The sequence below is a fragment of the Corynebacterium sp. USCH3 genome (assembly GCF_037619475.1).
GTDB lineage: Bacteria > Actinomycetota > Actinomycetes > Mycobacteriales > Mycobacteriaceae > Corynebacterium.
In genome coordinates this window covers 115,344-169,600 of the sequence record NZ_JAQPZT010000006.1, presented here as the reverse complement: position 1 = coordinate 169,600, position 54,257 = coordinate 115,344, and the positions used below count along the sequence as shown (strand labels likewise).

Below are 54,257 nucleotides of genomic sequence, written 5' to 3'. Positions count from 1 at the left end.
CTGTGCCACACTTGAAAGGTGAACACCGTGTCCCCGTCCCCCGCCGCCGCGTCCCCCCGCCCCGTCTGTGTGCTCGGCCTGGGTCTGATCGGCGGCAGCCTGGTACGCGACCTGCGCGGAGCAGGCCGTCCGGTGTTCGGGTGGAACCGGTCGCAGGCCACGGTGGAGGCTGCCGCGGCCGACGGTGTCGACGTCTCCGGCGACCTGGTGGGCACGCTGCGCCGCGCCGCGGAACAGGACGCCCTCCTCGTGCTGGGAGTCCCCGTCCCCGCCCTGCCGTCGCTGCTGGAGGCGGTCGCCGAGCATGCCCCGGACTGCGGACTGACCGATGTCGTCAGCGTGAAGGGGGACGTCCTGTCGCTGGTCACCGACCACGGTCTGGCGGGACGCTACGTCGGCGGGCACCCGATGGCCGGCACGGCGGACTCCGGCTGGGACGCCACGATGTGTGGGCTCTTCCGGGACGCGGTGTGGGTGGTCACCCACGACAACGCGCGGGACGACCCGGCCTGGGTCGACGTCTGGCGTCGGGTGGTGGAGATGGCGGTGTCCACCGGTGCGGTCGTCGTGCCGGCACGGACCGCGGCGCACGACGGCGCGGTCGCCCGGGTCTCCCACCTGCCGCACGTCCTCGCCGAGGCGCTGTCGGTCACCGCGGACCAGGGGGGCGCGCTGGCGTTGTCCCTGGCGGCCACGAGCTTCCGCGACGGCACGCGGGTGGCGGGCACGGCACCGCACCTGGTGCAGGCGATGTGCGAGAACAACCGGAAGGCCCTGGTCACCGCACTGGACGAGACGCTCGCCCTGCTGACCTCCGCGCGGGACGCCCTCGCCGACCCCGCCGGCGACCTCGGCCAGATCACCCGTGACGGCCACGACGCCCGCCTGCGGTACGAGGCCCGCGCCGGGCGGACGCGGGAGGCCCCGTCCGCCCGGCCGATGATCCGCGTCCGGCCGGGGGCACCGGGGTGGGTCGGGCAGCTGCACTACGCCGAGACCCTCGGCGCGCAGATCAGTATCTTCTAGCCTGCCTGGCACTCCGCGGCGCCGCCGGTGGCGGAGGACTCGTCGACCAGGGGTGCGATCCGCCGGGCCATCTCGGCGACCGCCGCCCGGGCGGTCTCCTCCTGCCCGTCCTCCGGGATCACCGCGACGGCGACGGGCACCTGGGCGTCGACGGGGCCGACGAGCCCGAACTCCCGCAGGATGAAGCTGCCGTCGGCGGTGTCGCCCCAGCCACCCTTCACCCGGGAGCCCTCGAGCTGGGCGAGTCCGGTGCTGTGCTCCTCGGCGAGCCGTCCCATCGCGTCGAGGGGCTGCTCGGAGCCCAGCACGCAGGCCATGCGGTTGGCGAAGATCGTCTGGTGGTCGAGGGTCCAGCCGATGTCACCGAAACCCTCGTAGTCGTCGCGGCTCCAGTCGGCGGTGGTGTCGGTCGGGTCACCGCCCTGGCTCAGCACCCCGCCGAGCGCGGCGGCGGCCTCGTCGTCGGTGCCCAGCGTCTCCCAGAGCCGCAGGGCCGCGTCATTGTCCGAGACGGTGATGGCCTGGTCGATGTCGCCGGTCAGCTCCTCGACGGGCCGGCCGTCGCGCAGGGCCTTCTGCACCGCGGCCACCGACACCGGGACCTTGATCGACGACAGTGCCGGGGCCTCCTGGATCTCACCGACGTGCACGATTCCGCCGCCGGCGCGCATCGTCGCCCCGGCGGTCACGCCGAACTCGCCCTCGATCTCCTCGGTGAGCCCGGCCAGCGCGACGCGGATGTTCTCCGCCTCCTCCTCCGAGGTCGGTGCCGAGGACGCGGCGACGTCCTGTTCGAGCGCCCGGCGGTTGCGCTCCGCCTCGTCACCGTCGTCCGCGGCGAGACCGTTGAGGAAGACGGCCACGCTCAGGATCGCGAGCAGCAGCCCGCCGACGACCCAGAGACTCCGCTGGTTCGCCGGTCGCGGACCTGCCCCCTGACCGGTCGCCGGCGCACGGTGATGCGTGCCCGTTGTTCTCCCTGACTTCGCTGCCCTGCGTACCACAGCCTCCGACACTAGCCCACGACGTGGCGATGTCAGCAGTCGCCGTCCGTGGCCACCCCGTGAGCACCGCGGACGGTGTCCCGCAGCGCCTCGGCCACCTGGTTCAACACCGCCTGCGCCGAGGCGTAGCTACCGTCGGGCGCGGTGGCGGCCACGGCGACAGGCACCACCGTGCCGTCGTCGGCGGGGACCAGTCCGAACTGACGGACCAGGTAGGTGCCGTCCTCCCCCGGCCCCCAGCCGCCCTTGAACCGGGCGCCGTCGAACTGCCCGAGCCCGTAGGACTGGTCGACACCCACCTGCCCCATGGCCTCGAGGACCGGGGCCGAACCGGTGACACAGCGCAGCCCCGACGCGAAGACCGCCTGGTCGTCGAGGCTCCAGGTGGTCTGACCGAAGGTGCTGAACTCGGCACGCCGCTTCTCGGCGGGCACGGTGGTGGACGTGTCCCCGCCCTCGCGCAGGACGTCCTGCACGGCCGCGGCGGCGTCCGCCGGATCCCCGAGGGACGCCCAGAGCGCGTCGGCGGCGGCGTTGTCGGAGACGGTGATCGCCTGGCGCATCTGGGCGGTGATCTCCTGGTCGCCCGGGGCGTTGTTCAGCGCGGCGACGGCCAACGGGACCTTGCTCGTGGACCATGCGGCGTCGGCGAGGCCGGCCAGCGACCCGCCGGAACGCCGTTCACCGTCGTCGAGCAGGACGACCCCGACGCTGCCGTCGGACTCGGGGACCTCCACCGTCCCGCCGTCACCGGGAGGTCCGGGAGGCGGCGCCGTGGACGTGGCACCGCCCGTCGTCGGCGCCGGGCCCGTGGTCACCACCGCCGTGTCGGACGAAGGTGCCGGGGTGCCGGTCGGTTCGTCGCGGTCGACCTCGCCGATGACGCAGCCGCTCAACAGCAACGTCGCCATGAGCCCGGAGGCGGCCCACCCCGCCCGGCTACGCAATGTAGACATTCGCGTTGTTCCCGCCGGCGCAGTGAACGTAACTTCCTTCGTCGGTGCACGTCATCGTGTAGCTGTCGCCGGTGACGGGACTACGGACGTCGATGGTCTGGTCGGTCTCGCGGTTGTCGAGGTACGCGGCGACGAAGGCGTCCCGGACAGCCTGGGCGAACTCGTCGCTGGTGTAGTTGTCGCCGGAGGGCGGGGACTTGTACACGGAGTTGAAGTCGCCGGTGGGGTCGTTGCCGCGGGCCGCCTCGTTCACCGGTTCCGCACCGGACGGCAGGTTCGGCCGGTCGGGCCGGGCGGCACTGCTGGTCTCCGGGCTCGTTTCCGGGCTCGTTTCCGGGCTCGTCTCCTCACTGGTCGACGGGGCGGCCTGACTGGTCATCGCTCCCGGCGCGGCGGTGTCACCACCGGAGCCGAAGAGGTCGTCCCACTTCCAGACCAGCAGGGCGGCGACGAGGACGATGATCAGCACCGGGATGACCACCAGGAGGATCCGCCCGGCCGAGCCGCCGCCCGTGTTCCCCGGCGGCGTCCCCGGCTGCGGGGCGGTCTGCGGGGCGGTCTGCCGGCCCCAGTCGGGTTGGCCGCCGGCGGCCTGACCCCACTGCGGGTAGGGGTCCTGTCCGCCGTCGCGGCGTCCCCAGCCGTCGTTGTCAGCCATCGTCAGCCCTTACCTCTCCACACACAGAATTCTTCGGTGAGATTCAGTGTAGGGCACCGGCGCGGTGCGTGAGGCAGCCGTCCGGCGGCAGGACCGCCCGGTAGCTGTGCCGTGTCCCCGGTGTCGACGACGCCGAGCCCGGCAGGTCGGCCAGGACACCGGCCGCCGCCACCGGATCGGCGAGCAGCCGCAGGCTCAGGCGTGCCACCGGATCATCGGCGTTGACCTGGTCGACGGTGCACCGGTCGACCCGCGGTGCCGCGACCGTGCCGGGACGGCCCTGCCACAGCTGCGCCGCCACCGGTGCCGTCACCGCCTCCACCGCGGCCATCCCCGCCCCGACACCGAGGCTCTGGCCCTGTACGACGACGTCCGGACGACCACCGGACGGCAGGCCGGAGACCCGGTCGACGACCTCCTGGAGCAGTGCCGTCGCCGACGCCTCCGCCAGGTCCGGGCGCATCAGGTACGCCACCGCAGACGGTGTGTGCGCGTAACGGACGGACACCGTCGCCACGTCGCCGCCGGCCCAGTCCTCGACGGCCTCGACCTGCTCCGGGTCGACCCAGCCGGAGCCTGTCGGCAGGGCGACCACCACCACGTCCTTGGAGAACCCGCCGTCCGCGACGAGCGTGTCGACGGTCCTGCGTGCCGCGGCAGCGGCGTCCTGCCCGGGGTAGTCACCGTAGACACGCACCGCGCCCACCGGGGAGGTCTCGGTGAGGACGTCACGGGGGTGCTGCATCAGCGGCCCCTCGTCGAACATCCACCACGTCATCCCGGCCAGTGGGCCCGCCGCCTGCCAGAGGAGGAGTCCGACCAGGAGGAGCACCCAGCGTCGCGGTGTCCGCTCCCGTCCGGACACCGGTGCGTCCTGCTGCATCACCACGGGAACCACTCCTCCACCGGAGCACCGTTGTGCTGTCGCAGCGTGTTCGCGGCGACGGCGGCATGGGCGACACCGGCCATCGCCCGGCACCCGGCGGCACCGTCGCAGGACGCGCGCATCTGCTCGGCCATCTGCCGGTCGAGGTCACGACGGGTGTGCGCCGGGATCGACTCACCGGTGCGGTCGGCGACGCGCAACAGGTCGTAGCCGAGGTCGTGGGTCATGCAGGCGGGTTCGAAGGACTCCGGGAGCGGGACCGGCGAGGAACAGTCACCGTCGGGGTTCATGGCGTGCCCGTCCTGCGTGCCCGGCCGGTAGCCGAGTTCGGCGACGAGCTCCTCGGAGAAGTAGGACGTCCCCGTCGCCCCGGCGGCGAGGGTGTCGGCGGCGTCGACCGCGCCGACGGTGCCGACGCTGCCCGTCGCCGTGCGGGGCTCCGCCGCCGACCCGACGGGCGGGGCGACTGCCCCGGCGGCAAGGACGGTGGCGGCGAGCGATACGGAGGCGAGGATTCTTCTGCGGCGTGTCATGCGGCGTGTCATGGTCCGGAACGCTAGGCAGCGCCATCCGCCGCCCGGATCCCTCCGCAGGGTGATTGTCGATCTCACTCTCCAGGGGGATCCGGGGGACCCGCGGCCCGACTAGCGTCTCCCCCATGAGACGCACGAAGAGCCCGTCCCGCCGCACCGCCGCCATCCTCGCCCCGGTCGCCCGACCCGTGCGGCACGCCGTGGACCGAACCGCGGCCCACGCCGGTGTGCCCCCGCTCGTCCTGTTCCTGACCGTGGTGTTCACCGGGATCCTCTTCGCCACCGCGTGGCCGACCTACTTCGTGACCCACTCGCTGCACCCGGCGATCGTCCCGCTGCTGGCGGTGCTGGGGACGTGGCCGGTCCTGGCGTCACTGTGGCACCCCTGGCCGTCGTGGCTGATGGTGGCGCTGGCCTGCCTGGTGAGCGTGCCGCTGCGCGGCGAGCCGGGGTTCATGCTCGGCTGGCCGGTGCCGTTCCACCTCGCCCTGGCGTTCACCCTGGCGGTGGTCGTCGTGCGCGGTCCCCGGGACGCCGTCGCCGCCGCCGTGGCCGGCACGGTGGTGCTGATGCTCTTCAACCCCGGGGAGGTCGTCGTCGGCTGGGTCGTCGGGGCACTGGTGTGGACGCTGGTGTGCCTGCTGCTGCGCTGGCTGCTGGCGTCCCGGCGGGACCTGCGCCGCGAGGAGACCCGGACCAGCGAACAGTCCGAGATGCGGGTCATGGCCGAGGAGCGCAACCGGCTGGCCCGGGACCTGCATGACGTCGTGGCCCACCAGATGTCGATGATCGTGGTGCAGGCGCAGTCCGCCCCCTACCGGCTGCAGGGGGTCACCCCGGCGATCCACGCCGAGTTCGACTCCCTGTCCGACACCGCCCGCGAGGCACTCAACCAGGTCCGCGAACTGCTCGGCGTGCTGCGCAGCGACGCCGAGTCCGGGACCACGACCCCGGTGGGCACCGACCAGATCGGGCCGACACTGCAGGCCGCACGTCGGGCGGGGATGGACGTGACCTGGTCGCCGCAGACCGTCGACCCGGTGGTCGCCGCGCTCGACGACACCACCGGTGTCGTCCTGCACCGCGTCCTGCAGGAGTCCCTGGCGAACGCCTCGCGCCACGCCCCCGGCGGCACGGTGCTCGTGGACCTGGAGCTGGAGGACGGCTGGGCCACGCTCACCGTCGACAACGGTCCGGCGGCCGCCGGCGCGATCGTCCCGCCGGAGCACAGCGGTGGCGCGGGGATCCAGGGCATGTCGGCCCGGGTGCGCGCCGTCGGCGGCACCTTCACCGCGCTGCCCGCCGCGGACGGCGGATTCACCGTCACCGCGGGCGTGCCCCTCCCCACCCGGTAACGTGACGGCCATGCCCGCCCACACCCCACAGTCCGACACCACGGTGCTCGTCGTCGACGACCAGGCGATGGTGCGCCAGGGGTTCGCCGCCCTGCTGAACTCCCGCGAGGGCATCACCGTCGTCGGGGACGCCGCCGACGGTGCGCAGGCCGTCGACCAGGTCACCCGCCTGCGGCCCGACGTGGTGTTCATGGACGTCCGCATGCCGGTGATGGACGGCCTCGAGGCCGCCCGCCGCATCCTGTCCCTCGGCCTGGACCCCGCACCGCGGATCATCATGCTCACCACCTTCGACCTCGACGACTACGTGTACGAGGCCTTACGGATGGGCTGCTCGGGGTTCCTGCTGAAGGACGCGCCCGCCGACGAACTCGCCCGCGCCGTCCGGCTGTCCGTCACCGGCGAAGCGCTGCTCGCCCCGACGGTCACCCGCCGCCTCATCGCCGACGCCGTCGCACGGTCGCCGCGCACCCCGCCCCGGCGGACGTCCGCCGGGCTGACGTCGCTGACACCCCGGGAACGCGAGACCGTCGAACAGATCGCGACCGGACGCTCCAACGCCGAGATCGCCGCCGCCCTGTTCATCTCCGAGGAGACGGTCAAGACGCACGTCCGCAACGTGCTGCAGAAGCTGCAGCTACGCGACCGGGCTCAGGTCGTGGTCTTCGCCTACGAGAACGGTGTCGTCTGAGCCGTCTGAGCCGTCTGCGACGGCCCGCAGGCCCGCCGCCACCCGCCGCGCCCACTCCCCGACGTTCGCCACCGCCGACGGCGTCCCCGGGTACCGCACCCGCAGGTGCATGCCGTCGTCGTTGAGGACGAACCACGCCATCACCCCGTCGGTCCGGATCCACGCCGACACGTGCTGCGGACGCGCCTCCGGCGGCACCTGCACGGGCAGACGCCGGTTGTCCAGCCAGGACAGCGCGAACATGCCCGGGGTGTTCGGCATCCCGCCCCACGGCCGCAGCAACGGCTCCAGCGGGTACGAGCCCAACTCGACGGCCTCACGGACGGCCGTGGCACAGTCGGACGGATCGGTGGAGTCGCACTCGATCACGGAGTTGGTGATGAACCACCCCACCGAGTCCGCCCAGCGTCCGGGATCGTCCGCCGGGCCGCGCCGGGAGTGGACGGGGAAGACCGCGCACAACGCCCCGGCGTGCATGTCCCGGTTGACCTGTGTGAGGACGCTGACGGCCAGCGGCAGCAGGCGGACGGACCGCCGGGCGGCGGCGGCCTCCAGGCGGGCGACGCCGTCGGTGTCCAGGACGTCGATGACCTCCACGACCTCGTCCCGGGGTTCGGAGATGTCGCCGAGGCTCAGCGGGAAGACGGGCATCTCACCGTCGCGGGTGTCCATGATCCGTCGCCACCTCCCGCGGATGCCGTCGGGCGCGGGGGGACGGTGCTCCATCCCGCGGATGTGCTCCGCGAACGACGGCACCGGCGCCGGGGCGTCCCCGTCCGCCAGCGCGGCGAGCATGTCCCGCACCAGGACCAGCAGCGACCAGGCGTCCGTGTGGCTGTGGTCCAGGCCGATCACCGCCGTGGACGTCCCGTCGCCGTGGTCCACGACCGCCAGGCGGTGCGACGGTGTACCGAAAGGCTCGCAGGCCACGTCGAACACGCCGCGCAGGACGGTGCGGGGGTCCGCCGTGCCGTCGCCGGCACGCTCCCACCGTCCCCCGGTGACCCTGACACCGTGGACGCGGACCTGTACGCCGTCGTGCCGCAACACCGTGCGCAGTGTCCCGTGACGCTGCACCACGGTCTGCCACGCCGCGGCGAGGCGCCCACGCCCCACCGGCGGCACGGCGAAGGCGACGGCCATCCAGCTGCCGGGACGTGACCCCGCCGCGGCGTGCCTGGCCTGGTCGAAGGACGGCGCGCTGCCGTGGGCGTCGTCCCCCGGGGTGGGGGCCACGGTCGGCTCGAACACGTGCACCTGCCCTGCGGCGAGCTCCATACGGGCTACAGTTGTCAGTCTCATACCCACGGACGATAGGGCCGTGGGATTACGTACGGATTTCCTGCATGAGTCGCACAACAGACACCCTCGCCCACGACGTCTGGGGCCCCACCGCCGGCACCCCGGTCATCCAGCTCCACGGACTGACGTCCAGCCGTGCCCGTGACGTCGCCCTCGGACTCGACCTCACCGCAGGTCAGGACGATCTCCGGGTCCTGCGTTATGACGCGCGTGGCCACGGGGGCTCCCCCGGTCCCGAGCTTCCGGCGGCCTACCGGTGGGCGTCACTGGCCCGCGACCTGGAGGGTCTCGCCGACGAATTCTCCCCGGACGCCCCGGTCCACGTGGTCGGCCAGTCGATGGGTGCGGCGACCATCCTGACCTCCGCCGCGGCGGGCCGGGACTACGCCTCCATGACGCTGTGCATCCCCCCGACCGCCTGGGAACTGCGCGGCGACCGGGCCGGCATGTACGAGCGCTCGGCACAGTTCGTCGAGGCGCACGGTCTGGCCGCGTACGCCGAGACGACCCGCGCCGAACCCGCCCCGCCGGCGCGGAGCACCGAGGTGCCGTTCACCATGCCGGACGTGGCGGAGTCGCTGTTGCCGACGGTGTTCCGCGGTGCCGCGGGCAATGACCTGCCGTCCCGGGAGCGTATCGCCGCCCTCGGGAGGCGACGGATCCCGACGCTCATCCTGGCGTGGATCGGCGACCCCGCGCACCCGGTGGCCGTGGCGGAGGAACTGCACTCGCTACTGCCGGGCTCACGGCTGCTGACCGCCTACTCCCCGCAGGACGTGGCCCGGTGGCCCGACACCATCGGCGCCTTCATCCACACCGCCGCGAAGTTCCGGCGGTGAGTGTGTCCCCCGTGTCCAAGGTGCCGAATTCGGTCGCTCCGGCGGCGCCGCGGCGACCGAATTCGGCACCTGAGCCACAACACACGCCCGCAACGCAGAAGACCCCGCCACCTTCACGGTGACGGGGTCTCGACTGTGCGCCCGGAGGGATTCGAACCCCCAACCTTCTGATCCGTAGTCAGATGCTCTATCCGTTGAGCTACGGGCGCGCCGTCGCATCTCTGCAACGAGAACATAGCCTACACGCCACCCCACGAACCAGCAAAGCCGCTGGTGGCCAGCCGATCAGACCAGCTTCGACACCACCTTCAACGGCAGCACCCGCAACAGCGGCCCGATCAACCGCCACGGCCAGCCGGGCACGAGCGACCGGCGCTTCCTGGCCTCGATCGCGGCCATCATCGACCGCACCCCGGTCCGCGTGTCGACCATGAAGCGGGTCTTCTGCTCGACCTTCTCGTTCATCTCCGAACGGATGTAGCCGGGCAACAGCACGGTGACGTCAACCGGGACACCGGAGGCCAGCAACTCCGACTGCAGCCCCTCGCCCATGTTCGCCACGAAAGCCTTCGTGGCACCGTAGGTCGTCATGGCCTTGCGGTTGCCGCGCAGCGCGGTCACCGAGGAGACGAGTACCAGGTGACCGGTGTTCTTCGCCCGGAAGATCTCCATCGCCGCCTCCGCCTGCGCCAGGGCGCCCAGGGCGTTGGTCGTGGCGGTCTCCCGGTTCGCCTCGGGCCTGCCGGACCCGATCTTGCGCCCCTTGCCCAGGCCGGCGTTGACGACGACACGGTCCAGACCCCCGTCCGTCTCCCCGTCCGCCCGGCGGAAGACGGTACGCACGGCGCCGGGGTCGGTGACGTCCAGGGCGTAGGTCCGCACGGTGACTCCCGGGTGGGACGCGGTGATCTCGGCGGACAGTTCCGCGAGCCGCTCCGTCCGGCGGGCGCAGAGGGCGAGGTCGTGGCCGAGGGCGGCGGACTGACGGGCGAGTTCGGCGCCGAGCCCCGAGCTCGCACCGGTGATCAGGGTGGTGAAGGTGGTCATGGGGCGACGGTAGCAGCACGGGCACCGTGCCCACCCGGGAAATGAGTGAAACCCCCGGACCACACCATGTGCGACCCGGGGGTTCCGACCCAAGAAAAGCGTGCGCCCGGAGGGATTCGAACCCCCAACCTTCTGATCCGTAGTCAGATGCTCTATCCGTTGAGCTACGGGCGCGACGCTGTTTCCAGCGACTCCAGAATCCTCGGCACACCACCAGACGGGACGTGTCACGCGATCCCGGGGTACACCACACACCCCGTATAGCGGGACCGCGTCCTGAATGTCCGGTAACTCACCACAAGAACCGGACGGCTGACGACACGCCCTCACGAAAAGCCTGAGGAAACTGAAGTGGCGGAGGCGAGAGGATTTGAACCTCCGGTCCGCCGTTAAGCAGACAACTCATTAGCAGTGAGTCCCATTCGGCCGCTCTGGCACGCCTCCATGCCGTCACGTGTGACGACGCATCGAACGATACATCAGGCCCCCGCACCAGATCAAAATCGGGTGGAGACTAGGGTTGACCCCATGATCCGCGACGACCTTTCCACCCTGCCCCCGTACGTTCCCGGCAGCCTGAACGGACTTCCGCTGAAGTTGTCGAGCAACGAATCCTCGCTCGGTCCGCTGCCGGGGGTCACCCGCGCGGCGGCAGAGGCACTGGCCGGCGCGAACCGTTACCCGGACATGGTCGCCTACGAGCTGCGCAGCACCATCGCCGACTGGTTGGGCGGCCCGTCCTCCCTGCTGCTCGACGCCGAGAACATCGCCGTCGGCGCCGGCTCCTCCGCGCTGATCCAGCAGGCCGTGCAGGCGACGTGCCGGGGCGGGGACGCCGGGGACGAGGTCGTCTACCCCTGGCGCAGTTTCGAGGCCTACCCGATCCTCGCCCGCGTCGCCGGCGCCGAGGCGGTCGAGGTCCCGCTGACCCCGGACCACCGCAACGACCTGCCGGCACTGGCCGCGGCGGTCACGGAGAAGACCCGCCTGGTGATCGTCTGCAACCCCAACAACCCGTCGGGCACGACGGTGACGCGCGAGGAACTCGTCGCCTTCCTCGGCGCCGTCCCGTCGGACGTCCAGGTCCTGCTGGACGAGGCGTACGTGGAGTACGTGCGCGAGGACGGGTTCCCCGACGGCCTGGGCCTGCTCGCGGACTACCCGAACCTGGCGGTCGCGCGGACGTTCTCGAAGGCCTACGGCCTGGCGGGGCTGCGGGTCGGTTACCTCGTCGGGCGTGCGGAGTTCATCGAGGCGGTGAACAAGGTCTGCATCCCGTTCAGTGTGAACGCGGTCGCGCAGGCCGCCGCGGTGGCGAGCATCGGGGCGAAGGACGAGTTGCTCGCGCGCACGGACGAGACCGTGACCCAGCGGGCCCGCGTGCTGGAGCACGTCCCGGAGGACTGGCGGATCGGTTCGCAGGCCAACTTCGTGTGGCTCGACCTGGGCGACCGCGCCCGCGACTTCGACGAGGCGATCGCCGGGTTCGGCATCGCCGTGCGCTGCTTCGACGGTGAGGGGGTCCGCATCACCGTGACCGACGCCGCCGAGACCGACGTCGTCGTCCAGGCCCTGGACGCCCTGGCGCCGGAGTTCTTCCCGCGACGGTAACCGTCCGGAAACACCCCCGGGAGAATATGGCTGCATGTACACGCCATCGTTCTCCCCGCTGTTCGCCACCCGCCCGGCAGCCTCCCCGGCGGTCCGGGACGTCCGGAGCTTCAACTCGGCCCCGGCAGAGCAACTGACCACCCTGCTGTCGTTCATGACCGCGAGCCGCGAGCTGGCCCGCACCATCGTCGTGGGACGGCCCTACCTCGATGCCGCGGACGTCTACACGGCGGCGTCGCGTGCCCTGGTGACCCTGCCGACCCCGTTGGTGGAGGGCATCGTCGGGTCCCACCAGCCGGTCGACCGCGTGCCACTGGTCGAGGACGCCTGGACGGCCGGGGACGTCTCCGACGACCAGCTGTCCGACCTGCGCGAGGCTGCCCTGGGCTACGCCGCGGCACAGGGGCACCTGTTCATCGCCGACCCGGCGGTGTGGGGGTCGGCGGAGGCGGTGACGATGATCCCGCCGCAGGAACCCACCGACATCGTCGCCGTGGCCGCCGTGGTCGACGCGATCGGCGCGGACATCGACCGGCGTCTCCGGCTCCCGGGCGCGGAGGCCTGGGCGGTGACCGTCGCCCACCTGGAGGAGTCGAACCGGCAGAAGCTGGTGACCCTGCTGGAGCGTTAACGCCAGCTCTGCCCGAGGGTGCCGTCGATCTGGTCGAGGTTCGGGTCGGTGACGACACAGGTCACCGTACGGTCCTCCTGCGCCCAGCTCTCCTTGGACGGCATCATGGTGACGACGTCCAGCGAGGACTCGGGGAAGCCGACGCCGACGTAGTCGGTGAAGGCGTCGCCGGCGCAGATCCCGCCGGCCTCCCGGCCCAACGGCTCGTTGCCGGGGAAGAGGTTCTTGCCGGCGATGTCCGCCTGGGCGTAGACCTCCCCGGCGTGCGGCTCCGCGCAGTCGACGACGTCGATGTCGCCGGTGCCGTCGAGCTGGCCCATGTCGGAGACGCAGTCCCCGATCGCCAGGCCGCGGGCGCCCGGGGAGTCCGGGTCGGTCTCCACCGGCTCGGTGTCGGGCTGGTCGGGGTCCTCCGGTGCCTCGGGCAGCTCGGAGGCCTCGGATTCCGGGGCGGACTCCGGCACCGGCTTGTCCGGCGGCGCCTCGGTGTCCACGACGGGCGTACTCGCCGCGTCGTCCTGCGTGTCGCCGATGGTGCAGGCCCCGAGCAGCAACGGTGTGCACAGCACCGCCACCGCAGCACCTCTGGTGATCGTCCTCATCGTTGCGACGATACCGTCAGGACCTCCACCACTGGCGGACCGGCACCCCGGAGTGTCCCGCGTCGTCCGGCTTGACGCCGAGGACCTGGTGGAGCTGGATCACGTTGTGTTCGAAACCCCATTCGGAGCCGGCCATGTACAGGCCGAACAACCGGGCGGTCTCCTCGCCCACGAGGTGGACGGCCTGGTCCCAGTTCATGGCGAGCAGTTCACACCAGTCGTGCAGGGTGCGCTGGTAGTGCGGGCGCAGGTTCTCCTCGTGCACCACGTCGAAACCGGTGTCCTGCATGATCGTGATGATGCGGCCGGAGCCGGTGAGCTCGCCGTCGGGGAAGATGTAGCGGTCGATGAACTGGCCGGTCTTGGTCTTCCGGTTGTGCGGGCGGGTGATGCAGTGGTTCAGCATCCGTCCACCGGGACGCAGTTTGGCGAACAGGCGGGTGAAGTAGTCCTCGTAGTTGGGCACGCCGATGTGCTCGAGGATGCCGATCGCGCTGACCGCGTCGAAGTCGGACTCGGGCACGTCACGGTAGTCCATGCACCGGACCTCGGCGAGGTCCTGGAGGCCCTCCTCCTCGATCTTCGCCCTGCCCCACTCGTACTGCTCCCGGGAGAGGGTGACGCCGACGGCCTTCACGCCGTGGCGGGCGGCGTAGCGCACCATGCCGCCCCACCCGCAGCCGACGTCCAGGAGCCGGTCGCCCGGGGCGAGCCGCAGTTTGTCGAAGACGAGGCGGTGCTTGTTGTCCTGGGCCGTGGTGAGCGGCCCGTTGGCCGCCGCACCCTTCTCCCACTCATGGTAGCCCCAGCCGCCGGACGGGCCGGTGACCTGGTTCTCCCCCTCGAACTCGGGGTAGTAGGCACAGGTGTAGGCCATCGAGTCGCCGAGGAAGAGCTCGTAGAAGTCGTTGCCGACGTCGTAGTGCCTGCTCACGACCTCCTTGTCGCGCTCCGGGGAGTGCCGGGACAGCCCCTCCAGCACCGCCCTCTTCCACCCGGGCAGGGTCTCCTGTTCGGGGGCGGGCTGGAGCTTGATCGCCCCCATGGCCTTCAGCGAGCGGGCGATGTCGAGCAGGTCCTTCGCCGACGGTCGCCGGATCTGGTCGTAGAGGTGCTGGAGGTGGTCGAAGACGAGGTACGGGTGGCCCGGCTCGTCGCCGGCGATCCGGAGGCTGCCGGTGATGTAGGCGCGCGCCAGCCCGAGGTCACCGGGGGCGGTGACGATGTACGCCAGCGCGTCCGGTGAGGTGATCTCCAGTGCCAGTTCCGCGTCGGCCGGGCCGGCGGTCGAACCGTCGAAGGCGGTCACCCGGAAGGGTGCCGGCGGCGTGATGACCTTGTCCACGATCTGTCCCACCGTCAGCGGCGTGAATCCCCTGCTCATCTTTCTCCTCTTGGTCATCGTGATAGTCGTGCGTGATCGTGCTCAGTCGTGCGGGGCGTCCCGTCAGACGCCGCCCACGGTCTTCTCGTACAGGCCGGGGAACCGGCCGTCCGGGTCGAAGACCGCCTTGAGTTGTGCGGGACGGTCGCCGCCGTAGAGGGCGGCGAACTGTTCCTCGGTGTAGAAGGCCTCGGAGTACAGCGACTTGTGTCCGCCGAGGTCCGAGACGACGCGTTCGACCTCGCGGTTGAAGGCGCCGGCCGGGGCGTCCTGACCCATGAGGTCGACGGGCACCGAGCTCCAGAAGCCGACGTTGACCCAGGTGTCGCCCGGCGACAGCGGGTACAGCGGCCACGGTGTCCGCTCACCGGAGTCGTCGGCCAGGCGGATGGGGCACAGCCACACCGGTTCGATCTCACAGTGCGTGAAGAACCAGGTGAGGAACTCCGGCAGGTTGCCGGGGGTGACCTCGATGTCCTGGACGACGCGTTCGCGGGCGGGACGGCCGTTGTGCGCCTCGATCCGGTCGGCGAGGTCGAAGCGCCGGTCCCAGCCGATGATCTTCCAGTAGAAGCTCGACCGCAGCAGGTCGCGGGGCCACAGGGTGCGGATGGTGGGGTTCTGGGTGCCGAAGGCGCGGTTGCACCAGAACCAGTCGACGTCCCACCGCCAGAGGTAGTCGCGGACGGTCAGTTTGTCCCGCAGGACGCCGGACGGGTGCTGCAGGGAGCGGTAGTAGCTGCGCTCGCGGGTGTAGTCGCTGGTGGGACCGGCCTCGCTGGTGGCACGGCCCAGGACGAGGTAACTCTCTTCCAGGCTGAAGACCACGCCGTCGAGGTAGTCGACGCGTTCGCCGTCGTACTCCTTGTCGACGGCGATCCGGTCGAGGGCGTCAGTGAGCGACTGCACGTCGTTGAAGCGCACGTGGCGCAGGTCGACGTAGGGTTCCGCCGGCTCGCACCGCACCTTCAGCCGCACGCTGTACCCCAGGGACCCGTAGGAGTTGGGGAAGCCGCGGTAGAGGTCCACGTTCTGCGTCGGCGAGCAGGTGAGGATGTCACCGGTGCCGGTGAGCACGTCCATCTCCAGGACGGCCTCGTGCGGCAGTCCGTTGCGGAAGGAGGTGGATTCGACGCCCATGCCGGTCACCGCACCGCCGAGGGTGATGGTCTTCAGCTGCGGGACGACGGTGGGCACCAGGCCGAAGGGCAGCAGGACGTCGACGAGGTCCTCGTAGGTGCACATGCCCTGGACGTCGGCGGTGCCTTCGACGGGGTCGACGGCGATGACGCCGTGCAGCCCGGAGACGTCCAGGCCGACGGAGTCCCCGGAACGGCCGCGGAAGAGGTTGGAGGTCTTCTTCGCCAACCGCACCCGTCGACCGTCCGGGACGGCGTCGAAACTGCGCTGCAGTCGTTCCACGGCCTGCTCGTGGGCGTACCATCCGACCGGGGCGAGATCGCGCTGGTCAAGTCCATTTCCCATGCGTACCGCGTCGGTGATCCTGCCGGCGACGGTGACGGCTTTCTCCTTCAGGCTCATGAGCATCCACTGTAGACCTCTTGTCAGAACCACGCCCGTTACCCTGGCGGTGTGACCGACCTACCCTTCACCGCCGGACGGACCGCCCTGCTCAACGCCCTGCGCACCCGCGGCACGGCCGTGGTCCAGGCCCCGCCAGGCACCGGCAAGACCACGTTGGCTCCCCAGTACGTGCTCGACCATGTCAGGGCGGTCGGGGAGGCCTCACCGGGACGGGTCGTCGTCACCCAGCCGCGGCGCGTCGCCGCCCGGGGTTCCGCGGCCCGGATCGCCACCCTGCGGGGCACGCCCCTCGGCGGCGAGGTGGGCTACACCGTGCGCGGTGAGCGGAAGGTCGGCGCCGACACCGCGATCGAGATGGTGACCCCGGGTGTCCTGCTCCGACGGCTGCTGGCCGACCCGGACCTGGCGGGGGTGGCCGCGGTCGTCATCGACGAGATCCACGAACGGCACCTGGAGTCCGACCTGGTGTTCGCCATGCTCGCCCAACTGCGGGAACTGCGGGACGACCTTGTCGTCGTCGCCATGTCGGCGACGGTGGAGGCGTCGCGGTTCGCCGCGCTGCTCGGCGGGGCCGAGGGCCCGTCGCCCCTGGTCGACGTGCCCTCCCCCATCCACCCGCTCGAGGTCCGGTACGCCGACTCCGCGTCCTCGATGGTCAACCGTGACCGTCGCTCGCGGACGGCGGTGACCGATCTGGTGGAGGCGACCGTCCGGCGGGCGCTGGACGAGACCGCGGCGACCGGCGGTGACGTGCTCGCCTTCGTCCCGACCATCAGGGACACCGGGACCGTCGCCGCCGCACTGTCGTCACGGGGCATTCCCGCCTCGTCGCTGCACGGCCGGTTGTCGACGGCCGAACAGGCCCGCATCGTCGGTGGGCACGGCGACGGACCGGACGCACGACGCCGCGTGGTCGTCGCGACGGACGTCGCGGAATCCTCCCTCACGGTCCCCGGGGTCCGGGTCGTCGTGGACTCCTGCCTGGCGCGGGTGTCCCGCCGGGACACGACCCGCGACATGTCCGTCCTCGTCACGGAGACCGCGAGCCAGGCGTCCTGCACACAGCGCGCCGGACGGGCCGGCCGCGAAGGCCCCGGGACGGTGTACCGGTGCATCACCGCCGACCAGTTCGCCAAGTCGCCCGGGCACGCGCCACCGGCGGTGACCACCAGCGACCTGACCGGTGCGCTGCTGGACGTCGCCTGCTGGGGCTCCCCCCGGGGCGGGGACCTGCCGTTGCCGGACCGGTTCCCGCCGGCCGCCGTCGAGGCCGGGGAGCGCGCGTTGCGGTCGATCGGCGCGGTCGACGGACAGGGCCGGGCCACGGACGAGGGGCGGAGACTCGCGGCGATCCCCACCGACCCGCGGATCGCACGTGGCGGGGTGCAGGCGTGCCGCCGGGTGGACGTGCGCACCGTCGCCGCTGTGCTCAGCGTGCTGGATGACGGGGCGCGCGTGCCCGACCTCGCTGCCGCCGTCCGTGCCGTCGGATCCCGGGACCCGGTGGCCCGACGTTTCCAGCGCCTGTTGTCCCCCACCGCCACCCCGTCCCCCGACCTGTCCGGGGAGGACGCCGTGGCCTACACCCTCGCCTGCGCGTTCCCCGGGCTGGTCGCCCGGCGGGTCGGCGATTCCTCCCGTTACCTGACGGTGTCGGGCACCGGGGTGGTGTGGCGGGACGGACGGGCGGCGTCGTCCGCGTGGATCGCGGTCGCCGACCTCGGCAGGACTCCCGGGGGAGCCACCGACGCCGTGGTCCACACCGCGGTTCCGCTGCCCCGTGATCTCGCATTCGACGCGGCGGCACCCTTGCTCACCGACGAGGTGACGTGCACGTGGCTCCCCGGTGGGCCCACGGGGAAGCTGCGGGCCCGCCGGGTCCGCGCGCTCGGGGCGATCGAGCTGTCGTCCACCCCGGTGCCCGCGAAAGACGTCGGGGCCGACGACCGGGACGCCGCCGTGCGCTCGGGTCTGCAGACCCACGGCCTGAACATCCTGGAATGGTCGAAAAATGCCAGTGACCTGCGACGACGAATCCAGTACCTGCACAATCAGGGGGTTCCCGGGTACCCGGACGTGCGCCACGGCGACGCCGAGTTCATGGATTTCGTGGTTCCTGACCTGGCTGCCGGCAGACGCCCGGACCTGACGGGCCTGCTCCGCGGGCTGATCCCCTGGGACCGACCCGTCGACGAGCTCGCCCCCGGGTCACTGACGTTGCCCGGCGGACGTACGGTCCGCGTCACCTACCCGGACAGCGATGCCGCACCGGACGCACCCCCGGTGGTGGCGACCCGGCTGCAGGACTGCTTCGGGCTGCACCGTTCCCCGGAGATCGCCGGACGCCGGATCCGGTTCGAGCTACTGTCGCCCGCGGGCCGTCCGGTGGCGGTCACCGACGACCTCGGAGGATTCTGGGCGGGAGCGTACGCCGACGTCCGCCGTGAGATGCGGGGCCGCTACCCGAAACATCCCTGGCCGGAGAACCCGTGACGCTCACCCTTCCCCCACATGCCCCTCCAGCCAGTCGCGGAGCACCCGTGCGTGCGTATGTTCGGTGTCCTTCCCCGCGAACAGGAGCAGGATGTCCCGGTGCCGCAGCTCGTCACGGAGGTCGGCGAGGACGCCGTCCAGTTCCCCGTCCGCGTGCCGCCCGTCAAGCTCAGACCGGTAGGCGGCGGTGAACTGGGACCAGCTCAGCACATCTCCATGAAAGTCCTTCCTGAGCTGTTCAGACGGGGTGAGCTCTGTGGGCCATCCCGACAGCGGGAGGCTGTCCTTCGACACTCCCCGGGGCCACAGCCGGTCAACGAGGAACCTCGCCCCAGCGACATGGTCACCGTTGCGGACGTCGTACACACGCGCAATGTTGAGGGTACCCACCATCATCCCCTTTCATTCGAACATACTGTTGACTGTGTCCGCGGTCCAGTATACACTTCAGGACACGAACATAAAGGGGGCGGGGACGATGACGACAGCAACGGGGACGATCGCGGCGGACATCGACGCCGTCCAACTCCACCTGAACAAGGGGGAGATGGTGCTCGTCGCCCACCTGATGGCGGTCCCCCGGGACTCGCGCATGGCCGCCGCGACGGCGCTCCGGGGACGCTCCCGCGCCGACGCGGTGCGGTTCGCGCACTCCGGCGAACTCGCGTCCCGCAATATCGAACTCTTCGCCGCCGTCGTCGGCAGCGGTGTCGTCACCGCCGAACACCTCGACCTGATCTGGGGGCGTCTCCACCGGCAGCTGGTCACCGTCCCGGTCACCCGTCACGAGGAGATCCTCGGACACCTGGACACCGCGGTGAACACACACGTCACCCCCTGGCTGCGGGACGCGGCGACGCCGGTGTCGCTGACCGAGCTCAGGGACCGTGTCGACGAGGCGATCCTCGACATCGCCCCCGGGCTCGCCGCGGAGACCGCCCTCGCCGAGGAGGACTCGGCAACCCTGCGGCGCCGCGGCAACACCTTCATCTTCACCGCCGGGTGCGAGACCACCAGCGCCGCGATCGACGCCGGTCTGGAGAAGCGGATGCGCGAACTGCTCGCCGGACTCCGCCGGGAACGCGTCCTGGTCGACGAGGACGACCGCACTCCCCTGCCGACCCCGTCGCAGATCAAGGCACAGATCCTGATGGAGCTGCTGGGCAACACCCCGGAGGCCATGACGATCCGGGTGAACCTCTACCGCGCGACGCTCGACGGTATCCACGGGACCGGTGCCGGATACGTCGCCGACGTGGGCTGGATCAACGCCCGGACAGCCGACCGTTTCGAAGGTGCGGCGACCGTCGTCAAGGAGATACCTGTCGACCCCGCCGAACACCCCGAGTCCGACGGGTACCCCTTCCGCCTGCAGGACCGGAACTACCTCGAGGGGCGCGACGGCACCTGCAGGTTCCCGCAGTGCACCGTTCCGGCGAACCTGTGCGAGAACGACCACATCGAGAACTCCCCGTTCACCGACCCCACCAGCAACGGCCCCACCAGTGTGCGCAACGGCCAGAAACTCTGCCGCGCCCACCACCGCCTGAAGACCGGTGGGACGTGGACCTGTTCCACCCAGGACGACGGGTTCACCATCGACTGGACCGACCCTGCCGGCCGGGGCTACACCACCCACGCCACCGGACCACTGGCCCGTGCCTGGCAACGTGGTCGGGGACGCACCGACGAGCCGCCCGACTGACCGTCCAGGCACCAGAAAACCCCCGCACCGACAGGTGCAGGGGTGACCGGTGATGCCCGCGGAGCGCTACCGCTTCCTGGTGCCGGTGACCAGACCGACGAGGAAGAGCAGGATGACCGCGCCGAGCAGGCAGGTGAAGAAGCTGAACCACAGCCCACCACCCGCCACATCGACGTTGAAGAGGCTGAGCACCCAGCCTCCGAGGAAGCCGCCGATCACGCCGACGACGATGTTGAGGATGAGGCCCATCTGGGCGTCGGTCCCCATGATCTTGGATCCGATCCATCCGGCGAGTCCGCCGATGATGATCCAACCGAAAATACCCATGACAGGAGCAGAATCTGCAGCAAGGATGAGAGTGTTGGTGTCCATGACACCGTTTGTAGACGACCTCGCCGATAAGGCGTGCTTACGGGGTGATCAGTAACCGTCATCCATGGCGACCCCGTGCAGTTCCTCCGAGACCTTGCCCGCCAGCGCCCCGTCCTCCCACAGGGCGGTGACCACGGCTTCACTGGGGCCCTCGGGCAGCGAGGGCACCGCCCCCTCCAGTTCCTCGCGCACGTGACGGAAGACGCGGCTCTGCGCCTGACGTCGGGTGAACGGTACCGGGGCGATGTCGCGTCCGGTGTGGTGCGGTACGTCGGGAATCAGCCCCCACCTGCTGCGGTAGATGTCGTAGCCCTCGATCTCGTCGCTGTTGTCGAGCATCAGCGTGTCCTCGACGTGGACCCGGTCGTAGTTCGGGGCCTCGGTCTCGTCCACGCAGTCGAGCTGCTCATTGTCGAGGAAGCTCACCCACATCGTCGTGTGCACCCCGGGGTGCCGGAAGGGGGCGGCGGCGATATAGCCGCGCGGGCTGACGTGGGCGGTGAAGGCCGTCGTCGTGTCCGGCACACACGCACGGATGAAGGGCACCACCGGGGACACCCCGTGGCGACGCAGCTTGGTGCGCATCACACCCGGCGACGCGTTCGAACCGACGGCGACCACAGGCGTGCGGTCGAGGTCGTCGGCGATGCCCACCAGGCCGACCTCGCCGGGGAAGTACCCCTCGGCGGTCAACGTCCCGGACGAGGTGGGCCAGGGTCCGGGATACAGCCACGGGGTGGCCGTGAGGTCGACATCAAGACAGGAGGCGCTCTCAGGTACAGCAGTCATGGCGCTTCCCACCCTACGCGACCCTGCGCATTCGTCCCACCAGTCACAGGATACGATCCGGTACATGCGTACAACGACCCGTCGGGACGAGATCTTCGACGCCGTGGACCGGCTCATCGGCAGGGCCGGGATCCCGGCGGTGAGCATGCGCGCCGTCGCCGCCGAGGCCGGCGTGTCCCTCCGTCTGGTGCAGTACTACGGGACGGACAAGAACACGCTGTTGTCGGCGTCGCTGCAGCGTCTCTCCGACCGCAGCATCCGCCGGTGGCGTGACCAGCGCGCGCAGGACAGCTCGCTGCGTGCGGTGATCGAGGGGTACTTCGCCGCCACCCTCCCCGTGGACGAGGAAACCTGCGCCTTCCACCGCATCAGCGTCTCCATGGAGCTGATGGCGGTCACCGGCACCGAACCTGCCGCTTCGGCGTACCGCCGCCATCTCGCGGCGACGGGCGACGAGTTCACAGGCGCCTGCCTGCGGGCCATCCCGGAACTCGGGGAGGAGACCGCCGGCAGCATCGTCAACACGGCCATGGCGCTCGGGCACGGCCTGGGGTCACTGCTGATGGCCGGGCGCATCAGCGAAGAATCGGCGCGGTCCACCGTGGCGGCCATGGTCGCCGACCTGCCGGGGTGACGCGGCGTCAGAATCTCTTCAGCAGGTCGTGCGCCTCCTGCGCCATGCGGGCGACGGTTTCCCCGGCGGGTTCACGTTGACGCACGAGCCCGACGCCCTGCCCGGCGTGCAGTTTGAGTTCCTCCGCATAGCGTCCGCCGGGACCCCGCGCGGCGACGAGCTCCTCGTCCGTCGCGGAACTGTCGGTCGCGTAGCGGTCGACGAAGTCGTTGCGCACCGTCCTCGTCGGCCAGGCCTGGATGTCCCAGCCCACCTGTTCGGCACGGTCGTAGATCCCGGTGAGCACGGTGTTACGCGAGGACGCCGTCACCGCGGCGGCCTTGAGCTCCTCCGACCCCGTGGACTCGGGGGACGCCAGCAGCGCCGTCCCGATCCAGGCCGCGTCCGCTCCCGCGGCGAGCACGGCCGCGAGACCGCGCCCCGTCCCCACGCCGCCGGCCACGGCGACCGGGACGCCGGGTGCGTGCGCCGCGGTGTAGTTGAGCACCTGCTGCATCAGCGGCATCGTCCCGATGCGCCCGGTGTGCCCGCCGGCATCGGTGCCCTGGACGCAGAGCACGTCCACCTCCGCCTCAAGTGCCTGACGCACCTGGGGCATGTCGTTGACCGGGGCGACCACGCTGATCCCCGCGGCATGGGCACGCGCCACCCACGGTGACGGGTCACCGAACGCCAGGGACAGGACCGTCGGATTCGCCTCCACCGCGGCGGTGAACACCTCCTCCGTGAGCGCCCAGACCATCAGGCCGATGCCGAAGTTCCCCCCGTCACCGGCGATCTCTGCCTGCTCGCGGATCCACTCCGGGGACGTCGACGCCCCCACGCCGATCATCCCGAGTCCGCCCGCCCTGCTCACCGCGGCAGAGAGCTCGCCTCCGGCGCGTCCTGCCATCGGCGCACCGATGATCGGCAGGTCGATGCCCCACAGTCTCGTCAGCAACGTGTCGGGTAGCTGTGTCACGGTGGTCCTCCGTCTTCCTTTCCCCGGCTGGCTTGTCGGTGTCCCCCTCAAGGGTAGCCTGGCGGGCATGGACATGACACTGAAGAAAGCCACGGACGTCAACACCGCCGCCGTCACCACCCTCGGACTGATCGGCGGGTGGGTCAGCGCACGGGAGACCGGGATCCGCCCCCTCGGCGGGGTCCTGCTCGCCGCCGCCGGCGTGTACGCCGGGCGCACCTGGCTGGCCAAGGGCGGCCCCGCCCTGACCGCCGGACTGTCCACCGCCTACGTCGCCGGCTTCGGCCTCTCCCACCCGCTGGCGAAGAAGATGGGCTCCTGGCCCGCCGTCCTCACCGTCACCGCCGGTGTCGCCGGGGCGTCCTACCTGCTGGCGGACAAGAAGTAGGCACCGACGGTGTTCTCCGCCATCGCACGCAGGTCGTCGAGGTGGGGTTCGATGTCACCGGTGAAGGTCACCGGTGCGGCGGCCGAGGTCCAGCCGAAACCGGTGGCGATGGTCTCCATCGCCTTCTCCGCGCCGGTGGTGTCGTAGCCGCCACGGATCCAGTAGGAGAAGAGTTTCTCCCGGTCCTGGTTCTGCAGGTACGTCGAGTCGAAGTAGTGTTTCAGGGCACCGGAGATGTACCCGAAGTTTGCGGTGGTCCCCAGGATCACCGCCACCGCGTCGTGCAGTTCGTCTCCGTCGGGGTCCAGGGCGTCACGCTCCCTGACCTCGAGCGGCTCGTCGAGTTCCTCGCTGACCTGCGCGGCCGCCGCGCGGGCGGCCTCGAGGACGGTCGCCGCGATGGTGCGCAGCTTGTCGGTCGGACTGTGGTGGACGATCAACACATGAGCCATACCCCCATGATGCACGTATCCTGGGCGGCATGGCAGACACCGACCTCAGCACCGTCGTCCTGCGCCACGTCTCCTTCGAGGACGCCGGCACGTGGGACGATATCCTGCAGCCGGACTACGTCGATGTCGGCGTCGGTTACCCACCCGGACCCCTGGACGCCGACCTGCTCGTCGTCATGGGCGGGCCGGTGAATGCCGAGGACGCCGACTACCCGTACCTCGCCGACGAGGTCGAGCTCATCCGGGCACGGCACTCCGCCGGCCGCCCGGTGCTGGGGGTGTGCCTCGGCGCGCAGCTGCTGGCACTCGCGCTGGGCGGCCGCGTCGTCCCCTCCGTCGGTCCGATGCAGATCGGCTGGTCACCGGTGACGCTCACCGACGCCGGGGCGTCCGGTCCGCTGCGCGCACTGGAGGACCGTCCCGTCCTGCACTGGCACGGTGACCGGATCGAGCTGCCGGAGGGAGCTGCGGCCGCCGCCGCGGGGGTGCAGCGTCTCGCCTACGACGACGACACCCCGGTCCAGGCCTTCCGGTCGAACCACGCCCTCGGACTGCAGTTCCACCCGGAGATCGACCCGGAGACCTTCGAGAGGTGGTTGATCGGCCACCACACCGACCTGCACCACCAGACGGTGGACGTCAACGGCCTGCGGGCGCAGACCGCGGAGCTCGGCCCGCCCCTCGTGGAGCCCTCGCGGAAGATGCTGGTCGACTGGGTCCGCAGTGTCGGTCTCATCGACTGACCGGCCCGACCTGCCACGACAGTAGTTACAGTGGGGAACATGGACATCTACCAGAACCCCCGCACCAGCGGCCCCCTGATCCTGCCTTTCAACGGGAGGGTGCCGCGGATCCACTCCACCGCCTACATCGCGCCCACGGCGGTACTCATCGGCGACGTCGAGATCGGCCCGGACTCCTCGGTGTTCTACGGTGTGGTCATCCGCGCCGACGTCGGGTCCATCCGCGTCGGCGCGCGCACGAACATCCAGGACAACAGCGTGCTGCACGTCGACAGCGGGGTGTCGAACGTCCTCGGTGACGATGTCACGGTAGGCCACCAGGCCCTCGTCCACGGCAGCAGTGTCGGCGACGGCACCCTGATCGGCATGTCGTCCTCACTGCTCAGCGGCTCGACGGTGGGACGCGGCACCCTCGTCGCCGCCGGCGCCACCGTCCTGGAGGGGCAGGACGTGCCGGACGGCGTCCTCGCCGCAGGGTTGCCGGCGAAGGTCCGCCGCGAGTTGTCGCAGGACGAGCGCGACGGACTGGTCACCCACGCCGGGCACTACGTGGAGATCGCGAAGGGTCAGATGCCCCCGGGGGACGCGCTGAGCCTCGACGAGGTGCGCTTCAGCTGAGCAACTGCGGCAGCCCTACCGCCGCGGTGGTGCGCAGCGACCATGTCGCCAGCGGGGTGAGGTCCGTGTCGTCGGGACTGATCTCCACGATCGGCACGCCGCGGGCGGCGGCGATCCTCGGCAGACCCGCCGCCGGGTGGACGACCCCGCTGGTGCCGACGATGACCGCCAGGTCGCAGGTCTCCATGGACTCCTCGGCAGCGGCGAAGTCCGCCTGGGGCAGTGCTTCGCCGAACCAGACGACACCGGGACGCACGAGTCGTCCGCAGGCCCGGCACTCCGGCGGGTGCAGACGGCCGGCCGGCGCGTCGTCGAGGGACGGCAGGTCCGGCTCACCCGCCGGGGCACCGCAGACCGCGCAGCGGAAGGAGAACAGACTGCCGTGGAGATGTGAGACGTCCCTGCTCCCGGCGCGTTCGTGCAGGTCGTCGATGTTCTGTGTGGTGACGTGCACGGTCACACCGGGGGTGTCCTGCCACGCCGCCACCGCACGGTGCCCCTCGTGGGGGACGGCGGCGCGGGCCTTCGCCGCCCGCCACAGGTACCACGCCCACATGGGGTCGGGGTCGCGGGACCAGGAGTCGATGCTCGCCATCGCCTGGGCGTCGACGTTGCTCCACAGACCGGTGGTGGCGTCGCGGAAGGTGTCCAGCCCGGAGTCCGCGCTCATGCCCGCACCGGTGAAGACCTCGACACGTCGGGCGTCACGGACGGCTGTTCGCAGTTCCATGCTCCAAGGGTAGGACGTGCCGGCCCGAGGCGTCCAGGGTGAGGGCGAGCGAGGAGATGTACTGCGTCTCCCCGTCCGGCCCGGGCACCGCCGAGGCCAGCATGTCGGGGCGCTCACAGGACTCGCCGGTGACCGCACAGGTCAGCCGGTCGTCGACGGGGTTGCCGTCGGCGTCCTCCATCGGCAGGTCGATGCCGTCGGAGTCGCGGCGCAGGTACCAGCGGCCCTTGGTGACGACGGCCATCAGCGGGGTGACGACCACGGCGATGACGGCGGCGAACAACGGGGAGAAGGGGGCGACGGTGTCGCCGAAGGCCCCGAAGAACATGGCGATGGACACCCCGCCGGACAGCAGGACCGACACGATGCCGACCGGGTTGTAGTCGAAGAGCATGCCACGACGGAACTCCGGACGCTTCGGGGAGATCCCGAGGATGTACTTGTTGACCACGATGTCCGCGGCCACGGTGAAGATCCAGGCGATGGCCAGGTTGGAGTAGAAGCTCAGCACGAAGCTCAGCACGCTGAACATGTTGAACTCCATCAGCGCCAGGGAGATCGACACGTTGAGCACCACGAACCAGACCCGGCCCGGGTAGCGCTTCGTGGTGCGCGAGTAGATGTTCGTCCAGGCCAGGGACCCGCAGTAGGCGTTGGTGGTGTTGATCTTGATCTGGGAGATGACCACCAGGACCACCGCGAGGGTCACGGCGAGCCAGCCGGGCATCATCTGGCGGTACTCGGTCATGAACTGGTTGACCGGCTCCACGGCGATGTCCGCGCCCTGGCCCACGACCGAGATCATGTAGACCGCGAGGAAGACACCGAGGATCTGCTTGATCGCGCCGAGCACGACCCAGCCCGGGCCACCGCAGATCACCGCGGCCCACCAGGACCGGCGGTTGGCGTCCGTCTTCGGGGGCATGAACCGCAGGTAGTCGATGTTCTCCGCGATCTGTGCGGTCAGCGACAGGCAGACGGCGGCGGCGAGCATCATCGCGGCGAAGGACACGGGCGCGTTGTCCTCACCGGTGTACTCCAGGAACGTCCCCACCGACGACGGCTCCTGGACGACCAGGACGATCAACGGCACGAACATCATGACCAGCCACAGCGGGTTGGTCCAGGAGTGCAGCTTCGACAGCAGCTTCATGCCGTAGACGACCAGCGGGATGATCATCAGCGAACTGACCGCGTACCCGGCCCACAGCGGGATGCCGAGGCCGACCTTGAGCCCCTGCGCCATGATCGCGCCCTCGGTGGCGAAGAGGATGAAGGTGAAGGAGACGAAGATGAGGTTGGTGATGATCGACCCCTTGTAGCCGAAGCCGGAACCGCGGGTGATCAGGTCGAGGTCGACGTTGTAGCGCGCGGCGTAGTAGGCCAGCGGGGCGCTGGAGACGAAGATCAGCAGGGCGGCGATGAGGATGCCGCCGACCGCGTTGGTGGTGCCGTGCTCCACGCCGATCGCCGCGCCGATGGAGAAGTCCGCGAGGTAGGCGATCCCGCCCAGGGCGCTGGCGGCGACGGCGGCCGGCGTCCACTTCCGGTAGTGGCGTGGGGCGAACCGCAGCGAGAAGTCCTCGGTACCGACGGGGCTGGACGGTGCCGCCGCCGGGGCCGCCGGGCTGGCGGACGGGTCCTGGGTTGTCTGGGTGACTGTCTGGGTCATGGGGACACACGCTACGAGCGGCATTTTTCCGGCAGGGTGCCGTGGGAGTTTCCCGGAGGTTACAGTTCCGGCATGTCCAGCCACCCGAGCGCACCGGCACGGAACGCCGCACCGTCGAGCGTCGACACGCCGGCGGGGATCCCGCCGAGCCACTGTGCCTGGTGCGCCGACCGGAGCGCGTCGAGCGTCGTCGCTGTCGCGGTGTCCGGGTCGGCGGGCACGGATCCGCCGATGACCCCGAGACAGGCGACACCCCGGTGATCCAGCGCCTCGAGGGTCAGGTCGCAGTAGTTGATGCTGCCCAGGCACGTCGTCGTCACCACCGCCACCGGCGCATCGAGCCGGACGGCGAGGTCGGCGAGGGTGAAGCCGCCGAGGTCGACCAGCACTCCCCCGGCCCCCTCGACGAGGACGAGGCACCCCGGCCGGTCGAGTGAGAGGATACGTCGGGCCGTGTCCTCCAGCCCGGGCAGGACGGTCCCGGCGCGCCGGGCGGCCGCGACCGGCGCCAGGGGCTCGGGACAGGAGGCGAAGCAGTGGGTGTCGGTGACCCCCGTCAACGCGGTGACGGAACGCAGGTCGCCGTGTCCCGGAGGTTCACCGGTCTGCACGGGTTTGACGACGGTGACGTGGCGTCCAGCGGCCTGCCCGTGGACCGCCAGCGCGGCGGTGGCGACGGTCTTCCCCACGTCGGTCCCGGTACCGGTGACCAGGACGATCATGCTCCCACCGCCTCACGCACAGCACCGGTGATCTGGGCGATCTCGTCGTCGGTGCAGGTGAACGGGGGCATGGTGTAGACCAGCCGGCCGAACGGCCGCAGCCACACACCACGGTCGACGAGTGCGGCGGTGACGGCGGCGGTGTCGACGGCGTCCACGGTTTCGACCACGCCGATCGCCCCGAGGACGCGGACGTCGGTGACGCCCGGTACGTCCTGCAGCGGCGCGAGGCCGCGGTGCAGCAGCCCGGCGATCCGCGGGACGCGGTCCCGCCAGTACCCGGACTCCACGAGGTCCAGGGCCGCCAGCGCGACGGCGCAGGCCAGCGGGTTGCCCATGAACGTCGGGCCGTGCATCAGCGCCCCGGCACCCGCGTCCACGGCGGCGGCGACCCGGTCAGTGGACAGCGTGGCGGCGAAGCTCAGGAACCCACCGGTGAGCGCCTTGCCGAGGCAGAGGATGTCGGGGACGACACCGGCGGCGGTGCCGACCAGGTCATCGCCGGTGCGTCCGAAGCCGGTGGCGATCTCGTCGAGGATGAGCAGCGCCCCGGTCTCGTCGCACACGCGCCGCAGACCGGTGACCACCGCGTGGTCGTGGAAGCGCATCCCGCCGGCTCCCTGGACCACGGGTTCGACGATGACGGCGGCGACGTCGTTCTCCTCGACGACGGCACGCATCCGCGCGAGGTAGTCGGCGACGGTGTCCGGTGTGCTGCCCCGCGGCGGTGGTGCGGGGACGAAGACCTGCGGGGTCAGCACACCGGCCCACAGGGCGTGCATGCCGCCGTCCGGGTCGCAGACGCCCATCGGCCCCTGTGTGTCGCCGTGGTAGCCACCGCGCCAGGTCAGGAAGCGGGTGCGGTCGGGGCGTCCGACACCCCGCTGGTACTGCAGCGCCATCTTCATCGCGACCTCCACCGCCACCGACCCGGAGTCGGAGAAGAACACCGAGGTCAACGGCTCCCCCGTGAGGCCGGGGCGGTACGCGAAGGCGGTGAGCCGTTCGGCGAGCTCCGCGGCGGGCCGATGGGTCAGCCCACCGAACATCACGTGGCTCATCCGGTCGATCTGGCGGTGGGCGGCGTCGCGGAGATGCGGGTGCCCGTGGCCGTGGCAGGCCGCCCACCAGGAGCTCATGCCGTCGATCACCGTGCGGCCGTCCGCCAGCTCCAGCCGTGTGCCGGACGCGGACGCCACGGGAAGGTTCCCCGCCGCCGCACGGCGTGGCGCGTAGGGGTGCCAGACGTGCCGGCGGTCCGCGTCGATGATGCGGGACGGGGTCCAGAGGTCGGTGCTGTGGTCTACACTGTTCACAACCCCAACCTATACACCGTTCAATTCGGGAGAACCACCATGCCCCATGTCGCCGAACGTCTGCAGGCCTGGCGCGCCGCCGGACTCGGCCGCACCACCGTCGACTTCTCCACCGGACAACACCCCGTCTCCCGCGTCGACGGCGACGACCGCCTGCTCTTCTCCTCCAGCAACTACCTGGGGCTCTCCCACCACCCGGTCGTCGTCGACGCGGCGGTGGACGCCACCCGGACCTTCGGCACCGGCTCCGGCGGGTCGCGGCTGACCACCGGCTCCACCACCCTGCACCGCCGGCTCGAGGAGGAACTCGCCGACTGGCTCGGCTACCCGGACTGCGTCCTGCTGAACAGCGGCTTCGCCGCGAACCTCGCGGCGGTCACGGTCCTCGCCGATGAGACGGTGACGATCTACTCCGACGAACGCAACCACGCCAGCATCATCGACGGATGCCGCACCGCCCGGTCCCACGGCGCCGGCCTCGTCGTCTACCCGCACCGCGACACTGCCGCGCTGCGTCGGCTGCTGGCCGGACGCGACACCCCGCACGGCCTCATCGTCACCGACGGGGTGTTCTCGATGGACGGGACGGTCACCCCCGTCGCAGAGCTCGTCGACGTGGCCCGGGAATTCGGCTGCCGACTGCTCGTCGACGACGCCCACGGCATCGGCACCGTCGGGGACGGTCGGGGCTGCGCGGTGCCCGGCGACGGTGGCCGACCGGACGTCCTCGTGGGCACCACCAGCAAGGCGCTGGCCTCCGAGGGCGGCTTCGTCTGCGCCGACCGCGACACCTGCGACCTCATCCGCAACCAGGGCCGGCCGTTCATCTACTCCACCGCCGCCTCCGCCCCGACGGTCGCCGCCGCACTCGCGGCGGTGCGTCTGGTCCGTACCGACCCCGGCCACGTCCGGCGGCTGCAGGCCACTGTGCGGCGCGTCAGGCAGGGACTGGGAGTACCCGGCCGGACACCGATCGTCCCGGTGCCCGTCGGTGACGAGGCGGAGGCGATGGCCGTCGCCGACGCCCTGCGCCGCGGTGGCTTCCACGTCCCCGCGATCCGCTACCCCACCGTCCCGCGTGGCGCGGCGATCCTGCGGGTCACGGTCATGGCCACCCACACCGACGATCAGGTCGACGCACTGCTGGCGGCGCTGCGGGAGGTCCTCCCCGGAAGATAGACGACCCTCCGCGGTCCGGCCCCGGTCCCAGCGGCTCACATCCGGCGCAGGTCGACCGCGGGGCGTCCCAGCAGGTGTTCCCGGGCCAGGCTGTGCACCTCCCCCACGACGGAGCGCACCGTGACGGGGTCCTCCCCCGCCACGCGCACGGTGACACCGGCGTCGGCCACCATCGTGGAGGCGGCCGCGGTGAGCTCCGGTGTCGCGTCCGGCAGGGCGTCGCGCACGGCGGCGAGCAGGGCCGGCACGACTGACGGGGACGGAGGGGACGGAGGGACGAGGAGCACCGTGCCCCACACCGGCCAGCGCGACAGCAGCATCTCGGAATGCGCCGCCGCACCGGTGACGCACAAGGTGTCGGAGAGCAGCGGCCGACCACCCCGGGTCACCCGGAAGCGCTGCGCGAGGGCGTCGAAACCGTTGACCTCCCCGCGCGCGAGCCGCCCGGTGAGCATCACCTCGGCCGCGAGCAGTCGGCCGCCGGGCGCCACCTCGGCGTCGGTGGTCTGGAGCAGGCGGGACCCGGCGAAGAGTGTGGTCTGGCCCGGCAGGTACTCGCACACCGCACCGTCGGCGACGTGCAGGCTCACCCACTGCGACGCCATACCGGCGTCCATCCGGTGCACCGGCGTACCGGCCTGGGTCGTCACCGTGGCACCGGCGCCGGATTCCAGGCGGACGATCTGACGGATGCGGTCGTTCTGGGCCAGCCCACCGCCGGTGGTACGGATGTAGAGGAATGCTTCACCGGGGTCGGCCGGGTCGATGTACAGCGGGCGGGTCAACTGCATCGGCGCCTTGACGAAGCGGGAGGCCACGCCGGTCCGGCCGCCTCTCACCCCCAGCGTGACGTCGAGGACACCGACCTTGCCGGGACGTCCCACCGGCATCACACCTCCGGACGAGTGTTCCCCGGCGATGTCCGCCATCTCATGCGGCACCGGCGGGGTGAGGGCGGACGGGTCGAGGGAGATCACCCCCGGAAGCCCTCCAGCTTCGCCTGCAGCTCGTCGATGCCCTGCCCGGAGAAGCAGTCGGTGAGGACCACGGGGTTGCCGTCACGCACGTCGACGGCGTCGGCGTTCATCACCGTCAGGTCGCAGCGCACGTACTGGGCGATGTCGGTCTTGTTGATCACCAGGATGTCGGACTCGGTGATCCCGGGGCCCCGCTTCCTCGGCATCTTCTGGCCTTCGGCGGTGTCCAGGACGAAGACGAACACGTCCACCAGCGCCGGGGAGAAGGTCAGGGTGAGGTTGTCCCCGCCGGACTCGAAGAACAGGGTGTCGATCTCCGGGTGCTCGTCGAGCAGGTCGGCGGCGGTCATGAGGTTCATCGTCGGGTCGTCGCGCACCGCGGTGTGCGGGCAGGACCCGGTCTCCACCCCGATGACCACGTCCGGGCTGATCACGCCCTCGAGTTCCCGACGGACGTGCATGGCGTCCTCCTGGGTGTAGATGTCGTTGGTGATCACCCCCACCTGGCGCCCGGCCGCGACGAAGCGCGGGACGAGGGCCTCGATGAGGGCGGTCTTGCCGGAGCCGACGGGCCCGCCGATGCCGATGCGCAGCGGGGATCCGGTGCCGGTGACGGGGTCTGGGGTACTCATAGGTTGTCCTCTCTAGCTCATGAACAGTCGGGCGGGGGCGGTCTCGTGCGCGGCGGAGGCGAGGTCACTGCCGGGGCTCGCGCGGCCCAGCAGGCTCCATTCTCCACCGGCGAGCAGGTCGGTGGCCGTGCGGACGGCGCGGTCGGCGAGCTCGGCGATCACCGGGTGGGACGCGGTGATCGCGACCTGGGCACCGATGTGGTCGCACTGCCGCAGCCGCAGCGCCGCACCCGCCCAGCCGACGGCCAGGCCGGTGAGTTCGGTCGCCACCGCTGTCACGGCGTCCATGCCGTGGGACGCATGTACCACCCCGGCCGCGACGGCCTGGTTTCCCGGCGTCTCCTTGGCGGCGACGGCGGCGGCGTAGGTATCCAGGACGTCCGGCTGCCCCTGCACCCGACGCACGCCGAGCTGTTCCTCGACCTGGGCGGTGACCTGCAGCAGCTGGCGTCCCACCCGGGTGGACGCCCGGCGCAGCTCACCGGTGACCTTCGTCGCGGCGAGCTCGTGGTCGAGGGTGACGAGGGTGTCGAGATCGGTGGTGAGCGTCGCAGCCGCGGTCGCGACCCCGTCGCCGGGGGCGGCGGTGTGGCGCAGGTGGTCGAGCAGCACGTCGGTGACCTGGGCCGTCCCGCGGACCCGTCCGGCCTGCACCAGCCCCTCCAACCCGTGGGACAGCGTGTAGCGCCCCGACGGGTAGGCGGAGTCGGCGTAGGTCAGGGACTGCAGGAACGGGAGCATCGGGAGCATCAGAACAAGAAGAACTTCTGCGCCAGCGGCAGCGTGGTCGCCGGGGCAATCGTTGCGGCGACGCCGTCCACGGTGACCTCGTAGGTGTCCGGGTCCACGGCGATCTCGGCGAGCCGGTCGTTGCGCACCATGTCCTTCTTGCCGATGTCGCGGGTGCCGGTCACCGGCAGGACGGTGGAGGTCAGGCCGAGCTGCTCGGGGACGCCGGCCTCGATGGCGGCGGCGGACATGAACGTCACCCGGGTGTCCTGCAGGGCGGTGCCGTAGTTGGCGAACTGGTCCCGGTAGACCACCGGCTGGGGGGTGGCCAGCGAGGCGTTCGGGTCGCCCATCTGCGCGTAGGCGATACGGCCCTGGCGCAGGACCAGGCGCGGTTTCGCCGCGAAAGAGTCGACCGGCCACAGCACCAGGTCGGCGAGTTTTCCCGGCTCGATGCTGCCCACGTGTCCGCCGATGCCCTGGGCGATGGCCGGGTTGACCGTCATCTTCGCCACGTAGCGCAGCACCCGGTTGTTGTCGGCGCCGGTGCCGGCGTCCTCGTCCAGCTCGCCGAGCTGCTCCCGGCAGTGGTGGGCGGTCTGGAAGGCGCGGATCCAGGACTCTCCGACGCGTCCCATCGCCTGCGAGTCCGAGCTGAAGATGCTGATGATGCCGAGGTCGTGCAGCACCGTCTCCGCGGCGATGGTCTCGGCGCGCACGCGCGAGTCGGCGAAGGCCACGTCCTCCGGGATGTCGTGGGACAGGTGGTGGCAGACCATCACCATGTCCAGCAGCTCCTCCACCGAGTTCACGGTGTAGGGCAACGTGGGGTTGGTGGAGGCCGGCAGCACGTTCGGCATGCCGGTGACGCGCAGGATGTCCGGTGCGTGGCCACCGCCGGCACCCTCGGAGTGGAAGGTGTGCACCGGCCGGCCCTTGAAGGCACGGGCGGTGGACTCGAAGAAGCCGCCCTCGTTGAGGGTGTCGGTGTGGATGGCGAGCTGCACGTCGAACTCGTCGCAGACGTCCATGGCGTTGCGGATCGTCGCCGGGGTGGCGCCCCAGTCCTCGTGGATCTTCAACCCCGCGGCCCCGCCGCGGATCTGCTCGGCCAGGGCCTCCGGCAGCGACCCGGACCCCTTGCCCAGGAACCCGGTGTTCACCGGCATCCCCTCGGCGGCACGCAGCATGAACTGCACGCCGGACGCCCCGGGGGTGCACGTCGTCCCGAGCGTGCCCTCGGCCGGGCCCGTCCCGCCGCCGAAGAACGTGGTGATCCCACCCGCCAGACCGTGCTCGGCCTGCTGCGGGGTGATGTAGTGGATGTGCGTGTCCACCCCGCCGGCGGTGAGGATACGGTGCTCCCCGGCGATGACCTCGGTGCCGGGGCCGATGACCAGCTCGGGGTCCACCCCGTCCTGCGTGTTCGGGTTGCCGGCCTTGCCGATCTTCACGATGCGGCCGTCCCGGATGCCGACGTCGCCCTTGACCACGCCTGCCACCGCGTCCAGCACGATGGTGCCGGTGATCACGGTGTCCAGGGCGCCGGTGGCGGCCGTGGCGGTGGGGTCCTGCGCCATGCCGTCACGCACCGCCTTGCCGCCGCCGTAGACGGACTCGTCGCCGTAGGAGCCGGCGAGGTGGTCGTGCTCGATGCGCACCGTCAGGCACGTGTCCGCCAGGGTGACGGTGTCACCGGTGGTGGGTCCGTAGATCTCGGTGTAGCGGGACCGGTCGATGGTGCTCATCGGATCTCCAGGTCAGTCAGCGGGTCGTTGGTGGCGAGGAACGCCGGGAGGTTCTCCAGGGCACGGGCCTTCACCGTCGGGTCGTCGAGTCGCCCTTCGACGAGGCCGGCGAACCCGTGCAGGACGCGCCTGCCACCGAAGTCCACCAGGGTGACCTCCCGGGTGTCACCAGGTTCGAAGCGCACCGCCAGACCGGAGGGGATCGCCAGGTGCATTCCCCACGCCTGTTCACGGTCGACGCTGAGGGCGGGGTTGACCTCGAAGAAGTGGTAGTGGGAGCCGACCTGGACCGCACGGTCGCCGGTGTTGGACACCCGCAGTGTGGTCGTGGCGCGTCCCCGGTTCAGCTCGACCGACGTCGGCTGGTCGGGGGCCAGGCGGTAGCTGGCGCTTCCGGACATGGGGCTCTCCTAGTGGTGGTGGGAGTGGCTGTGGGAATGGGAATGCTCGTGCCCGTCCTCGTCGCCGTGGGAGTGGGCGAAGCCGGTGGCGTGGTCGGCGAGCAGGCCGTCGGCGATACCGTCGTCATGGTGGTCGCGGAGCAGGTGCAGGGCCGTGTGTACGGCACGCTCTACCGCGGTGGCCAGGGACGACGGGCGGAACAGGACCGTTCCGCCGTCCGCTCCCAGATCGGCACGGATCTCCGTGAGGTTTGTCGCACCGAGGAGTCCGAGGCGGTCACGCGCGGTGTCCACCGACGGCCAGGACCCCTCGAAGGCGACCTCGACCAGCAGGTCCTCGGAGTACTGCTGGGCCAGGCGTACCCGGCGCAGCAGCTCGGCGTCGGCGAAGGCGTCGACGGTGTTCGCACGGAACAGCACCGCGTCATGGCCCGTCGCGGCGGCACGCAGGTGCCGGCGCATCTCGGCGATCGCGCGGGTCGCGTCAATCAACGACGGGCCGAGCACGACCCGCGTGCCCGAGCGCTTCGCCCACTGCAGCGCCTGCGCCGCCTGGGTGACCGACGTCAGGGCTCGCCCCGTCCCCGCGGGGACGACCACCAGCGGCACGTCCTGCGTCCGGGCCTGTTCGGCGTGGCGGGCGAGGTCGCGTGGACCGGTGACCACCGGGACACCTGTGGCGTCCTGCAGTGAGGACGGGGTCGGCACCTCGGCGCCGGCGTAGAGGACGGTGAGCGACTCCATCGGCCCGGTCACAGTCCGATCGGGTCGTGGACGCTGACGAGCTTCGTGCCGTCGGGGAACGTGGCCTCGACCTGGATCAGGGACAGCCGTTCGCGGACGCCGTCCTGGACGTCGTCACGGCCGAGGACCTGCGTGCCGACCTCCATCGCCTCGGCGACCGTGCGCCCGTCACGCGCGGCCTCGATGACGGCCTCGCTGATCAGGGCCGTGGCCTCCGGGACGTTGAGGGTGAGTCCCCGGGCCTGTCGCCTGCGGCTGACCTCGGCGGCGGTGAAGATGAGGAGCTTCTCCTGCTCCCGGGGCGTGAGTTCCACGGTGCGTCCTTCTGTGCGTGCTGGTGCGTCGTACCTGTCCAACGGTAGTGACACGGGAGAGGTCGTGGGGACGGCGCCCCGGAGGTTTTACCCGGCGGAAACACGTGCCGGGGGTGGGGGTCCTCTCTCCGATGATGCACTCGAGACGCAGGCTGGAAGTAGGCACCATCCTGTGCACGCATCCGGGCCCGAGAGCGTGCACAGGACGGTGCCCATTTCCCGAGGGGCTTCTGGCCCCGGGCCAGACGTAGTCAGCACAGGACCGGAGGGAGGTCGTCCGGGGCCCACAGGGCGGACACCGACACCGCTGCAAGCATCTCCCTCCGGGAGAAGCTTGAGGCGCGTCGCGCCGCTTTCCAGGAGCTACTGGACAAGTACGGAGCCTCGAACCCCCGCCTGTTCGGATCCGTTGCCCGAGGAGAAGCTCACGACGGAAACCTTCTCATGCGGGCCTCCGGCCTCATGGAGGAGACCAGGGAACTCTTCCGAACCGATGGCATCACCAGCATCGACATATTTCCGTCGCAGCTTCTCAAGCGTGAGATCGCGAGAACTGTCGAGATCAACGCCGTGGCACTCCTATGAGCCGCCGGTTTGATCAACGCATTGCCGACATACTTCAGGCCATTGAGCGATGTCAGCGATACATGCGCTCGCTCACGGACGGGGACGATGCCCAAGCCGACATGGCGTTAGATGCTATAGAACGCAACCTTCAGATCATCGGTGAAGCAACGGTCCACGTCCCGCCTCTTGCCGATGTGCTGCGGCTGCACCTCAACGAGCGGCAACGGTAGAAACACCACTCGTTGTGGCGTCAGTCCGCCAGGAACTCCAGCAGCGAGGCGTTGAACTCGGCGGCGTGACTGGCGTTGAGCCCGTGGGGCGCACCCTCGATCACGGTTGTCCGGCTGTGCTGCACCATCTCGGCGGTGCGCTTACCTGAGCCCTCGAAGGGCACGATGTCGTCCGAGTCACCGTGGATGATCAGCGCCGGGACCTCGATCTTCGGCAGGTCCTCACGGAAGTCGGTGGTTCCGAAAGCTTCCATACAGCCCAGTGCGGCAGTCTGGTCGCTCTGGTGCGCCAACCGGACCGCGTCCTTCCGGGTGTCCTCGCTGACCTTCAGCTCGTCGCCGACAGAGAAGAAACCGGTGGTGAAGCCCTCGAAGAAGTCGTCCCGTCCCGCCTTGAGTCCGTCCTCCATCTCCTGGGCCGCCTCCTCGGTGAGCGGGCCGTCCGGATTGTCGTCGGTCTTCAGCAGGTACGGCGGCACCGCGGCAGCGAAGACGACGCTGCGGATGCGGGAGACGTCACCGACGCTGAAGTAACGGGCGACCTCACCGCCACCCATCGAGAAGCCCACGAGAGTGACGTCTCGCAGGTCCAGGCCGGTCAGCACGTCCTCCAGGTCTCGGGCGAGGGTGTCGTACTCGTAGCCGGAGTCCGGCTTGTCGGACCGTCCGAACCCGCGCCGGTCGTAGGCGACGACCCTGTAACCGTTCTTGCGCAGGACCGACGTCTGCGCCGACCAGGACTCCGCCGAGAGCGGCCACCCGTGGATCAGGACGACGGTGCGTCCCAGGTCCCCCGACTCCCCGCTGTCGTCGACGTGCAGTGTGACCCCGTCGCGTGTGGTGATGGTGCTCATGTCCGTGACCTCCTTGGTGAAGAGTTCGGTTGCCCCACCGAGGGTACTCACCCCGGCGCGCGTGTGCGTCCCGGTCACCCCGTGGCGGTGTCAGTGCGCGTGGTGCGCGTGCGTCCCACCGAGGTGATGCAGCAGACGGTGGACGCGCTCGTCGGTGAGCGCGTAACGCATCATCCGGCCGTCACGAGTGGCAGTGACGACCCCGGCGGTAGTGAGCAGCCGCAACGCCGCGGACGCCGTCGCCGTCTTCACCCCGGCGCGGTCGGCCAGCTCCGACATGCTCAGCGTGCCGGGACCGACGTAGTGCAGAACGGTGAGCAGCCTCAGCCGCGTCGGGTCACCGAGGAGGCGGAAGGTCTCGGACCAGTCGTCGGACAGCTCGCGCATACGGGTGAGGTCGGCGTCGTCCGCCTTCTCGTCTGCGCGCTCGTCCGTCCCGGTCATGCCTCCGTACTGTAGCCGAGTGAAGGCTCGTGTCGGACAGGATGGACGCATCTCATCGTCTCCAGCGATCTGAGCCACCACCCAGGACAGTTTTTCCTTCAGAATCACCCTGTGCGGTGACTCAGATGACATGCGCCCGGCTCCGTGGTCGAACCGCCTACTGACAGAGCTCAGCCCAGAGTTCCGGTTGCTCCTCCCGTCCGTTGAGCCCGCCGCAGACCCCTTCCGCCTGTGCGGCTCGACGGTGTTCCGGAGTGTCACACTCCTGCGTGGTCCGCCACTCGCCGTCGCTGTACAACCCCATGATGCTCAGTCCATTGTCACACTGGACGAGCGTGGGCTCCGCAGACACAGGTTCCTCCACCACCGGTTCCTCCACAGGTTGCTCGGCCGCCGCCGGGGCCGCCACCGAAGACTGCCGATACTCCGTAATGTCATAGGCCACATCCCCGAGGTTGGAGATGCCCGACGACGAGTTGAACGCGAACTGCGGAGTCTGACAGTTGGTCGTCAACATCCAACCGTCCGAGAGCGTCTCACTCGTACTGACCGTGTCCGCGGCGTTGAGCAGCTGCGCGTCAAGCACCACGTCCTCGTTCACCGAGCGGAATGTCACGAGGTACATCGCGACACCGCATCCGTTCATCGTCGCGGGGAAACGTCCGCCACCATCGTCACTCACCGGGGACGGGTCATTGTTCTCAAACACACGCAGCGTTCCCGACCATGACCGGTACACCTCGTAGTCACCCCAGGAATCGACGGCCTCCGGCACCGGTGCCGGATTGACGCTGTCCACGCCCGCCCCTTCGAGGAGGGCAACCGAGTCCACCGCCTCGGCGGACGGTTCACCGGCTGTCTCTTCGGTCACCTCGTCGTCCCGCACCTCCGCCGCCCCCACGGGACCGTCGTCGCCGGACCTCCCCCACAGAAGCCATGCGCCGAAACCCGCTACGGCGAGGACGACGATCACCCCAAGGAGAGCGATGATGGCCCGAGCCTGGCCCCGGGACATGCCCGAAGATTCTTTCTCTGTACCGCTGAACGGATTATTGGTCACTCGGCAAACATACCCCACGGGACATCAGGGGCCGCATGTTTCACCCAGGTAAAACCTTCATTCAAACAGTCGTTTGAACGTGCGAATATAGCGTGCCAGGCAGTAGCGTGATCCTCCGTGACGATCACGGAAGACACGGCATCGCCCCCACCCGGAGCCACCTCAGGCACCAGGCACGGAGACGTCCTGGGCATCCACGCGGCACGCCGCCGCACTGCACTCTGGACGACTGCACTCGTGGTCGTCCTCCTGGTCACCCTCGTCTTCTGCGTGGGTTTCGGATCCGTGTCAGTCTCCCCGCTCGACGCCGCCCGCATCCTCTCCCACCACCTCTTCGGCACCGACCTCGACGTCGGAGGCAGCGGGGACACCAGCGACCTCTCCCGGCACGACGCCGTCATCTGGACGATCCGGGCCCCACGCGCCGTCCTCGGTGCCGCCGTCGGTGCGGGCCTCGCCGTCGCCGGCGTCATCCTGCAGGCCACCGTCCGCAACATCCTCGCCGACCCCTACGTCCTCGGGGTGAACTCCGGCGCCTCTGTCGGGGCCGCCGCCGCGATCCTCACCGGTGTCGGCGCCGGAGCAGCTGCCGGATTCGGGGACTACGCCCTGCAGACCAGCGCCTTCCTCGGTGCGACCGTGGCGTCCTTCGTGGTCTACGGGGTGGCCTGCTCCGGCGGCCGACTCACACCGACCCGCCTGATCATGGCCGGCGTCGCCGTGGGTTACGCACTGTCGGCGCTGACCAGTTTCATGGTCTTCGCCTCGGACTCCGCCGAGTCCTCGCGCTCGGTGATGTTCTGGCTGCTCGGCTCCCTCGGTCTGGCCTCGTGGTCCGGCCCGCTGCTTGCCGTGGTCGTGGTCGTCCTGCTCGTCACCGCGTTCCTGCTCGTCCTGGGTCCGCGGCTGGACGCCCTCACCGCCGGCGACGAGACCGCGCTGACGCTCGGCGTCAACCCCGAACGCCTGCGGATCCTGCTGCTGGTGCTGTCCTGCCTGCTCGTCGGCACCGTCGTCGCCATGGCCGGGTCCATCGGCTTCCTCGGACTCGTCGTCCCCCACCTCGCCCGTCGACTCGTCGGCGGCGCCCACCGGGCGGTCGTCCCCGTCTCCGCACTCCTCGGCGCGATCCTGCTGTGCTGGGCCGACATCGGCTCGCGCACCCTGCTCGCCCCGCAGGAGATCCCCATCGGCATTATCACCGCCATCGTCGGCGCCCCGTTCCTGCTCATCCTGGTCAGGCGCATGCATCAAGGAGTAACGCCATGAAGAAAACCGTCCTCGCGTCCACCGTGGCAGCAGGTCTGACCCTGTCCCTCACCGCCTGTGGCACCGGCGACGACGCCTCGACAGACCAAGCCATCAGCGTCGACAACTGCGGCGACACCGTCACCCTCGACGGCCCGCCGGAGAACGTCACGGTGCTCAAGCCCGCCGCGATCACCACGCTGAGCCGGCTCGGCGTGCTCGACCACGTGACGAACCGCGCCGGCAAGTACCCGGCCGAGTACTACGACGACGCCACCAACGAGGCGCTGGACACCATCCCGTCGATCACTGACAAGACCGACGAGTCCGGCCACCTGCAGATCTCCCGCGAGGAGGTCGTCGCCACCGATCCGGACCTCGTCCTCGGCGAGACCGACACCGTCAACCGCCAGGCCCTGGCCAGCTCGGACATCCCGCTGATCGAGGAACCCGCCTTCTGCGGTTCCATCGACGGCGACGTCACCTGGGACGACGTCTGGGACCAGGTCCGGTTGTACGGCACCGTCTTCGACCGGGAGGACGAGGCCGAGGCCTATGTCGCGGAACTGCAGGAACGGCTCAAGGACGTCGACGGCGGCGACGGCACAGGCGCCGGACGCAGTATCGCCGTGCTCTACCCCACCGTCGGCGGCGGCGTGACCTACGCCTACGGCACCGGCTCCATGGCCGCGCCGGTGGTCGCCGCGTCCGGCGCGGAGAACGTCTACGCCGACCAGTCCCAGCGCGTCTTCGAGGTCACCGCCGAGGACCTCGTGGACCGCAACCCCGACGTGATCCTCGCCCTGTACTCCGACGGCACCGAGAACCAGGTGGTGGACGCCGTCAATCAGATCCCCGGCATCGACCGCACCACCGCCGGGCGCGACCGGAAGATCCTCCCGATGCTGCTCAACTACGCCGAACCGCCGACCCCACTCGCCGTCGACGGGCTCGAGTCACTCGACCGCTACCTGCAGGAGCACCCGTGATCACCGCAGAGAACCTCCACGTCACCGTCGGCGGTACCAGAGCCCTCGCCGGGGTGTCTCTGACCGTCCCGGACACGGGCACCGTGGGGCTCGTCGGGCCGAACGGTTCCGGGAAGACCACGCTACTGCGCACCCTGTACGGCTCCGCCGCACCCACGCAGGGGCGCGTCCTGCTCGACGGCACGGACCTGAGCTCCCTCCGGCGCCGCGACATCGCGCTGGCGGTGGCCGTCGTCGCCCAGGAGCGCGACGCCACGTCGTCGGGCATGCCGATGAGCGTCGCGGACCTGGCGATGCTGGGGCGCCTGCCCCACCAGGGTCTCGGTTCCCAGACGACCGGCCACGACCGTGCGGTCGTCACCGGCGCACTCGACGCCGTCGGCATGACCGACCTCGCCCGCCGTGACCTCGCCGACCTCTCCGGCGGCGAACGTCAGCGTGCATTGATCGCCCGCGCCCTGGCCCAGCAGACCCGGCACATCCTGCTCGACGAACCGACCAACCACCTGGACGTCCGCTACCAGCACGAGATCCTCGAGCTGGTCAGCGGTCTGCCCGGTTCGGCGGTGGTGCTGCACGACCTCAACCTCGCCGCCCGCTACTGCACCCACGTCGTGATGCTGGACCACGGTCACGTGGTCGCCGAGGGCACTCCGGACGAGGTGCTGGTCCCGGCGGTGCTCGAACCGGTGTACCAACGTCCGGTGACCCGGGTCGACGTCGGCGGTGAGATCACCCTGATCTTCCCCCGCACCGGCGACCGGACGGTGACGGTATGACCGCCGTGCTGACGTCGCTCCAGTCACGACTGGACGCCTACTGGTCCGGACGTGCCGCCGACTACCACGCCCACCAGGTCGCCGGGGAGCGTGCGCCACTGGACCGCGCGTTGTGGGCGCAGGTCGTCGGGTCACGGTTGCCGGACGGGGCGGACGGATCGGACGTGCTCGACGTGCTCGACGTGGGCACCGGCTCGGGTTACCTAGCGAACCTGCTGGCAGGACTCGGACACCGGGTGACCGGCATCGACAGTTCGGCCGGGATGATCGCCGTCGCGCGGGCATCGGGAGGGGACGCCCGCTTCAACCTCGGCGACGCCCACTCCCCCGCGTTGCCCGACGCGTCGGTGGACGCCGTCGTGAACCGTTACCTGCTGTGGACGCTGCCGGACCCGGTCACCGCGGCACGTGCGTGGCGCCGGGTGCTGCGCCCCGGCGGAGCCGTCGTGGCCGTTGACGCCACCTGGTTCCCGCACGGCGTGGACCCGGCGATGACGGTGCCGTCCGCCGACGGGGAGGACGCCTTCGCCGCGACCTACTCCCCCTCGACGATGGCGGACCTCCCGCTGGGCACGGCGTCGCACCCGACAGAGTTCGCCCGGATCTTCCGGGAGTCGGGGTTCACCTCCGTGACCGTCGACGAACTACCCCAGGTCGCCGAGCTCGACCGTCGCTTCGGCGTGGCACCCGGCCACGAGTCCCGGCCGCACTTCGTGGTGACGGCGCGGGGGTGACGCCTCCTACCCGATGATCTGCAGCACGCCCTCGGCGATGACGGTCGAGGCCAGGTAGGTCGACACGATCACGACGATGCCGACCGGGATGATCTTCCAGCCGATCTGCCGCAGCAGCGGGATGTCCTTGCCGATGCTGAGGCCGGCGACCGAGAGCATCATGGTGATGACCGCCAGGAAGTCCACGCTCGCGGAGATCTCCAGCAGCCAGGACGCCACCGGCGACGCCGGGACCGTCAGCAGAGTGCCCACCGTGATCACCACGATGATCGCCGGGATCTTCCCCCGGGTCAGCTTCGCCACCCCGATCCCCACCGCGGTCAGCACGCTGATCGCGAGGAAGGTCAGGATCATGTTCCAGGAGAAGGTCCCCGACAGCACCGTGGACACGACCACGCCTGCGGCACTGATGATCGTCAACGACAACCACAACGGCATCTTCACCACGGGGACGTCGGTCACCGCCGCCGCCAGTGCACCCGAGGACGCCAGCACCTTGCCGGCCGTCCCGTCCTGACCCCCGCCCTGGCCGTCGGCCTTCCGGGCCTGGCGTCGGGTGAGGAAACGGTAGAACCGGTCCGCCAGCGGCAGCGCCACCCAGATCCCCAGGTAGACCCCCGCGATCGAGGCGATGAGGTTCGCGGTGGTGCTCAACGCGAGGATCTGGTCGGCGAACTCGGGGTGCGCCGCCGTCACCGACGCCGACCCCGCGGCCATCATCGACCCCGACCCCACACCGGCGCCCATCGCCAGGGCACGCCAGTCGAAGATCCCCAACGACGACGCCAGCGACGCGATGAGGCTGATGATCACCGCACCGAACACCGAACCGAAGATGTACATCGACAGCACGCCCCGGTACTGCTGGGAGTTCGTGCCGAAACGCTCGGTCACCATGGCGAACGCGCCCTCGCGGTCGATCGAGAACGTCGCCCCCACCGTCGCCGTCCCCATGCGCAGCATCACGGCCAGCGGCAGGGCCAGGCAGATCGGGCCGATGATGTTGCCCACCTCCTGCAGCAGCAGGGCAGGGCCGGCGTCCAGCAGGAACGGGATGTTCGGACCCAGGGTGAAGGACAACCGGGCGACGAGCACCAGCACCGCGACACCCATGATCGCGTTCGCCACGTGCTGGAGGTTCACCGGCAGCGGGCGGATCCGCTGGGTGGAGACCGCCACCCCCATCGCCAGCGCCCAGATCATCGGCAGCAGCTGCAGGGAGGCGAAGCCCAGGGAGATCTCCCGGGGCCCGATGATCTGCGCGATCGCCGCGATGACGATGATCAGGCCGCCGAGCAGCCACACACCGTGATCGCGGACCGTGGGACGGATGACTCGGGGCGGGGAGGTGTCGGCTGGTGCCACCGGGGCCTCCACAGGTTTGTTGCTCATGGCAGGGTCTCTTCTCGTGGTGAGTTCACTGATGGCGCGAAAGTACCCGCCCGTGCCGGTGTGAGCTACGTCATGCAGGATATGACTCTTCCCGTCGGCGATCTGCAGGATCTGGCCCGGGAGGGTTACGGCACGGGCACCGTCCTGCCGGTGGCGTCACCGTTGTCGTCGAGGACGTGGCCGAGGTGCTTCAGTGACCGCAGCACCACCGACCGGTCCACGATCCGCACCCCGGGCAGCCGCTCCTCCAGCACCGCCTCCAGGTGGTTGACGTCCATCAGCGACCGCAGCCACGCCGCCATGATCACGTTGTACTCACCGGTGGCGGTGACCACGAGGCGGACCTCGTCGATGCGGCTGAGCAGCGGGCCGACTTTCGCGAGCTTGTCCGCCGAAACCTGCAGGAAGTACCAGACCGACACCGGCCACGGCGTCCTCGCCCGTGCGACGTCGACACGGACGTTGTAGCGGTCCGACGACGTCAGCGCGGCCACGGCCTCCCGCGCCTTCCGCGCGGAGATCCCCGCCGCCGCGGCGATCTCCGCGGTCGACGCCCGCCCGTCCACCGCCAGGGTGTCGAGGACCCCACGACGTTCCTCCGGGGTGAGCCGCGGCATCGTCGCGGTCGACGGACGCACCCGCCGTCCGATCTCGGCGACCTCGTCCTTCGACAGTGCCCGCAGCCTCCACTCCCGGGCGTCGGTGACGATCTGGGACACCAGGTGGGTACGCACCTTCCGGATCCCGTCGAGCCGGCGGACACGGTCCAGCGTCCAGTCGGCGAGCCCCGTGGTCCCCTGTGTCTGCAGGGTGACCATGATGTCCCTCGCACCGGCGGTGAAGTCGATGGTGAAGGCGTTGCGTTCCTCGACGAGCGCGTCGGCGACCTCGAGTGTCTTGTGCGGACGGCACTCGATCTCGATCAGGGCGATCACCGAGTCCGCGTCCCCGCCGTACCCGGTGACGTAGACGACCCCCTCGCGGCGCAGCTGCGCCCACCGTCGTGCCAGCGTCACCGGGTCCGCCCCGACCACCGGCGCCAACGTCGCCCACGGGGCCCGTGGTGCCACCTGGACCGCGTGAATAATGCGCTCATCGAGGGTACTGAGGCCCATTTCCTGCGAACTACGGTTGTTTTCGGTCATTTCTCTGCTCCGCGACCCGGGGTTTCACCTTTGTCACTACCTTAGCCTGCACCAGGGACACACAACCGCCGAGGAGGCCCCCATGCCAGAAACCACCCTCACCACCGACCTCGCCACCGCGACCGACGCCGTCACCGCGCGCATCGACGTCCACCGCGACCGCCTGCTCGAGATCAGCCACACCCTCCACGCGAACCCCGAGCTCGCCTTCCAGGAGCACGCCTCGGCGGACCTGCTCGCCCACGAACTGCGCACCGCCGGCTTCGACGTCACCGTCGGCGTCTACGGCCTGGACACCGCCATCGAGGCGACCTACGGCACCGGAGACTTCGTCGTCACCGTCTGCGCCGAGTACGACGCCCTCCCCGGCATCGGCCACGCCTGCGGCCACAACATCATCGCCACCGCCGGCCTCGGCGCCGCCCTCGGGCTCGCGGAGATCGCCGACACCGCCGGCATCCGCGTCAAGCTCCTCGGCACCCCCGCCGAGGAGCACGGCGGCGGCAAGGTCCTCATGCTGCGCGAAGGCGCGTGGGAGGACGCGACCATCTCCCTCATGGTCCACGGCGGGCAGGACGCAGGCCACGGCAGCGACGCCCGCTGCGGCGACTTCACCAGCCAGGCCGTCGACCGCTTCAAGGTCACCTACACCGGCGTCCCCGCCCACGCCGCCGCCGCGCCGCAGAACGGTGTCAACGCCCTCGACGCCGCCACCGTCGCCCTGACCTCCATCGGTCTGCTGCGCCAGCAGCTCGACAACTCCGTGCGCGTCGCCGGCGTCGTCACCGAGGGCGGCCACGTCACCAACATCATCCCCGAGCACACCGAGATCGACGCCGAGGTCCGTGCCTTCGACATGGACGTCCTCGAGGACGCCAAGCGCCGCGTGATGAACTGCTTCGAGGCCGGTGCCCTGGCCTCCGGCTGCTCCTGGTCGGTCGTGGAGACCGAGCCGCGCTACGCCAGCCTCGTCCAGGACCCGCTGCTCGCCGAGGCGTGGAACACCGCTCTGACCGACCTGGGGCGCGACGTCACCGCGCAGCCGGGCAGCGCCGGCGGCTCCACCGACATGGGCAACGTCTCCCAGGTCGTCCCGTCCATCCACCCGATGATCGCACTCCTCGGGGTCGACGCCCCGCCGCACACCACCGGTTTCGCCGCCGGGGCAGCCACCCCGGCCGGGGACGACGCCGCCGTCGTCTCCGCGAAGGGCCTCGCCCTCGCCGCCGCCACCGTCGCCCTCGACCCCGACGCCCGCGCCGACCTGCTCGCCCGCCAGGCCGCACGTCCCGCCGGAGCCACCACGGTAGAGTCCTGAGCATGTCGTCAACGACGGTGTACGTCTCGGTACTCGACCTGTTCTCCATCGGCATCGGACCGTCCTCGTCCCACACGGTCGGGCCGATGCGTGCCGGCGCGGACTTCGCGGCCCGCGCCGCCGACCTGTCCGGTGTCACCCGGGTCGGCGTCGGACTCCACGGGTCGCTGTCCGCCACCGGACGCGGCCACGGCACCCCGGACGCCGTCGTCGCCGGGCTCCGGGGTGCCGCACCGGAGACCTGCGACCCCGATGACGTCCGCGGCGCCTGGGCCGGGCTGCCGGACCAGCCGGTCGACCTGCTGCTCGACGGACGGACCCCGGTCCAGTTCCACAGGGACGACGTCGTCTTCCACCCCGCCACCCGCGACCTCCGCCACCCGAACACCATGGTGCTGCAGGCCTGGGGCGACAGCGGGGACGCACCCCTCCTGGAGGAGACCTACCTGTCCGTCGGCGGCGGATTCATCGAACGTGTCGGGGACGGGACCGGGACCGAGGCACCGGCCACCGGGGACGGCCCCGGCTTCCGCACCGCCGCGGAACTCCTCGCCCTGTGCACCGACGGCCGCACCGTCGCCGACGTCGCCTGGGCCGCCGAATGTGCCCGACGCCCCGCCGACGACGTCGCCGCCGGCATCGACGCCGTCTGGACGGCGATGCGCACCTGCGTCGACGCCGGACTGCACGCCGACGGCGTCCTTCCCGGACGCCTGCACGTCCGACGCCGCGCCACCGCCATGCGCCGCCGGCTGGAGGACGACCGGACCACCGCCATCGACGAGTGGCTGCACGTCTACGCCCTGGCCGTCAACGAGGAGAACGCCGGTGGCGGACGTGTCGTCACCGCCCCCACCAACGGCGCCGCCGGCATCATCCCCGCCGTCCTGCACTACTGGTGGAAGACCACGCCCGACGCCACCGACGCCGACGTGCGCACCTTCCTGCTCACCGCCGCCGCCGTCGGATCACTGATCAAGGCCAACGCCTCGATCTCCGGGGCCGAGGGCGGCTGCCAGGCGGAGGTCGGCTCGGCCTGTGCCATGGCCGCCGCCGGCTTCTGTGCGGTCCGCGGCGGCACCGCCGCCCAGGTGGAGAACGCCGCCGAGATCGCCGTGGAACACCACCTCGGCCTGACCTGCGACCCCATCGGCGGGCTGGTGCAGATCCCGTGCATCGAACGCAACGCCGTCGCCGCGTCCACCGCCGTCACCGCCGCCCGCCTCGCCCTGGCCGGCGACGGTTCGCACGTCGTCTCCCTCGACGCGGTCATCCAGACGATGCGCGAGACCGGTGCCGACATGAACGACAAGTACAAGGAGACCAGCCGCGGCGGCCTGGCCGTCAACGTGGTGGAGTGCTGAGCGGAACGCCGAATCTGCGACGCGCGGCGTCCCAGAGCGTGCTGACCACGACGAACGCCAGACAGGTGATCCCGAACAGCGGCGCGACGATGCCGTAGACGACCAGCGCCATGACGAGGATCGCAGTGCCGGTGGTGGGGCGGGACCACCGTGGGCGGGGAGGAGCCGCGGCCAGAGGCGTGAACCCGGAGGCGTCGACACGCTTACGTGGGCGACGTTTCCACCACATCGCGTAGCCCCAGCAGATCATGGCGATGATCGCCGCGGCGAGCAGGCCCAGGACGATCTGGTTCGGCAACCCGAACAGGGTTCCCATATGCAGCTGGATCAGCCATGCCGTCGCCTGGGCGGCCAGCGGCATGTCGGAGAAGTTCAGCCGGTCGGTGACGTCACCGGTCGCCCAGTCGATCGCGACGGAGTCGTTCGTCAGACGGTACGGCACGCGGTTCTCGCTCGCGGTCCACGTCTGACCCTCCGCCGTCGGAGGCGTGAGGGTGACCGGTGTGCGCAGCTCCGCCCGGGCGGTCGCGGCGACCCGGTCGATCGCGCCCGCGTTGAGGCCGCTGACCCGGACACCGGTGGCAGCCCCACTTCCACCAGACATGTCGTGTCCGGCGTGGGCGCCGTGCCCGGCATGGGCCCCGCTGGACGATTCGTCGCCCGCGGACGACGGGACCCCCACTGCACCGGGCAATTCGGAGGACACCGACGGTGTTCCCCAGCTGAGGTTCTCCCGCAGTTGCCCGATGTTCGTTCCTGCCACCGACGACCAGGTCAGCCCGGTGACGGTCAGGAAGATCATCCCGACAGCGACAACGGTGCCGGTAGCGCCGTGCCGTCGCATGGTCCGGACGCGGCCGGACCCGCCCGTGCGGAGCATCGAGGACACGGAGCGGTGTCGTTGCCACCACATGACCAGCCCGCCGACGGCGAGCACGCCGAGCCAGCTCGCGGCGGTCTCGGAGTACAACCGGCCGGTGTCACCGAGCCAGGCCATGCGGTGTCCCTCGGACAGCCACTGACGCAGCGGCAGCGAGCCGGAGCTCCCGTACTGAGTGCTGTCCCCGGTGACGTCACCGGTCCAGGGGTCGAGGAAGACCGCCCTCGTGGTTGACTCCGGCAGGTCAGGGTCGTTGAACAGCACGCGGGTGGTCTCATCGTCCCCGCCGATCCGGACCCCGGCGAGTGTGAGGTCCGGGTACTCCGCCTGGGCGGTGGAGACAAGGCCACTGACAGGGAGCCGGTCCGCGTCCGTCGCGCCGTCGGGCGCGGTGGTGGTCAGCATGTCATGGTCCACCACCTCCTCGACGGTCGGGGCGAAGGCGTAGAGGAGGCCGGTGACGGCCGCCACGAGGATCAACGGGGCGCAGAAGACCCCGGCGAAGAAGTGCAGTCGTTTCAGCAGCCGGGAGGACTGCTGGTCGGGCCGGCGGGCGCGTACCCCGGTCGTCCCGCCGGTGTCGGCGGCCTCGGGCCGCGGCGGGAGGGTGTGGTCTGGTGTTGTCGTCGTCACGGTGGAGTAGTCGTGATGTGGGACGTCGAAGTTCCCGGAGGAGCGTAGACGGAGGAGGATGGGGGTGGATGGGGGTGGATGGGGGTGGATGGGGGTGGATGGGGGTGAGGAGAACGGACGCGGTGTGTGGTCTGGGCGACACACGGGAACCGTCGGGCCACAGAATCCGACTACTGGGGTGAAGCGGCGTTGATCCGCGCCGCCGAGTATCTCTGCCCCTTACAACCACACTCCGGGAGTTCCCATGTCTGTGTCTGATTTCCCTGCCGTCCTCTCCACGCGGTCCGCGCGCGCTCTCTCTGCCGCGGCGTTGGCGGCGGTCGTCGCCGTCGGCGTGACGGCGTGCGGCGACGACGGTTCAGCCGGTGACGCAGCGTCCTCCACCGCAGCATCGACCGCGGCGGACGACACGACGGACGGAGCCGCCGAGGCGGCGGAGGGGGCTGTCACGCTGGAGGACGGCTACGTCGGTGCGAAGGATGCCGACACCTCGATGACCGCAGTGTTCGGTGAACTGACCAACCACACCGACGAGGACATCCACCTCACCCGGGTGGCCGGTGACCTGCCGGCCGTCTACCAGTACCACGAGGTGGTGGACGGGGTGATGCGGGAGACCGACGACGGACTGGTGATTCCCGCGAACGGTAGTGTGCAGATGGAGCCCGGTGGGCACCACATCATGATCATGGAGAACAACGACGACATCGCCGCCGGCGACGTCCTCACCCTCACGCTCACCGCGGATGACGGCACCACCTACGAGCTGAAGGACGTCCCGGTGCGTGTGCAGCAGTCCGGCCACGAGGACTACGCACCGGGCGAGATGGACGGCATGGACATGGGAGAGATGGGCGACATGGATCACAGCGAAGATGGGGACCATGCCGGGCACTGATCGCACCGGCCGGACGGCACCACACGGATTCTCTCGGCGCAGTTTCCTCGGCGGCCTCGGGTTCTTCGGCGCCTCTGCGGCGGTAGGGGCCACCGTGGCCTGTGGTTCAGACGATCCCGGACAGGCGGAGACCTCGGACGCCCACACCTCGGCCGGTGCCGTCGTCCCGTTCGACGGCGACCACCAGGCCGGAGTGGCGACGCCCTCACAGGCGCACAACACCACCGTGGCGTTCTCTCTGCGAGATGGCGTCCGTCGGCGCGAGGTCGAACGGTTGCTCCGGATCTGGACAGGGGACGCCCGACGGCTGTGTTCGGGAGACCCGGTTCTCGCGGACCTGGAACCGGAGTTGGCGGTCAGTCCAGCCAGCCTCACGGTGACCTGCGGTTTTGGTCTGGGTCTCTACACCACCGCCGGGATCGTCGACAGGGCCCCCTCCTGGCTGAACCCGCTACCCCACTTCCCCGGTGACCGGCTGGATGACCGTTGGGGTGACCGTGATCTCGTCCTGCAGATCTGTGGCGACGACCGCACCACGGTTTCCCACGCATTGCGGGTGCTCGTCCGGGGTGGCGCCGACTACGCTCGCCCGTCCTGGTCGCAGACAGGTTTCCTCGACCTTCCGGTGGCGCAGGACGGATCGCGTGGCACACCACGCAACCTCTTCGGCTTCAAGGACGGTACCGTCAACCCTCGCACGGATACCGAGCTGGACTCCCAGGTGTGGGGTGACGACGGTGGTACCTGCATGATCGTGCGCCGAGTCGCGTTCGACATGCCCCTGTGGGAGTCTGTGGACCGTGTCACCCGGGAGACCGCAATGGGGCGCACGATCACGGAGGGTGGCCCTTTGAGTGGAGGCGACGAGTTCGCGCCTGTCGACCCCGCCAAACTCGGCGATGACGGCCTCCCCCTCATGGACGCGCACTCGCACGTCGCCCTGGCAACCGCGGAGGGGCGCGAGGACGCACAGCGAATGCTGCGGCGCGCCTACAACTACGACCTCCCCGTCACAGCCGACGGCGCCGACGATCTACTTGACGCTGACCTGATCACTTTGTCAGATTCGGGCATGATCTTCACCTGTTTCCAGCGTGACCCGGAGACCGCGTTCATCCCGGTGCAGAAGCGTCTGGCCGACGGCGACCGGCTGAACGAGTGGATCACCCACGTCGGCTCGGCCGTGTTCCACGTTCCGGGCGGCACCTCCGGGGACAGCTACTGGGGTGAGGACCTGCTGGGGTAGCTGTTCCTGGTGTGGGTTACCAGAACCGGGATCCCGTGGCAGTGGCAGTAGGATTGTGTCACCCACCCTCGCGGCACAAGCCGTAGGTGGGTGGAATGCCGCGGGATGCTGAACCCCTGACGACTCACATCAGGAAGATGAAGCACACCACCGTGGCGATGATCATCGCCGCCATGAACAGCAACGTCACCACGTCCGCGGTGGAGGAACCGGGGATCTCCGGCTGCTGAGCCTGGTCAGGATGGTCAACCTGGTCGACATCTGTTGCCTCGCCAGCCGCCTCCGTGGCCTCTGGTTCTGTATTCATCACGCCACCAATCCGACGAACTCGTAGACGAGCGTCCCGATGAGGATCAGGAACACGACCGCCATGAACCATGTGTACATCCACTTGCCCGGGTGGTCGGTGCGCCAGAAACGACGCATGCTCACCGTCCCGTTGACCAGTGCCAGCAGGCACAGCGTGATGTTCAGCGGAGTCGCGACCATCCCGGCGACGCTGACGACCGGGATCAGGATCGGCACCAGCAGGTAGGTGATCGTGCACCGCACGGCGGAGAACACGATCGCCCAACGGAACGCGCGGTGGGCGCCGGCCACCGCCTCCATGTCGATCCGGTCGACCTGTCTGACCCGGAGCAACCGGAGCATGAACCGGTCGGCGCGTGACACCGGCTTCGCCGGCCCGGCGGTCTCCGCCGACTGCTCCGGTACCGACCGGGTGTCTTCGACCCCGGCTGCCGGAGCATGGCTGATTGTGGACATGGACCCAGGTTAGCCTCTTGGTTCGCCCGGGTCATATCAGACCGTCCTCAGTACGGGGCCGGCCACGTGGCCGTTGCGTAACCTCACGCCGTCTGTCCCGGCTATCCTCAGATGCGGACCGCACGACCTCCGCCAGACACACCCGACAGAAAGCAGCAGACGACTTGGGACGCCACCACGCCCCCTCGCCCACCCGGCAGAAGAAGGACGCACCGCCCCCGTCGGCGTCCGACCCGCTCGCCGCCGCAGCGCAGCACGGGCACAGCCACGCCCACAGCCACGGCCCGTCCGACGACCGGCCGCTGGCGGAACGCATGCACCCGCGCAACCTCGACCCGCGCCGGATCACCTGGACGTTGCCGAGGTCGATCCTGTTCGTCGCCCTGGTCGCCGGGTTCGTCGCCACGGCCGCGGCAGTGGTCCTGCAGTGGCCGCAGGGTGAGCCGGAGACCGGCGACAGTTTCCACCAGACGTCCGGCCTCGCCCAGGAGGTCTCGTCCGGCACCGTCGCCCTGGAAACCTCCGGAGCCTGCAACTCCCCGGCGATCGGACGCTCCTTCGACACCGCGCCGCCCACGGGTCACCCCAGCGCCGCCGGCGGTGGAGACGCAACCTGCCCCCAGGTCATCGTGGACATCACCTCCGGACCGGAGGAAGGGAAGCGCACACTGCTCGCGGTGACCGACTCCGACGGCTCACCCGAGCTCCCCGTCGGCCAGGACATCCTGATGACCACCGGCACCTCCGAGGACGGCGGCCGGACCTACGGTTTCCAGGACTACGAACGCACCACGCCGGTGTGGGTGTGGCTGCTGCTGACCCTCGTGGCGATCGTCGTGGTCGGTGCGTGGCGCGGATTCCGGTCCATCCTCGGGCTCGCGGTCACACTCGGGATCTTCGGGGTGTTCCTGCTGCCTGCCCTGGCACGCGGTGGCGACCCGGTACTGCTGGCGGTCACGGCATGTTCCGCTGTGCTGTACCTGGCACTGTTCCTGGTTCACGGAATGAACTGGAAGACGGCGTCCTCCCTCGGCGGCACCCTGGCGGCGATGCTGGTGGGCACCGCGCTGGCGTGGCTGGCGATCGACACCAACCAGCTGCGCGGCCTCGCCGACGAGAACAACATGCAGATCATGCTGTACCTCCCCGGCCTGTCGATCAGCGGGCTGCTGCTGGCCGGATTCATCATCGGCACCCTCGGCGTGCTCAACGACGTGACCGTGGCCCAGGCCTCGACCATCGCCGAGCTGCGCCAACTCGACCCCACCGCGTCGAACCTGCGCCTCTTCGGCACGGCGATGCGGGTCGGCCGCGACCACCTG

General features: G+C 70.3%; 57 protein-coding genes and 3 tRNA genes (1 of these 60 only partly in view). 23 read left to right on the top strand and 37 right to left on the bottom strand.

Annotation, left to right across the window (positions count from 1 at the left end):
- The first annotated feature begins 18 nt into the window (after positions 1–18).
- Positions 19–1,026, top strand: coding sequence for a prephenate dehydrogenase (locus PQI66_RS13630; protein ID WP_445228037.1), 1,008 nt, complete (start codon positions 19–21; stop codon positions 1,024–1,026).
- Here the strand turns inward: PQI66_RS13630 and PQI66_RS13625 are convergent.
- From PQI66_RS13625 to PQI66_RS13605, 5 genes are read right to left on the bottom strand one after another with little or no spacing between them, the layout of a single operon-like run.
- Entirely contained in the window at positions 1,023–2,030 is a 1,008-nt protein-coding gene (locus PQI66_RS13625; protein WP_339999068.1) for a hypothetical protein, read from the bottom strand. The two genes, PQI66_RS13630 and PQI66_RS13625, sit on opposite strands and share 4 nt — an antisense overlap.
- 32 nt (positions 2,031–2,062) lie before the next feature.
- Entirely contained in the window at positions 2,063–2,986 is a 924-nt protein-coding gene (locus PQI66_RS13620) for a hypothetical protein (RefSeq protein ID WP_339999067.1), read from the bottom strand.
- A complete protein-coding gene (locus tag PQI66_RS13615; protein ID WP_339999066.1) occupies positions 2,970–3,644 on the bottom strand; it encodes a hypothetical protein in 675 nt (224 codons plus the stop codon). The genes PQI66_RS13620 and PQI66_RS13615 overlap by 17 nt, the downstream gene beginning before the upstream one ends.
- Before the next feature lie 43 nt (positions 3,645–3,687).
- A complete protein-coding gene (locus PQI66_RS13610; protein ID WP_339999180.1) occupies positions 3,688–4,527 on the bottom strand; it encodes an alpha/beta-hydrolase family protein in 840 nt (279 codons plus the stop codon).
- Positions 4,527–5,075, bottom strand: coding sequence for a hypothetical protein (locus PQI66_RS13605; protein ID WP_339999065.1), 549 nt, complete (start codon positions 5,073–5,075; stop codon positions 4,527–4,529). The genes PQI66_RS13610 and PQI66_RS13605 overlap by 1 nt, the downstream gene beginning before the upstream one ends.
- Before the next feature lie 113 nt (positions 5,076–5,188).
- On the opposite strand from PQI66_RS13605, the gene PQI66_RS13600 reads away from it, so the two are divergent.
- Together PQI66_RS13600 and PQI66_RS13595 are read left to right on the top strand one after the other, a co-directional pair.
- Positions 5,189–6,418 (top strand): sensor histidine kinase, encoded by a 1,230-nt coding sequence (locus tag PQI66_RS13600; protein WP_339999064.1) that lies wholly within the window; start codon positions 5,189–5,191, stop codon positions 6,416–6,418.
- A 10-nt stretch (positions 6,419–6,428) separates the two neighbouring features.
- Positions 6,429–7,109, top strand: coding sequence for a response regulator transcription factor (locus PQI66_RS13595; protein WP_339999063.1), 681 nt, complete (start codon positions 6,429–6,431; stop codon positions 7,107–7,109).
- On the opposite strand, the gene PQI66_RS13590 is transcribed toward PQI66_RS13595, so the two are convergent.
- Positions 7,056–8,411 carry a hypothetical protein gene (locus PQI66_RS13590; protein ID WP_339999062.1) on the bottom strand — a complete coding sequence of 452 codons (1,356 nt, stop codon included), beginning with the start codon at positions 8,409–8,411 and terminating at the stop codon, positions 7,056–7,058. The genes PQI66_RS13595 and PQI66_RS13590 overlap by 54 nt on opposite strands.
- Positions 8,412–8,455: 44 nt before the next feature.
- On the opposite strand from PQI66_RS13590, the gene PQI66_RS13585 reads away from it, so the two are divergent.
- Positions 8,456–9,250 (top strand): alpha/beta fold hydrolase, encoded by a 795-nt coding sequence (locus tag PQI66_RS13585; RefSeq protein ID WP_339999061.1) that lies wholly within the window; start codon positions 8,456–8,458, stop codon positions 9,248–9,250.
- 136 nt (positions 9,251–9,386) lie between these two features.
- Here the strand turns inward: PQI66_RS13585 and PQI66_RS13580 are convergent.
- The 4 genes from PQI66_RS13580 to PQI66_RS13565 form a co-directional block, all read right to left on the bottom strand.
- Positions 9,387–9,459 (bottom strand) — tRNA-Arg (locus tag PQI66_RS13580).
- A 76-nt stretch (positions 9,460–9,535) separates the two neighbouring features.
- A complete protein-coding gene (locus tag PQI66_RS13575; protein WP_339999060.1) occupies positions 9,536–10,297 on the bottom strand; it encodes an SDR family oxidoreductase in 762 nt (253 codons plus the stop codon).
- Positions 10,298–10,398: 101 nt separating this feature from the next.
- Positions 10,399–10,471 (bottom strand) — tRNA-Arg (locus PQI66_RS13570).
- Positions 10,472–10,649: 178 nt separating this feature from the next.
- A tRNA-Ser gene (locus PQI66_RS13565) sits at positions 10,650–10,741 on the bottom strand.
- Positions 10,742–10,825: 84 nt separating this feature from the next.
- Between PQI66_RS13565 and PQI66_RS13560 the strand changes: the two genes are divergently transcribed.
- Positions 10,826–11,908, top strand: a complete 1,083-nt coding sequence (locus PQI66_RS13560) for a histidinol-phosphate transaminase (protein ID WP_339999059.1) — start codon at positions 10,826–10,828, stop codon at positions 11,906–11,908.
- 34 nt (positions 11,909–11,942) lie between these two features.
- The gene (locus tag PQI66_RS13555; RefSeq protein WP_339999058.1) at positions 11,943–12,539 is read left to right on the top strand and encodes a hypothetical protein; all 597 of its coding nucleotides are present in this window, start codon (positions 11,943–11,945) and stop codon (positions 12,537–12,539) included.
- Here PQI66_RS13555 and PQI66_RS13550 read toward each other — a convergent pair.
- From PQI66_RS13550 to PQI66_RS13540, 3 genes are all read right to left on the bottom strand, one after another.
- Positions 12,536–13,141 (bottom strand): septum formation family protein, encoded by a 606-nt coding sequence (locus PQI66_RS13550; RefSeq protein ID WP_339999057.1) that lies wholly within the window; start codon positions 13,139–13,141, stop codon positions 12,536–12,538. The genes PQI66_RS13555 and PQI66_RS13550 overlap by 4 nt on opposite strands.
- 16 nt (positions 13,142–13,157) lie before the next feature.
- Complete coding sequence (locus PQI66_RS13545) at positions 13,158–14,525, bottom strand: class I SAM-dependent methyltransferase (protein WP_339999056.1); 1,368 nt, start codon at positions 14,523–14,525, stop codon at positions 13,158–13,160.
- Positions 14,526–14,588: 63 nt separating this feature from the next.
- A complete protein-coding gene (locus tag PQI66_RS13540; RefSeq protein ID WP_339999055.1) occupies positions 14,589–16,067 on the bottom strand; it encodes an FAD-binding oxidoreductase in 1,479 nt (492 codons plus the stop codon).
- A gap of 51 nt (positions 16,068–16,118) precedes the next feature.
- On the opposite strand from PQI66_RS13540, the gene PQI66_RS13535 reads away from it, so the two are divergent.
- Entirely contained in the window at positions 16,119–18,563 is a 2,445-nt protein-coding gene (locus PQI66_RS13535) for an ATP-dependent RNA helicase (protein ID WP_339999054.1), read from the top strand.
- A gap of 3 nt (positions 18,564–18,566) precedes the next feature.
- Here the strand turns inward: PQI66_RS13535 and PQI66_RS13530 are convergent, their stop codons facing one another.
- A complete protein-coding gene (locus PQI66_RS13530) occupies positions 18,567–18,959 on the bottom strand; it encodes a DUF488 domain-containing protein (RefSeq protein ID WP_339999053.1) in 393 nt (130 codons plus the stop codon).
- A gap of 82 nt (positions 18,960–19,041) precedes the next feature.
- Here PQI66_RS13530 and PQI66_RS13525 point away from each other — a divergent pair, with 82 nt between their 5' ends.
- Entirely contained in the window at positions 19,042–20,268 is a 1,227-nt protein-coding gene (locus PQI66_RS13525; RefSeq protein ID WP_339999052.1) for an HNH endonuclease signature motif containing protein, read from the top strand.
- A gap of 66 nt (positions 20,269–20,334) precedes the next feature.
- Here the strand turns inward: PQI66_RS13525 and PQI66_RS13520 are convergent, their stop codons facing one another.
- Entirely contained in the window at positions 20,335–20,640 is a 306-nt protein-coding gene (locus PQI66_RS13520; protein ID WP_339999051.1) for a GlsB/YeaQ/YmgE family stress response membrane protein, read from the bottom strand.
- 48 nt (positions 20,641–20,688) lie between these two features.
- Positions 20,689–21,429, bottom strand: a complete 741-nt coding sequence (locus tag PQI66_RS13515) for a hypothetical protein (RefSeq protein WP_339999050.1) — start codon at positions 21,427–21,429, stop codon at positions 20,689–20,691.
- A 64-nt stretch (positions 21,430–21,493) separates the two neighbouring features.
- Here PQI66_RS13515 and PQI66_RS13510 point away from each other — a divergent pair, with 64 nt between their 5' ends.
- Entirely contained in the window at positions 21,494–22,063 is a 570-nt protein-coding gene (locus PQI66_RS13510) for a TetR/AcrR family transcriptional regulator (protein WP_339999049.1), read from the top strand.
- A gap of 7 nt (positions 22,064–22,070) precedes the next feature.
- Here the strand turns inward: PQI66_RS13510 and PQI66_RS13505 are convergent, their stop codons facing one another.
- A complete protein-coding gene (locus PQI66_RS13505; RefSeq protein ID WP_339999048.1) occupies positions 22,071–23,024 on the bottom strand; it encodes an NAD(P)H-dependent flavin oxidoreductase in 954 nt (317 codons plus the stop codon).
- A gap of 67 nt (positions 23,025–23,091) precedes the next feature.
- On the opposite strand from PQI66_RS13505, the gene PQI66_RS13500 reads away from it, so the two are divergent.
- The gene (locus PQI66_RS13500; RefSeq protein ID WP_339999047.1) at positions 23,092–23,412 is read left to right on the top strand and encodes a hypothetical protein; all 321 of its coding nucleotides are present in this window, start codon (positions 23,092–23,094) and stop codon (positions 23,410–23,412) included.
- Here the strand turns inward: PQI66_RS13500 and PQI66_RS13495 are convergent.
- Positions 23,388–23,864, bottom strand: coding sequence for a flavodoxin family protein (locus tag PQI66_RS13495; protein ID WP_339999046.1), 477 nt, complete (start codon positions 23,862–23,864; stop codon positions 23,388–23,390). The genes PQI66_RS13500 and PQI66_RS13495 overlap by 25 nt on opposite strands.
- Before the next feature lie 29 nt (positions 23,865–23,893).
- Between PQI66_RS13495 and PQI66_RS13490 the strand changes: the two genes are divergently transcribed.
- Together PQI66_RS13490 and PQI66_RS13485 are read left to right on the top strand one after the other, a co-directional pair.
- Complete coding sequence (locus tag PQI66_RS13490; protein WP_339999045.1) at positions 23,894–24,607, top strand: glutamine amidotransferase-related protein; 714 nt, start codon at positions 23,894–23,896, stop codon at positions 24,605–24,607.
- A gap of 39 nt (positions 24,608–24,646) precedes the next feature.
- Positions 24,647–25,225 carry a gamma carbonic anhydrase family protein gene (locus tag PQI66_RS13485; protein ID WP_339999044.1) on the top strand — a complete coding sequence of 193 codons (579 nt, stop codon included), beginning with the start codon at positions 24,647–24,649 and terminating at the stop codon, positions 25,223–25,225.
- On the opposite strand, the gene PQI66_RS13480 is transcribed toward PQI66_RS13485, so the two are convergent.
- Genes PQI66_RS13480 through PQI66_RS13465 form a run of 4 tightly spaced genes read right to left on the bottom strand, consistent with a single transcriptional unit; the run spans position 25,218 to position 29,665 of the window.
- Entirely contained in the window at positions 25,218–25,955 is a 738-nt protein-coding gene (locus PQI66_RS13480) for an NAD-dependent deacylase (RefSeq protein ID WP_339999043.1), read from the bottom strand. The two genes, PQI66_RS13485 and PQI66_RS13480, sit on opposite strands and share 8 nt — an antisense overlap.
- Complete coding sequence (locus PQI66_RS13475) at positions 25,930–27,627, bottom strand: purine-cytosine permease family protein (protein ID WP_339999042.1); 1,698 nt, start codon at positions 27,625–27,627, stop codon at positions 25,930–25,932. Before PQI66_RS13475 ends, PQI66_RS13480 begins: the two co-directional genes overlap by 26 nt.
- Before the next feature lie 59 nt (positions 27,628–27,686).
- Positions 27,687–28,349 (bottom strand): dethiobiotin synthase, encoded by a 663-nt coding sequence (bioD, locus tag PQI66_RS13470; RefSeq protein WP_339999041.1) that lies wholly within the window; start codon positions 28,347–28,349, stop codon positions 27,687–27,689.
- Positions 28,346–29,665: an adenosylmethionine--8-amino-7-oxononanoate transaminase gene (locus tag PQI66_RS13465; RefSeq protein ID WP_339999040.1), complete on the bottom strand. Its 1,320-nt coding sequence runs from the start codon at positions 29,663–29,665 to the stop codon at positions 28,346–28,348. Before PQI66_RS13465 ends, bioD begins: the two co-directional genes overlap by 4 nt.
- 39 nt (positions 29,666–29,704) lie before the next feature.
- Between PQI66_RS13465 and PQI66_RS13460 the strand changes: the two genes are divergently transcribed.
- On the top strand, positions 29,705–30,844 hold the full coding sequence (locus PQI66_RS13460; protein ID WP_339999039.1) for an aminotransferase class I/II-fold pyridoxal phosphate-dependent enzyme: 1,140 nt from the start codon (positions 29,705–29,707) through the stop codon (positions 30,842–30,844).
- Between the two features lie 35 nt (positions 30,845–30,879).
- Here the strand turns inward: PQI66_RS13460 and PQI66_RS13455 are convergent, their stop codons facing one another.
- Genes PQI66_RS13455 through PQI66_RS13425 form a run of 7 tightly spaced genes read right to left on the bottom strand, consistent with a single transcriptional unit; the run spans position 30,880 to position 36,389 of the window.
- Positions 30,880–31,821: an urease accessory protein UreD gene (locus PQI66_RS13455; RefSeq protein WP_339999038.1), complete on the bottom strand. Its 942-nt coding sequence runs from the start codon at positions 31,819–31,821 to the stop codon at positions 30,880–30,882.
- Positions 31,818–32,453, bottom strand: a complete 636-nt coding sequence (gene ureG / locus PQI66_RS13450; RefSeq protein ID WP_339999037.1) for an urease accessory protein UreG — start codon at positions 32,451–32,453, stop codon at positions 31,818–31,820. Before ureG ends, PQI66_RS13455 begins: the two co-directional genes overlap by 4 nt.
- A 12-nt stretch (positions 32,454–32,465) precedes the next feature.
- A complete protein-coding gene (locus tag PQI66_RS13445) occupies positions 32,466–33,203 on the bottom strand; it encodes an urease accessory protein UreF (RefSeq protein ID WP_339999036.1) in 738 nt (245 codons plus the stop codon).
- Positions 33,203–34,930, bottom strand: a complete 1,728-nt coding sequence (gene ureC / locus PQI66_RS13440; protein ID WP_339999035.1) for an urease subunit alpha — start codon at positions 34,928–34,930, stop codon at positions 33,203–33,205. The genes PQI66_RS13445 and ureC overlap by 1 nt, the downstream gene beginning before the upstream one ends.
- On the bottom strand, positions 34,927–35,331 hold the full coding sequence (locus PQI66_RS13435; RefSeq protein ID WP_339999034.1) for an urease subunit beta: 405 nt from the start codon (positions 35,329–35,331) through the stop codon (positions 34,927–34,929). Before PQI66_RS13435 ends, ureC begins: the two co-directional genes overlap by 4 nt.
- A 9-nt stretch (positions 35,332–35,340) precedes the next feature.
- A complete protein-coding gene (locus tag PQI66_RS13430) occupies positions 35,341–36,087 on the bottom strand; it encodes a hypothetical protein (RefSeq protein ID WP_339999033.1) in 747 nt (248 codons plus the stop codon).
- The gene (locus PQI66_RS13425) at positions 36,084–36,389 is read right to left on the bottom strand and encodes an urease subunit gamma (RefSeq protein ID WP_339999032.1); all 306 of its coding nucleotides are present in this window, start codon (positions 36,387–36,389) and stop codon (positions 36,084–36,086) included. The genes PQI66_RS13430 and PQI66_RS13425 overlap by 4 nt, the downstream gene beginning before the upstream one ends.
- 581 nt (positions 36,390–36,970) lie before the next feature.
- On the opposite strand from PQI66_RS13425, the gene PQI66_RS13420 reads away from it, so the two are divergent.
- Positions 36,971–37,186, top strand: a complete 216-nt coding sequence (locus PQI66_RS13420) for a HepT-like ribonuclease domain-containing protein (protein ID WP_339999031.1) — start codon at positions 36,971–36,973, stop codon at positions 37,184–37,186.
- A 20-nt stretch (positions 37,187–37,206) separates the two neighbouring features.
- Here the strand turns inward: PQI66_RS13420 and PQI66_RS13415 are convergent, their stop codons facing one another.
- From PQI66_RS13415 to PQI66_RS13405, 3 genes are all read right to left on the bottom strand, one after another.
- On the bottom strand, positions 37,207–38,040 hold the full coding sequence (locus tag PQI66_RS13415) for an alpha/beta fold hydrolase (RefSeq protein WP_339999030.1): 834 nt from the start codon (positions 38,038–38,040) through the stop codon (positions 37,207–37,209).
- 90 nt (positions 38,041–38,130) lie between these two features.
- The gene (locus tag PQI66_RS13410; protein WP_339999179.1) at positions 38,131–38,427 is read right to left on the bottom strand and encodes an ArsR/SmtB family transcription factor; all 297 of its coding nucleotides are present in this window, start codon (positions 38,425–38,427) and stop codon (positions 38,131–38,133) included.
- 214 nt (positions 38,428–38,641) lie between these two features.
- Positions 38,642–39,499 (bottom strand): hypothetical protein, encoded by an 858-nt coding sequence (locus tag PQI66_RS13405; RefSeq protein WP_339999029.1) that lies wholly within the window; start codon positions 39,497–39,499, stop codon positions 38,642–38,644.
- A gap of 231 nt (positions 39,500–39,730) precedes the next feature.
- Between PQI66_RS13405 and PQI66_RS13400 the strand changes: the two genes are divergently transcribed.
- The 4 genes from PQI66_RS13400 to PQI66_RS13385 are packed head-to-tail and all read left to right on the top strand — an operon-like array spanning position 39,731 to position 43,294.
- A complete protein-coding gene (locus tag PQI66_RS13400; RefSeq protein WP_339999178.1) occupies positions 39,731–40,813 on the top strand; it encodes a FecCD family ABC transporter permease in 1,083 nt (360 codons plus the stop codon).
- Entirely contained in the window at positions 40,810–41,781 is a 972-nt protein-coding gene (locus PQI66_RS13395; protein ID WP_339999028.1) for an ABC transporter substrate-binding protein, read from the top strand. Before PQI66_RS13400 ends, PQI66_RS13395 begins: the two co-directional genes overlap by 4 nt.
- Positions 41,778–42,560, top strand: coding sequence for an ABC transporter ATP-binding protein (locus PQI66_RS13390; protein ID WP_339999027.1), 783 nt, complete (start codon positions 41,778–41,780; stop codon positions 42,558–42,560). Before PQI66_RS13395 ends, PQI66_RS13390 begins: the two co-directional genes overlap by 4 nt.
- Positions 42,557–43,294: a methyltransferase domain-containing protein gene (locus PQI66_RS13385; RefSeq protein ID WP_339999026.1), complete on the top strand. Its 738-nt coding sequence runs from the start codon at positions 42,557–42,559 to the stop codon at positions 43,292–43,294. Before PQI66_RS13390 ends, PQI66_RS13385 begins: the two co-directional genes overlap by 4 nt.
- A gap of 6 nt (positions 43,295–43,300) precedes the next feature.
- Here the strand turns inward: PQI66_RS13385 and PQI66_RS13380 are convergent, their stop codons facing one another.
- Positions 43,301–44,686: a DUF3100 domain-containing protein gene (locus PQI66_RS13380; protein ID WP_339999025.1), complete on the bottom strand. Its 1,386-nt coding sequence runs from the start codon at positions 44,684–44,686 to the stop codon at positions 43,301–43,303.
- A 125-nt stretch (positions 44,687–44,811) separates the two neighbouring features.
- Positions 44,812–45,831, bottom strand: coding sequence for an Lrp/AsnC family transcriptional regulator (locus tag PQI66_RS13375; protein ID WP_339999024.1), 1,020 nt, complete (start codon positions 45,829–45,831; stop codon positions 44,812–44,814).
- 82 nt (positions 45,832–45,913) lie between these two features.
- Between PQI66_RS13375 and PQI66_RS13370 the strand changes: the two genes are divergently transcribed.
- Together PQI66_RS13370 and PQI66_RS13365 are read left to right on the top strand one after the other, a co-directional pair.
- Positions 45,914–47,149: a M20 family metallopeptidase gene (locus tag PQI66_RS13370; RefSeq protein WP_339999023.1), complete on the top strand. Its 1,236-nt coding sequence runs from the start codon at positions 45,914–45,916 to the stop codon at positions 47,147–47,149.
- Between the two features lie 2 nt (positions 47,150–47,151).
- Positions 47,152–48,513, top strand: a complete 1,362-nt coding sequence (locus PQI66_RS13365) for an L-serine ammonia-lyase (RefSeq protein ID WP_339999022.1) — start codon at positions 47,152–47,154, stop codon at positions 48,511–48,513.
- Here the strand turns inward: PQI66_RS13365 and PQI66_RS13360 are convergent.
- Positions 48,494–50,026: a PepSY-associated TM helix domain-containing protein gene (locus PQI66_RS13360; protein WP_339999021.1), complete on the bottom strand. Its 1,533-nt coding sequence runs from the start codon at positions 50,024–50,026 to the stop codon at positions 48,494–48,496. The two genes, PQI66_RS13365 and PQI66_RS13360, sit on opposite strands and share 20 nt — an antisense overlap.
- A 244-nt stretch (positions 50,027–50,270) precedes the next feature.
- Here PQI66_RS13360 and PQI66_RS13355 point away from each other — a divergent pair, with 244 nt between their 5' ends.
- The gene (locus PQI66_RS13355; RefSeq protein WP_339999020.1) at positions 50,271–50,924 is read left to right on the top strand and encodes a copper chaperone PCu(A)C; all 654 of its coding nucleotides are present in this window, start codon (positions 50,271–50,273) and stop codon (positions 50,922–50,924) included.
- Positions 50,911–52,170 carry a Dyp-type peroxidase gene (locus PQI66_RS13350; protein WP_339999019.1) on the top strand — a complete coding sequence of 420 codons (1,260 nt, stop codon included), beginning with the start codon at positions 50,911–50,913 and terminating at the stop codon, positions 52,168–52,170. The genes PQI66_RS13355 and PQI66_RS13350 overlap by 14 nt, the downstream gene beginning before the upstream one ends.
- Before the next feature lie 124 nt (positions 52,171–52,294).
- On the opposite strand, the gene PQI66_RS13345 is transcribed toward PQI66_RS13350, so the two are convergent.
- A complete protein-coding gene (locus PQI66_RS13345) occupies positions 52,295–52,477 on the bottom strand; it encodes a hypothetical protein (RefSeq protein WP_339999018.1) in 183 nt (60 codons plus the stop codon).
- Positions 52,477–52,935 (bottom strand): hypothetical protein, encoded by a 459-nt coding sequence (locus PQI66_RS13340; protein WP_339999017.1) that lies wholly within the window; start codon positions 52,933–52,935, stop codon positions 52,477–52,479. The genes PQI66_RS13345 and PQI66_RS13340 overlap by 1 nt, the downstream gene beginning before the upstream one ends.
- 164 nt (positions 52,936–53,099) lie before the next feature.
- Between PQI66_RS13340 and PQI66_RS13335 the strand changes: the two genes are divergently transcribed.
- A protein-coding gene (locus tag PQI66_RS13335; protein ID WP_339999016.1) for a YibE/F family protein crosses the window boundary here: on the top strand, positions 53,100–54,257 show its 5' portion. 231 nt of this gene lie beyond the right edge of the window; 1,158 of the gene's 1,389 nt are visible here — the first part of the coding sequence; its start codon is at positions 53,100–53,102; its stop codon lies off the right edge, out of view.

Excerpts from the sequence above, each read along its gene's own strand:
- PQI66_RS13620 (WP_339999067.1), bottom strand. The coding sequence starts at position 2,986 with ATGTCTACATTGCGTAGCCGGGCGGGGTGGGCCGCCTCCGGGCTCATG.
- PQI66_RS13615 (WP_339999066.1), bottom strand. The coding sequence starts at position 3,644 with ATGGCTGACAACGACGGCTGGGGACGCCGCGACGGCGGACAGGACCCC.
- PQI66_RS13610 (WP_339999180.1), bottom strand. The coding sequence starts at position 4,527 with ATGCAGCAGGACGCACCGGTGTCCGGACGGGAGCGGACACCGCGACGC.
- PQI66_RS13605 (WP_339999065.1), bottom strand. The coding sequence starts at position 5,075 with ATGACACGCCGCATGACACGCCGCAGAAGAATCCTCGCCTCCGTATCG.
- PQI66_RS13600 (WP_339999064.1), top strand. The coding sequence starts at position 5,189 with ATGAGACGCACGAAGAGCCCGTCCCGCCGCACCGCCGCCATCCTCGCC.
- PQI66_RS13595 (WP_339999063.1), top strand. The coding sequence starts at position 6,429 with ATGCCCGCCCACACCCCACAGTCCGACACCACGGTGCTCGTCGTCGAC.
- PQI66_RS13590 (WP_339999062.1), bottom strand. The coding sequence starts at position 8,411 with ATGAGACTGACAACTGTAGCCCGTATGGAGCTCGCCGCAGGGCAGGTG.
- PQI66_RS13585 (WP_339999061.1), top strand. The coding sequence starts at position 8,456 with ATGAGTCGCACAACAGACACCCTCGCCCACGACGTCTGGGGCCCCACC.
- PQI66_RS13575 (WP_339999060.1), bottom strand. The coding sequence starts at position 10,297 with ATGACCACCTTCACCACCCTGATCACCGGTGCGAGCTCGGGGCTCGGC.
- PQI66_RS13560 (WP_339999059.1), top strand. The coding sequence starts at position 10,826 with ATGATCCGCGACGACCTTTCCACCCTGCCCCCGTACGTTCCCGGCAGC.
- PQI66_RS13555 (WP_339999058.1), top strand. The coding sequence starts at position 11,943 with ATGTACACGCCATCGTTCTCCCCGCTGTTCGCCACCCGCCCGGCAGCC.
- PQI66_RS13550 (WP_339999057.1), bottom strand. The coding sequence starts at position 13,141 with ATGAGGACGATCACCAGAGGTGCTGCGGTGGCGGTGCTGTGCACACCG.
- PQI66_RS13545 (WP_339999056.1), bottom strand. The coding sequence starts at position 14,525 with ATGAGCAGGGGATTCACGCCGCTGACGGTGGGACAGATCGTGGACAAG.
- PQI66_RS13540 (WP_339999055.1), bottom strand. The coding sequence starts at position 16,067 with ATGAGCCTGAAGGAGAAAGCCGTCACCGTCGCCGGCAGGATCACCGAC.
- PQI66_RS13530 (WP_339999053.1), bottom strand. The coding sequence starts at position 18,959 with ATGATGGTGGGTACCCTCAACATTGCGCGTGTGTACGACGTCCGCAAC.
- PQI66_RS13525 (WP_339999052.1), top strand. The coding sequence starts at position 19,042 with ATGACGACAGCAACGGGGACGATCGCGGCGGACATCGACGCCGTCCAA.
- PQI66_RS13520 (WP_339999051.1), bottom strand. The coding sequence starts at position 20,640 with ATGGACACCAACACTCTCATCCTTGCTGCAGATTCTGCTCCTGTCATG.
- PQI66_RS13515 (WP_339999050.1), bottom strand. The coding sequence starts at position 21,429 with ATGACTGCTGTACCTGAGAGCGCCTCCTGTCTTGATGTCGACCTCACG.
- PQI66_RS13510 (WP_339999049.1), top strand. The coding sequence starts at position 21,494 with ATGCGTACAACGACCCGTCGGGACGAGATCTTCGACGCCGTGGACCGG.
- PQI66_RS13500 (WP_339999047.1), top strand. The coding sequence starts at position 23,092 with ATGGACATGACACTGAAGAAAGCCACGGACGTCAACACCGCCGCCGTC.
- PQI66_RS13495 (WP_339999046.1), bottom strand. The coding sequence starts at position 23,864 with ATGGCTCATGTGTTGATCGTCCACCACAGTCCGACCGACAAGCTGCGC.
- PQI66_RS13490 (WP_339999045.1), top strand. The coding sequence starts at position 23,894 with ATGGCAGACACCGACCTCAGCACCGTCGTCCTGCGCCACGTCTCCTTC.
- PQI66_RS13485 (WP_339999044.1), top strand. The coding sequence starts at position 24,647 with ATGGACATCTACCAGAACCCCCGCACCAGCGGCCCCCTGATCCTGCCT.
- PQI66_RS13480 (WP_339999043.1), bottom strand. The coding sequence starts at position 25,955 with ATGGAACTGCGAACAGCCGTCCGTGACGCCCGACGTGTCGAGGTCTTC.
- PQI66_RS13475 (WP_339999042.1), bottom strand. The coding sequence starts at position 27,627 with ATGACCCAGACAGTCACCCAGACAACCCAGGACCCGTCCGCCAGCCCG.
- bioD (WP_339999041.1), bottom strand. The coding sequence starts at position 28,349 with ATGATCGTCCTGGTCACCGGTACCGGGACCGACGTGGGGAAGACCGTC.
- PQI66_RS13460 (WP_339999039.1), top strand. The coding sequence starts at position 29,705 with ATGCCCCATGTCGCCGAACGTCTGCAGGCCTGGCGCGCCGCCGGACTC.
- ureG (WP_339999037.1), bottom strand. The coding sequence starts at position 32,453 with ATGAGTACCCCAGACCCCGTCACCGGCACCGGATCCCCGCTGCGCATC.
- PQI66_RS13445 (WP_339999036.1), bottom strand. The coding sequence starts at position 33,203 with ATGCTCCCGATGCTCCCGTTCCTGCAGTCCCTGACCTACGCCGACTCC.
- ureC (WP_339999035.1), bottom strand. The coding sequence starts at position 34,930 with ATGAGCACCATCGACCGGTCCCGCTACACCGAGATCTACGGACCCACC.
- PQI66_RS13435 (WP_339999034.1), bottom strand. The coding sequence starts at position 35,331 with ATGTCCGGAAGCGCCAGCTACCGCCTGGCCCCCGACCAGCCGACGTCG.
- PQI66_RS13420 (WP_339999031.1), top strand. The coding sequence starts at position 36,971 with ATGAGCCGCCGGTTTGATCAACGCATTGCCGACATACTTCAGGCCATT.
- PQI66_RS13415 (WP_339999030.1), bottom strand. The coding sequence starts at position 38,040 with ATGAGCACCATCACCACACGCGACGGGGTCACACTGCACGTCGACGAC.
- PQI66_RS13410 (WP_339999179.1), bottom strand. The coding sequence starts at position 38,427 with ATGCGCGAGCTGTCCGACGACTGGTCCGAGACCTTCCGCCTCCTCGGT.
- PQI66_RS13405 (WP_339999029.1), bottom strand. The coding sequence starts at position 39,499 with ATGTCCCGGGGCCAGGCTCGGGCCATCATCGCTCTCCTTGGGGTGATC.
- PQI66_RS13395 (WP_339999028.1), top strand. The coding sequence starts at position 40,810 with ATGAAGAAAACCGTCCTCGCGTCCACCGTGGCAGCAGGTCTGACCCTG.
- PQI66_RS13385 (WP_339999026.1), top strand. The coding sequence starts at position 42,557 with ATGACCGCCGTGCTGACGTCGCTCCAGTCACGACTGGACGCCTACTGG.
- PQI66_RS13380 (WP_339999025.1), bottom strand. The coding sequence starts at position 44,686 with ATGAGCAACAAACCTGTGGAGGCCCCGGTGGCACCAGCCGACACCTCC.
- PQI66_RS13375 (WP_339999024.1), bottom strand. The coding sequence starts at position 45,831 with ATGACCGAAAACAACCGTAGTTCGCAGGAAATGGGCCTCAGTACCCTC.
- PQI66_RS13370 (WP_339999023.1), top strand. The coding sequence starts at position 45,914 with ATGCCAGAAACCACCCTCACCACCGACCTCGCCACCGCGACCGACGCC.
- PQI66_RS13365 (WP_339999022.1), top strand. The coding sequence starts at position 47,152 with ATGTCGTCAACGACGGTGTACGTCTCGGTACTCGACCTGTTCTCCATC.
- PQI66_RS13355 (WP_339999020.1), top strand. The coding sequence starts at position 50,271 with ATGTCTGTGTCTGATTTCCCTGCCGTCCTCTCCACGCGGTCCGCGCGC.
- PQI66_RS13350 (WP_339999019.1), top strand. The coding sequence starts at position 50,911 with ATGCCGGGCACTGATCGCACCGGCCGGACGGCACCACACGGATTCTCT.
- PQI66_RS13345 (WP_339999018.1), bottom strand. The coding sequence starts at position 52,477 with ATGAATACAGAACCAGAGGCCACGGAGGCGGCTGGCGAGGCAACAGAT.
- PQI66_RS13340 (WP_339999017.1), bottom strand. The coding sequence starts at position 52,935 with ATGTCCACAATCAGCCATGCTCCGGCAGCCGGGGTCGAAGACACCCGG.